Below are 57,671 nucleotides of genomic sequence, written 5' to 3' on the forward strand. Positions count from 1 at the left end.
GTAGTGAAACGTAATAGCGCCGATGGTAGTGTGGGGCCTCCCCATGTGAGAGTAGGACATCGCCAGGCTTCCAATTTAGTGCGGAGTGGTAGTTCAGTTGGTTAGAATACCGGCCTGTCACGCCGGGGGTCGCGGGTTCGAGTCCCGTCCACTCCGCCACTTATTAAAGAAACCTCAGTCGAAAGGCTGGGGTTTTTTGCTATCTATAGCATGGGAAAGGGACTCTCACGAGCCTTCGGCTTGAGTCCCGGTCGTGCGCGACCCCGGCCCTCCGCCACTTATACTAAGCCCAAGTCGAAAGACTTGGGCTTTTTTACGTCTGTGAGATATGTTCGCCTTGCAGGCGAATGAGTCCCGCTGGAGCGCCAGCCCGGCCCTCCGCCACTTATACTAAGCCCAAGCAGAAATGCTTGGGCTTTTTTACGTTTATAGTACCAAGCAATGCATAGCCTCGCGTCTTAAGCTTTACTATCAATACTTTGCTTCTCTGTTACTATCTGTTGTGGCTTATAGCGTGGATAGAAATGGAATGACTTTTATATATAACAGGCAGGAATTGGAGCTTCCTTATCTGGAGGCATACTGCGAGGTGTGCCAGTTTGAAACTGACCGATACCAGCCCTCGGATTTTGAACGCTATGGCGTGCTTTGCCCAGAAGAGATCGCGGGTTCGGTGGGCAAGCGACAGGCTGAGTATCTGGCAGGGCGGTATATGGCCAAATCTGCATTACAACAGCTGGGTTTCGAAGATACCCAAGTAGGCAGGGGATCGCTCAGAGAGCCTGTTTGGCCGCACGGTGTAGTAGGCAGCATCAGCCATAGTAGCGGATATGCTGCCTGTGTGGTGGCTTCGTCAGATGATCCGTGCGCGGGCATTGGTTTGGATATCGAGTCCTTGATAAAGCCAGATGTTTACCAGAATTTTACGGATGTTGTGATAAGTCAGGGCGAAAAGTTGAAAATGAAGGATGCCAATATTGAAGAGGACCTATTTCATACTTTGCTCTTTTCAGCCAAAGAAGCGATTTTTAAAGCCCTTTTCCAGCAAGTTAGACGATATTTTGACTTTCTCGACGTATCACTAACTTTAATTGATCACCTCAGTCTTTGTTTCAGGCTCAATGTTGATCTGGGCGAAAAATTACCTGTTGGGACACAGATAAAAGTCTATTGGATGAAACAGCAGAGCAGAATTATCACATACACTCACTCTCAATACATTTATTGATAATGGTTATCATTATTGATTGTGTAAGGAAGGCCAGTTAGAATCCATACTTTTGTTTCTGGACAATGAATTATGGGAAGTAAGACAAATCACCAAGGGACATTACTACGGCTTGCGCTGCTGATTAATATGCTATCAGTGGGCACATTAATGATGATAATGCCCCTTGGGCCTGATTTAGTGAGGGATATTGGCCTAGCTGGCGAACAAGTAGGCCTCATAAGTGGGGGAGCCACTTTAGGTTCGGCATTAATTGGCTTCTTGTTGGCCCCGTACCTTGATAAGTTCGATCGGAAAAAGTCCCTTGTCTTCTTTTTGGTTTCCCGCTCGGTCTTTATCTTGCTTTGTAGTTGGAGCGAGAGTCCGGTGCAACTGATTGTGGTGTTTGTTATTGCTGGTTGCTTCTCTGGCCCGCTTAATGGGCTAGTGATGGCATCGGTTATTGATGCGACAAGAGTGGAAGAGCGAGGCCGGGCGATGGCGTTTGTCGCCAGTGGCTTTTCTCTTGCGGCGATCTTAGTTGTGCCCGTTTCACTGCTTATTGCCCAGTATTCAAGTTGGCAGATGGCATTTATTTTATCTGGGGTATTGGGGTTGGTTTTAGCCGGAATACTCCAGTTATGTTTCCCTAAACTTTCCCAGCCACAGCAGAATACGACCCAGGCATCAGGCTCTTTGAGCCAGCCCTCGCAAGGCTTAAAAGCTATGGTGTTGTCATTGCCATTTGCTTTGTCTATAGCTATGACTTCAATTGCAATTTTTGGCCATTTCCTGCTAGTTCCCAACATTTCGACCTATTTTCAGTTTAATTTGTCTTTCCCTCGCGAGGAAATCTCTTACCTGTATTTCTTTGGCGGAATAGCCAGTATTTTAGCGATGCGTTGGTCTGGGAAGTTGCTGGATAGAGGGTTCCTAATTTCTACCTTTTCTAGTCTTACCCTACTCGTCATAGCAGTCGTTTATACCGGTTTTGTTTATCAGCCAAATTCAGTACTTATTTATGTGATTTTTATATTATTTATGGCTTCAAGCTCGGCGCGAAGTGCCATGGTATCAGCGGTGGTATCAAGGTGTCCTCCGCCGCAGTTTAGGGCGGCCTTTATGTCCTACCAATCTACGGCCTCCAATGTTGCTGCAGGATTGGCGAGTGTGGTGTCTTCGCTGTATCTATCGACAGCCTCCAACCATCAACTTCAAGGTATTGATGAACTGGCCGGCCTCACCATTCTGTGCAGCCTTGTAATCCCCGTAATTGCTATTTGCTTCCTTATATCGCTGCAGAATCAACGGGCTAGGATGCAGCAGAAACAACCCTAATTTATTTGGTGGGTGAATGCTTTCTATAATTCGTTGTTTTAATTAGCAGAAATTCAACGCATATCAAATTTTTTTAACAAAGCTGAATATTTCCTGTTGACGATGATAATGGTAATAATTATCATTTGCGCCATTGTTTGTAAGGGAGTGTGTAAATGTTTTCGTTTCAAAGGGATAGTGTATTCAAGCTTAGCCGTCTGAATGCCGCATTGTGTGCTGTTGGCCTTGTAACATCTTTGTCTGTTGCCGCAGAGGCAACGACGGATGAAGTCATGGTTGTCACGGCTAGCCAGACAAAGCACCCAGAGTTGACTGCACCAGCGTCGGTTTCGTATATCACGCGTGAAGAGCTTGATGAACTTGTTGTCAATGACGTAGCAGAAGCGGTGCGTAAATTACCGGGGATTAATATTAATCCGGGTACCACCTATGGTCGGAATGAAATTAAAATTCGCGGTTTGGACTCAGATTACACGCTGTTGTTGATTAACGGTCGCCGCATCAACTCGCGTGATGCCCTGACAAGTGCATACGGAAATGACTTCGATCTATCAAGCATCCCGATGTCAGCAGTCGAGCGTATTGAAGTGATCCGTGGCCCGATGTCTTCACTCTACGGTGCCGATGCCCTCGGTGGTGTCGTCAATGTTATCTTGCGGCAACCAACCGATGAGGTTCAGGGGCAGGTCGGTTATCAATATGATGGCCCGACGGAAGGTTCCGGCGGCGATACCCACAAATGGAATGTCTATGCCAGCGGTAGCCTGATCCCAAATACCCTGCTGGGAAATATCATTATTGAGCAGAGTAAGCGTGATGCTTGGCGTACGGATAAAACCATCAACCCAGATACGGATGCGCTTGAAGAGCGTGATGAACTGAATATCTTCTCGACTTTGAAGTGGTTGGTTAATGATCAGCAAGATGTTGATTTGGAGATACTTTATAGTCAAGATGATCGCGATGCCGATTGGAACAACTGGGGTATGGCGGTCAATAATGTTCAGAAGCTGGATCGCACCAATATTGCATTGATCCACAACGGTTACTGGTCGCAGTTTGATTCTCGTCTGCGTTATAACTTTGAGCAATCTGAATTGGAAGATGATTCAGAGCTAAATGGCGCAGTGGGTGATATCAAACAGACCAATAATACTGTCGATGTCCAGCTTTCCGGATATGTCGGTGATCATCTGCTGACCGGTGGGGCAGAGTATCGTAATACCGAACTGAAAAATAACCTGACATTGACCTCAGGTCCTGTTGATTACAGCCAGTCTGCTATTTACCTACAAGATGAAATTTCATTTGGTGATTTGGCCATTACCCTGGGCGGTCGTTTCGATGATCACGAAGTTTACGGTGGTGAATTTAGCCCTCGAGCGTATGCAGTTTACAGTATGACTGATAACTGGGTGGTGAAAGGCGGTGTCGGTAAGGCATTCAAGGCGCCTGGCCTAAACCAGTACAGTGAAGAGTATTCGGTACTGGCTTGCCGTGGAGCTTGCCGCGTAGTCGGTAACCCAGATCTAAAAGCTGAAACATCGGTCAGCTACGAGTTGGGAACTAGTTATCAAGCAGAGCGTTGGGGGGCAGGTTTGACGCTGTTCCAGAATGATATCGAAGATATGATTCAAGCAGAAACTTGGGATCGAGTTAAGACAGAGCTGACGTACTTCAACGTGGATGAAGCCAAGGTTAAGGGCGTTGAACTGCTAGGTTGGTTTGATATCACGGATACAGTGAGTATCTCTGCCAACTACATGTACACAGATGCCAAGGATGAAACGACGGATAAAGCACTGACGCTGACACCCGAGCATACAGCCAATGTACAGCTGGATTGGCAGGTATTGGAAAACTTGTATGTCTATACTTCATACCAGTACACAGGTGAGCAGTATGTCCGTATTGATGAAAAATCAGATGCTTATGGCACCTTGGATCTTGGTGCACGCTATACTGCGATGGACAGCTTGAATGTGAAATTGGGTGTAACCAACCTGACAGACGAAGATCGGGATGACGTGGCAACCAGCTATGATTATATCCTGAAGAGCCGCAGTATTTATGCTGGTGTTTCTTACGACTTCTAATGCTATTAAATAAAAAATAATAACTAAGTGAATAAAGAGCTAAGTGATTAGCTCTTTATTCCTATTTTAAGCAATGTGATGTCACGTTAATTATAAGGAATTAATCCATAGTCTAATTAATTTAGGAGATGTGACATGCAGCATTTTAATGCTGAAGGTGAAAAGTTAAGTCTTAAAAGCGTTCAACCTCGAGGCTTTTATTTTTCTTCGCAAGAGAGAACTATTATAGGAAATGGATTACGGCACTTTATTTCTATTCCTGCTCAGGGTGGTGAAGAATTACATAGTGAATTGCAAAAAGAAATTAGTCGGTGTTTTAAGAAAGAAATTGAGAGAGGTGTTGATAACCCTATTCTAATCGGTTGTATTCCTTTCGATGTTAGTGCGCCTTCGTGTTTATATGTTCCCGAAAATGTTACATCCTATTCCAATAGGCCAGATTTAAATAATGAACCTAATGTATTAGGAAGTATCAATGATTTTGGTGTGGTTTCAAAGCGTAGCAAGCCAAATGAATCCTCTTTCAAAGAGGCTGTCGATAAAGCTGTCGGTAAATTCAAAAGTACTGAGCTTGAAAAAGCAGTGCTATCAAGAGTATTGGAAATAGAACTTAATTCTGACGTTGACGTTGAACAAATATTAACAAGATTGATAAAACAGAACCCTAAAGGTTTTCACTTCTCTATTCCACAGCCAGATCGCTCAGTGTTAGTGGGTGCCAGTCCTGAATTATTGATAAGGAAAGAAGGTGGTTCGATTTATTCTAATCCGCTTGCTGGCTCTGCTAAAAGACAGAGCAATAAACAGCAAGATAAAATAACGAGCGAAAAATTACAGGGATCGGTCAAAGATAATTATGAGCATCGGTTGGTCATCGATCAGATTGCTACTCAGTTATCACCATACTGTCAGACTCTGCATGTACCGCAGCAGCCTTCTTTGTTTGATACGCCGACTATGTGGCACCTTGCAACTTCCATTGAAGGGGAGCTCAAGGATGCGCAGACGAATGCGTTGCAACTTGCCTGCCTGTTGCACCCGACCCCTGCGGTATGCGGGTACCCATTCAACCTCTCACATGATGCCATCAAAGAACTGGAACCCCATGACCGCGGTATGTTTACCGGCATGGTGGGATGGTGTGATGCGCAGGGGAATGGTGAGTGGGCTGTTACTATTCGCTGCGGCAAGGTGCGTGACAATTCGGTGCGCTTGTTTGCCGGTGCTGGGATTGTCGATGCATCTTGTCCCAATGCTGAGTGGGCAGAAACAGAAGCCAAGCTGGGCACAATGCTTGATGCTTTCGGCCTAAAAGAGCAGGAGGTCGCATGAGCGTTGAGTTTACACCATGGCCAGCAGAGCTAGCCGAGCGCTACCGCAAAAAGGGGTATTGGACCGACCAACTTCTTGCCGATATCGTGCAGCGCCACCAGCAGAAAAACTCGGCAAAGCTTGCTTTGGTATGCGGCGATAGAAAGTACAGTTACCAGATGTTGGATCAGCAATCGACCAAATTGGCACTCCATCTAGAGCAGATGGGGCTGGAAAAGGGTGATACGGCTTTGGTCCAGTTGCCTAATGTAGCCGAGTTCTACATTGTCTACTTTGCTTTGTTGAAACTGGGCGTTGTTCCAGTCAATGCGTTGTTCAGCCACAACCGACTTGAACTTAGTGCTTATGCCAAGCAAGTATCCCCTCGCCTGGCTATCGTCTCCAGCCAACACAAGCTGTTTGCCACCGATGATTTTGTTCGCACTCTGAGCGAGCAGAATCCATCGCTGCAGCATTGGGTTGTTGAGGGGGAAGCTAATTTCGGCACCTCACTGACAGCTCTGCTGACCAGCAATCAGGATAGCGAAACCGTAAGCCTGAATAATATTCCGTCCAGGCTAGATGCTGGTATTGATGCCTCTGGCGTCGCCTTTTTCCAGCTATCTGGCGGCAGTACAGGAACCCCGAAGCTGATCCCTCGGACTCACAATGACTATTACTACAGTGTCCGTGCCAGTGCCGAGATCTGCCAGCTCAGCACGGGCACCGTCTATTTGTGTGCTTTGCCTGCGCCGCATAACTTTTCGTTGAGTTCGCCAGGGGCACTTGGGGTGTTCTATGCCGGAGGCACAGTAGTGCTCGCCAGCGATCCAAGCCCGATGACCTGTTTCTCCTTAATAAAAAAACACCATGTCACCATGACCTCTCTGGTGCCTCCGGCTGTCACCTTATGGCTACAAGCTGTACCAGAAAGCAGTGGCATGCTCGATAGCTTGCAAGTGCTTCAGGTTGGCGGGGCAAGGTTAGGCGAGAGCTTGGCAAGACGGATTGCCCCTGAGCTTGGCTGCCAGCTACAGCAGGTCTTCGGCATGGCTGAAGGCTTGGTGAACTACACCCGGTTTGATGACAGCGATTGGCATCGCTTCCATACACAGGGCAGGCCAATCAGTGACGATGATGAAATCCGCATTGTCGATGAAGATGGCAAGTTCGTGCCAGCCGGGGAGCCTGGTGCTCTGCTAACCCGTGGGCCTTACACAATAAGGGGATATTTCAATAGCCCCGGGTATAACGAACAAGCCTTTGATGATGAAGGCTTCTACCGGTCGGGAGATATTGTTTCCATGACATCTGACGGTTACCTCTCCGTTGTCGGACGGGATAAAGATCAGATCAACCGTGGTGGTGAAAAGGTCGCAGCTCAAGAGATTGAAAATCAGTTGTTGGCTCTTACCGAGGTTTCCCAGGCCGCCTTGGTTGCGATGCCGGATGACGTGATGGGGGAGAAAAGCTGTGCATTTATCGTTACCACCACGACCAATACGACCCTCAAGCCAATCACTATCCGCAAGCACCTAAGAGCCTGCGGAATTGCCGAATACAAATTGCCCGATCGCATTGAGCAGGTGGCGGCATTACCGATGACCCCTGTAGGCAAGATTGATAAAAAAGCACTGCGCCAGCAGATCGCCGAGCAAATTAACCGTCAGCAAACACAATCGCTGAACACCAAAAAGGACGCTATATCATGACTATCCCATCACTACCGACTTACACGATGCCTCTGCCATCGGCCTTTCCTGCCAACAAGGTAGATTGGGAGTTTGACCCGAGCAAAGCGGTATTCCTGATCCATGACATGCAGGAGTACTTTGTCAGCTTTTACGATAAAGAGTCCCCATTAATTCAGACTCTGCTGACCAACTTGGTTGCCGTTAAGCGCTACTGCCGTCAAGTGGGGATCCCTGTGGTGTATACCTCCCAGCCACGGGAGCAAAATATGGCAGATCGTGCACTACTTAATGACATGTGGGGGCCGGGCTTGAACAAGGCTCCGGAACTGCAGCCAATCATTGCAGAGCTAGCTCCACTGGAAGGTGACACGGTTTTGGACAAGTGGCGTTACTCTGCATTTCAGCGTTCACCGCTGGAGCATATGATGGGCGAGCTGGGCCGCGACCAACTGCTGATTGGCGGGATCTACGGCCATATTGGTTGCCTGATGACGGCTGTCGATGCCTTCATGCGCGATATCAAGCCATTTATGATCGGTGATGCAATTGCTGACTTTTCTTTGCCTGAGCATGAAATGGCGCTGCAGTATGTCGCTACCCGAGCAGGTGTTGTGCTGAGCACCGAACAGCTGATCGGTAAAAACAGTCAACCAGCTATTAGCCGTGATGCCTTGCTGGCACAGATTGCCAAACTGGTCGATGAGCCAGTTGAGGAGTTTGACGCTGACGAGAACTTGATTGATTACGGTTTGGACTCTGTCCAGATCATGTCGCTGCTGACCGAATGGCGCAAGGTGGGTATTACCCTGAACTTTGTCCAGATCGCAGAGGTACCGACCTTCAACCAGTGGTGGGCCATGATTGAAGCCCAGCAGGAAGGTGCGAAATGAGTACCCAACAGACTGCTTCATCACCACGCCATGAACTGAACACTGCACAGCATGGTTTATGGCTTGGCCATACCCTCAATGACGATAAGGCACTGTTCAATACTGCTGAGTGTATTGTGTTTGATGGTAAGGTTGATGAGAAAAAGCTGGAAGCTGCTGTCCGTCAGGCTGTTGCCGAAAGCGAGTGCCTGTCTTGCCATTATCGCAGCGACGACCAGCAGCCATTCCGGATGGTGGTGAACCAGCCGGTGCCTTTCTCAACAGTCCCGCTTGCTGTCACCGGGGATGAAATTGCAGCCGTTCGTCATTGGGCAAGCCTGGATTTATCAATGCCTTTCATCATTGATAATGAATTACCTTGCCGTTTTGCTTTGTTGCAAGGACAGCAAGCTGACTATCTCTATCTATGCGTTCACCATATAGCGCTCGACGGGTTTGGTACAACGCTGTTGTTCCAGCGCATTGCCGAGGTGTATTCGAGTTTGGTCGGCCAGCAGGCCGTTACCGATTCGTCGTTTGGGTCATTCCAGCCTGTGCTTGAAGAGGACAACCGGCGCCGCGAGTCTGGTGCTTACCAGAAAGCGCAGGACTACTGGCTTGAAATACTGGCTGGCAGCACCCGACCTTCTACTTATGCCACCGATATTGCCCCTATCTCAGCCAAGTTCCATCGCGAAACTGCTGAGCTACCGGAGCTGTTGTGGCAGCAATGCCAGCAGCAGGCGGAGGCTCTGAACCTGACTTGGGCTGATGTCTTCCTTGCCGCGCTGGCGACTCACCTGTGGCAATTCAACCGCGATGAAAAAGTGGTGATTGGCATGATGGTGATGAACCGGCTGGGGTCGAAGTCACTGACTGTGCCGTGTATGCAGATGAATATCGTGCCTTTGGTTGTCGATATTGGCGAGCAGGACGACTTGGCTGCCGTTGTACGTAAGGTTGCTGCACACAAAAAGAAAATGCGCCGTTTCCAGCATTTTCGCTACGAGGATCTGCGTCGCGAACTCAACCGGGTTGGTGGTGAAGAGCGCCTATATGGCACCTTGGTCAATATCATGCCATTCGACCACCCGTTGCAATATGGAAACCTTGCCGCGGAAACCCTGAACCTCAGTGCCGGGCCGGTTGAAGATCTGACGATTGAGTTGCATTGCAAGCCCGGAGGGATCCCGACGATTGATTTTGATGCCAACCCGGCAGTATACGACAAGCTGCGATTGACGAATTTGCAAGGGGAGCTGCTGGCGTTATTGGCGGAATGGATGGCCGCACCAGAACGCAAAACGGCTGAACTGCTGAAAAAACACCATGCTAAAGCGAGGCAGCAAGCACTGATCGCCGGCGATGAATTAGCTATCGGCAAGGGTGTGCTGGAAGCTATTCGGTCTCAGGCTGCTGCAAACCCTAACCGTATTGCGGTAGAGCAAGAGGGTGACTCGCTGAGCTACCAAAGTCTGCTCTCTGCGGCAGGTTCCACGGCAGCAGCACTGAAACAGCTCGGGGTAAAACCGGGGGATAAAGTCGGGGTCGCCCTGAGCCGTTCTATCCCCTGCATAACAACGGTGCTTGGGGTGATGTTGAGCGGTGCGGTGTATGTCCCGCTTGATCCAGAGCAGCCTTTTGAGCGCCAGCAAGCTATTGCAGGTTTAGCTGGGCTGCGCCTGGTAGTAACGGAAGCACAATATCAACATCGGCTAGTAGCGCTTGGCCTCCCAGTCCACCTTGCTGGCCAGCTAGTGGCTGAGGTTATTGATCTGCCGGAGGTTCAAGACAGTGACTTGGCTTATATCATGTTCACTTCTGGGTCGACTGGGCAGCCGAAAGGGGTCGAGCTTAGCTACCGTGCGCTAAACCATTTCGTTGTGGCAGCAGCCCAGCGCTATGGCATTACCAGTCAAGATCGGGTGTTGCAGTTTGCGCCTTATAATTTTGACGCCAGCATTGAAGAAATATTTGTCACCCTCAGCCAAGGAGCAACCTTGGTACTGCGAACCGATGCCATGCTGGAATCGATGTCGACGTTCTCGGACAGCTTGCAGCAGGCTAAAGTAACAGTGCTGGACTTACCGACTGCTTTTTGGAATGAGTGGGTTGTCAGCCTCCATGGCGATACCGCTACCCTGCCGGATACACTCGAGAAGGTCATCATTGGTGGTGAGGCGGTTTATCCTGAGCCTCTGTCCCACTGGCAAGCTGCTGTTGAGCAGAGCCGGGCTACTATCCAACTCTTTAATACCTACGGCCCAACGGAAGCCACTGTCGTTGCTACTTGCGCCGAGCTACAGGACTTCCGGGGAGACGATGCCCAGTTGCCTATCGGCCTGCCTCTACCCGGCGTCGAAGCCTTGGTGCTAGACAGCCGACAGTGTCCAGCCTCCAGCGGTGAGTTGGTGATCATGGGCGATACGCTGGCCGAGGGCTACATTGGTCAAACCCATCCTGCATTTTCTGCGTTGCTGGTGGGCGGGCAGCTGCGCCGCATCTACCGTACCGGGGATCGGGTGACGCTGAGCCATGATGCCCATACCCAGAATGCTAATACCCAAAAAGCTAATACCCAAAAAGCTAATACCCAGGAAGCCAATACCCAGCATGGCAGTAACCAGCAATCACAGCTGATATACCAAGGCCGGATCGACAACGAGTTCAAGATCAGCGGCTACCGAATCCAGCCTGGGGAGGTGGAATCACATCTGCTGGCTATACCGGGTGTGGTTGAAGCATGCGTGCAAGGGGTAACTTACCCAAGTGGACTGCGCCGCCTAGTGGCTTTTGTTGCCGGTGATACTGAAGCGTCATCGCAACCCCTGCCACAGCCCCAAACGTTAAAGCAATCCCTGCTCGAACACCTGCCTCATGCCATGGTGCCGTCAGACTTCAGGCTGCTGGAAGCCTTGCCTAAGACAACCAGCAACAAAGTTGATCGCAAGGCGTTGCTGGCTCGCTACCATCAGGAAGCCAACAACCAGGAGTTGGCAACGGAGACCGAAAATCGTGTCAGTGCCATTTGGCAGCAGGTGTTGGGTGTCGCTGCCATTGGCTCACAGGATAATTTCTTTGCCCTTGGCGGTCAGTCGTTGCAGACCATTCAAATCGTTAACCGCCTTGCGGCCGAGTTTGGTGTCAGTGTCAAAGTGTCTGATGTGTTCGACAGGCCGGTACTGAGTGAATTCTGTGGTTATCTCGATGAGATGCAGCAGCAAGGCGAAGATGAAGTGGAGATGGTGTGGTAATGGCAAAGCAGAATACTCAGTCCGCCGAGGCGGCAGAATTTGCAGGAAAAACGGTTTGGGTGACCGGTGCTGCCCGGGGCATTGGCTATCAGGTCGCGATGGGGTTCCATCGCCAGGGCGCTCGTGTTTTCGGCTTGGATATTGATTTTGCTGAGGCACAACGCGAAGGGCTAGAGCACCCATTTGCAATTCAGGAAGTCGATCTGGCCTGTGCCGATTCGGTTGCTAAAGCCAGCGAGGTTATCTTGGCACAACAACCACAGATTGATGTACTGGTGAATGTGGCTGGCGTATTGCGCTTGGGCGAAACCGAACAGCTGACATTGGATGACTGGCACACCTGCCTGAATGTCAACGCCTCGGGGCCGTTCTACCTGCTACGCCAGTTGATCCCGCAATTCAAGCAGCAGCGGTATGGCGCGATAGTGACAGTCAGCTCCAATGCGGCCCATGTGCCGAGGCTGCAGATGGCGGCGTACTGCGCTTCCAAGGCGGCGCTGACCAGCTTGTCCCACTGCGTAGCATTGGAGCTGGCACCGTTTGGCGTGCGCTGCAATGTAGTATCCCCAGGTTCGACCGATACCCGAATGCAGCGAGAGCTTTGGCATAGCGATGATGCCGAGCAGCAAACCATTGCCGGCTTCCAGCAACAGTTCAAGCTGGGGATCCCGCTTGGAAAAATAGCCCGTCCTGAGGAGATCGCGCAGGTTGTGATGTTCCTCGCTTCAGAGCAGGCCAGCCATGTCACGATGCAAGACATTGTGGTGGATGGCGGTGCGGTATTGAGTGCCTGAGGCAGAAACAAGGATAGTTTAATGAAAGATATCATTACTTTACTGACCACCCTGGAGCAGCAGGGGGTCAAGCTGGCGCTCAACGACAAAGGCCAGCTGGTGTCGCAATGCAACAAGCAGGCAATGACACCGGCTATCGGGCAGCAGATCCGTACCCACAAGGAAGACATTGTCCGTTGCCTCATGGCCCGGAAAGCCTATGAGGCCCCTATTCCGGCACTGAAAGCAAGCGAGGGGCCGCTCTCTTTTTCTCAGAGCGGTCTGTGGTTTATCGAGCAATACGAGGACAACTCACACCTCTACAATATGCCGGTGCACTTTCGCCTGACAGGTCTGTTGGATGTTGCTGCATTGGAGTATGCGTTTTCGGTGTTGGTAGAAAAGCATGCCAGCCTGCGTACCCGGTTTATCCGTAATGCGGCAGGGAAGGGGGAGCAGCATATTGTTGGGAAGATGGAGCTTGAGGTAAAACATCATGACTTGTCGCATCTCGCTAAGGCGGAGCGCGAGCAAGCCTTGCTGGGAATGTTGGAACGCGATATATACCAGTCGTTCGATTTAGAGCAGGGCGGCTTGACCCGGGTCGAGCTTGTGCGACTAGGCGAAGAAGAGCATTTGCTGATGCTAACCCAACATCACATTATATCGGACGGTTGGTCGGTCAAGAATATGTTTGCCGACTTCAAGCAGGCGTTCCTCGATTTCCAGAACAATCAGCCGCGCGATGTAGAACCGACCCGAATAAACTATATCGACTACGCCCACTGGCTAAACTCGCCGGCATTCCGCGATTACCATGACGAGTTCAAGCCATTTTGGATTGACCGCCTCAAGGGGATCCCGGAAGTCCACGCACTGCCACTGGACAAGCCCCGCCCGGCAAGCCATGACAATGACGGTGCGCTGGTTTTCTCGCATATCAGCTTGCCGACCTGGCAGGCATTCCAGCGCCTTTGCCAAGGCCAGAGTACGTCTTATTTCATCGGTCTGCATGCCATCTTCTCGCTTTTGATGGCCCGCCTAGGGGATGAGCCCGATGTGGTCATTGGTACCCCGCTGGCCTACCGTGAACGGCCTGATATTGAAGATGTGGTCGGCTTTTTCGTCAATACGATTGTGCTGCGAACCCAGCTGGATACATCGCAGTCTTTTGTGGAGTACCTGCGTTATTGTCGCGAGCAGGATCTGGCAGCCTTTGATCACCAGTTGTTCCGTTTCGAAGCACTGAGTGAAGCGATCGGCGCTGATCGCACCACGGCATTGAACCCGATCTTCCAGATTATGTTGGTGTACCAGGCCAAGGTAGATTTCAATGACTTGATCCCCGGCTGTGGTGCTGTTGAAGAGCCAACCCCGGTCTTGCCTGCGAAAACCGATCTGTCCCTCAAAGTGACCGAGTTGGTAGACGGGGTTAGGCTGGAGTGGCTCTACAGCAAAGGTGTCTTTGAGCATGAGACGGTAGCGCGCTTCGCCGAGATGTTCCTTAACTTGTTTGAAGCGGTACTGGCATCGCCGGACTGCAATGCAATGGCTTTGCCGCTGTGCAAGAAAGATGCCTTTGAGCCTTTGGGCAAGTCGCTGGCAGCACTGCCCCAGGATTACCCGCCGAATGTGTTGATCCACCATCGGATCAGCGAGTATGCCAATCATTACCCAGACCATACCGCTGTTCAGCTCGAGGGAGATAATGGCTTTACTACTCTGACCTATGGCGAGTTGGAGCGGGCGGCTAATCAGCTGGCGCATTGGCTGGTAGCCAATATGGGGAGCGCCTCTTTTGTGGGGATTGCAGCCTGCCGCAAACCATTGTTTGTTATTTCTGCACTTGCCGCCTGGAAAGCTGGCAAAGCCTATGTGCCGTTGGATCCTGCTTACCCAACCTCACGTCTGGCCCACATGTGCGATGATGCTGGACTAGGATGTATCCTGACCCCGGATGGTGAGTTTGCAGCCTTGCACCCGGCGTTAGACGGGGTGATTGATTACAGCGATCACCGCTTCCAGACCCAGTTGGCAAATAGCGCCGATAACTGTCCGGCACAAGGGGAATACAGCCCGGCCGAGCTGGCTTACGTTATCTACACTTCGGGCTCGACAGGTTTGCCTAAAGGGGTGGAAATTGAGCATGGGGCGTTTGCCAATGTGCTTCAGGATCACCAGCAGCGTCTGTCCCTGCAGCCCGATAGCCGGATGTTGAATCCGATGTCGCTGGCCTTCGATGCCGGGAACATGACCGCCTTGCTGCCGTTGTTTAGCGGCTCAACTCTGTGTTTTGCCGAGCCGAATGATCGCTTGCTCGAGCAGGCAGAAGCTTTGCAGGCAAGCCATATGATCTGCTCTACCGCCCTTTTCTCTGCGCTGGAACCTCGTCCATTACGTTTCTTGAAAACTGTCGCTATCGGTGGTGAGGCGTGCCCTGAACATCTGGCTGAGAGCTGGGCCAGTGAGCTGCAGCTATTCAATATGTATGGCCCGACCGAGTGTTCGGTGACTGCTCTGGTCAAAACATTGGAGACGGGGCAGTCTGTGACTATCGGTAAGCCGGTCGATAACATCCAGGCAATGATTGTTGACAGCCATGGCCAGCTTTGCCCGGTTGGGGTACCCGGAGAGCTATATCTTACCGGCATTGGTCTTGCCCGGGGTTATCTCAACCAACCTGAGCTGACTGCCAAAGCCTTTGTCGAGTGCGAGCTGGCAGGGCACAAGCGCCGCTGCTACCGGACCGGTGACAAGGCCCGTTGGCTGAATAATGGTGAAGTGGAATATTTAGGGCGGCTTGATCAGCAGGTTAAGCTACGAGGCTACAGGATTGAGCTCAAGGAAATCGAAAACCAACTGGCAGAGTTGGCGGATGGGCTAACCCAAATCCGGGTGATCGTCGCCGGAGAAGGGGCACGCCGTCAGCTTGTGGCTTATGCGACCAGCAAGCCCGGTGTAACCATCGATCCGATAGGTGTGCTCAGCCAGGCCAGTCAACTACTCCCTGAGTACATGGTACCTGCGGCACTGATCCTGATTGACGAGCTTCCACTTACGGTCAATGGCAAGCTCGATATTGAGCGGCTTCCAGCCTTCGAGCAGGCTGCTGTAGGCGAAGTGCCGGAAAACCAGATGGAAGCTGATATGCTGGCGGTTTGGCGCGATGTCCTCAATACCGACTTAGGTGTTGAGGATGACTTCTTCCGTTTGGGCGGAGATTCCATTCTCAGTATCCAGCTCAATACCCGCTTGCGTGATGCCGGTTTCGATTGTTCGGTCAAAGATGTGTTCGAAGCAAAAACCGTTCGCCGCTTGTGCCGCCATCTCCATGCTACCCAAGATCAGGTACGTCAGATTAGTGCAGAGCAGGGTCTGTTGAGTGGTGAGTTCGACTGGCACCCTATCCAGCACTGGTTCGAGCAACAGCCATTCCGTTGTCCCGAGCATTGGAACCAAGCGGTCGTGTTGCAGATCCCTGATCTCGATGTCGCAGAGCTCGAGGCTATGATGTCACAGCTGCTGTCCCACCATGATGCGCTGAGGCTTCTGGTCGGCGACGGTGAAACTGCAAGCCAGCGATATCTCGATACGGTTGAGCTGCCGCCTTTGATTCAGCTTGATGCCTCTGTGCTTGATGAGCAGGAGCTCCACCATGCTTTGACCCAACTGCAGAGCGGATTCGATCTGCACCATGGCCCGGTAATGGCTTGGGCGAAAATCAGTAACTTGGAAGTTGAAGGTAAGCAGCAAACAGGACTGTTCTTGGCGTTCCATCACTGGGGGGTAGATGCCGTTTCCTGGCGTATTATGGCGCAGGACTTGGCGCGGTTAGCGAGTGGTCGGCCACTGGCAGAGAAAGCAACGAGTTACCGCCAATGGGGAGAGGCACTCAAACGTTATGCTGAAGATAACCATGGGCAGTTGGCGTACTGGAAAGCGATGGCGAGTAGTAGCGATAACCACTTGCCAGCTCAGCAGGTGAACTACGGTGCTGGCGGAGAGGTACAGTCAAGCTATGCCATGTTGCAGCTAACGCCTGAGCTCACTACCCGGTTGGTCGAGACAGCCAACAAGGCTTTCGATACCGAGGTGAGGGAGCTGCTGCTGGTAGCCTTAGCTGCCACTCTCAGTGACATGGGGTGGGGCTCACGCCAGACCATCATGCTCGAAGGCCATGGCCGGGAAGCGATATACGATGAGTTGGATGTTAGCCAGACCGTGGGTTGGTTTACCAGTATTTTTCCTTCAACGGTTGATTGCCGGGGCACTTTGTCAGACACCATCAGGCAAACCAAAGAGCAACTGCGGGCGATACCGGACAATGGTATCGGGTTTAATGCGTTGCGTTGTCATCATCCTCAAGGTGATAGCTTGGCACTCTCTCCTGTGGTGTTGAATTACCTTGGCCGCCAAACCCAGGAGCCGGGGATGTGGCGTCCTCTGCCTGTTGTACCGGGCCAACTATCATCACCGCTTAACCCTGCTGCGGAATTGATCAGCCTGCATGGTGGGATCAATGGCAGCACCCTGACTTTGCGTCAAATCGGCGTGCTGGAACAAGCGCTCAGCGAGCAGTTGATGGCCGCCCTTAAAGCCAAAATTGAGCATGTTGTGGTCTACTGCGAACAGCAGTACCAGCAACACGGCTATCAGCCGACACCCTTAATGAGGCAAGCATGTTTGGAGGGCACAGATGATTGAGAGTCAAAATGTCCCTTGCGTTGATGATGAGACGTTGGCCGAATCGTTGCTGTCAGCGCTCAACGAAGCGGCGCAAGCGCAGCGTATTGCGCTGGACTTTCAAGGCCGGGCGTATAGCTATTGCGAGATACAGGCTCAGGCTGCCGCTATTCAGCAGGTACTGGTTGACCATGGAATAACTCAGGGGGACAGGGTCGGATTGTACCTTGAACGCTCACCGGCGATGGTGTCGGCGATGCTGGCTTGTTTATTGTCGGGGGTGGTTTTCGTCCCGTTGGATCCACTGTTCCCCGCAGCGAGGCTGGTGGCGATTGAGCAGGAAGCGCAATTGGCAACAGTACTAGGCGATAGTGAGGTGCCTGCAGGGCCGAAGTTCTCTTGTTCTTTGATACAGGTATTGTCTGGCTTGCCGGCAGAAGGCATGGAACCCCAAGGTAGTGATCGTTCACAGATCCCTTGGGGTGTGGATTTGCCGCCGCGAGCGCCTGCCTACATGATGTTTACTTCTGGCTCGACCGGAAAGCCTAAAGGCGTGGTGATCAGCTATCAGGCCCTACAGACATTTCTTAGAGCCAGCATTGATCGGCTGGGCTTAGATAAACAGTGTTATTGGCTACTTATCACCACAATGGCTTTTGACATCTCGATGCTGGAGATCTTTGCGCCCTTGCTGGTGGGAGGCCGGATGGTGCTGACATCGAGCCAGGAGCATAAAGATCCTCACGCCGTCGCTGAGTATCTGGATCGTTTTCCCCAGATTAATGTCTTGCAGGCCACCCCCTCTTTCTGGCGTATGCTGGTTAATTGTGGCTGGCAGGGCAAATCTGATTTGATGGCGCTCAGTGGCGGTGAAGCCTTGGATGGCAGGTTGGCCCAACAGCTTTTCGGCCGATGCAATGAGCTTTGGAATTGCTACGGTCCGACCGAGGCCACGGTATGGTCATTGATGAGCAGAGTCATGGCTTGCGATCAAAATGGGCCTGCTATTCACATCGGTTCCAGCCTTTCTGGCTATGCCCACTGGGTGCTAGATGGCAACGGGATGGAAGTGGCTATTGGGGAAGAAGGCGAGCTATGTATTCTTGGTGCAGCCCTTAGTGAAGGCTACTGGCAGCGGTCTGATCTGACGGCTCGCCAGTTTGTGAACCACCCAGAAAGCGGTGTGCGGTATTACCGTACCGGGGATCGGGTGCGCAAGCTGGGAGAAGATAGCTTTCACTACCTGGGGCGTTTTGATGATCAGGTTAAGCTGCGGGGCTATCGGATTGAGCTTGGGGAAATAGAGTCTCAGCTGCGCAATATTCCTCAGGTCGGGGATGCAGCAGTTCGCCTTGAGGGTGAGGGAGGGGTGGCTATGCTAGTTGCTTACCTTGAGGTCGAGTCGCTGCCGTCGAGGCTACAGCTGCGTAAGTTACTCTCTAACTCGTTGCCAGCGTATATGATCCCCAGCCGCTTTAACCGATTGGATTGTTTGCCCAAAACTGCCAGCGGCAAGGTGGATCGCAAACGCTTGGAGGAAGCCACTGGTGTGACGTGAACACCATAACCTAGCAATGACCTAACTCGCTGAACTAAAAAAACGCCCTCGGGGCGTTTTTTTATAGAAAAATTCTTTATTTTTACTGTTTGATATTAGGCTCAAAGCAACAGTATGAAAATTTCAAAAACGCATAAAACATCCATGTTGCTCCGACCCGCCATCCCTGGCGGGTAGGTTTTGAATTTTCATACAGCTGCATTCAATCTCTTAAAGTTCCAGGCTAAAGAGTGTATTTGAGTTTAATTTTTTACCAGTGGCTCGGCCCCAGGTTGACTGACAAGCTGGACGATATCTTCCATAACTTTCAATGCCGCAAGCGGGCCGCCGACCGAGGTCCACAATGAGCCGTCAACCGCAGCATAGCGGCCGGATTGGATTGCACTGAGCTGCTGGAAGGCTGGGGTTGCTTCAGCTTGTTTCATCGCATCGACAGCTTCGCCTATGGTACTCAGGGTACCTACCACCATCCAGTCCCCATCAAGGAGTTCAAGCGCTTCAAGGCTCAGTGACAGCGAGTGGGTATGGCCGGGATCCTGCTGGTAGTCAGGGCGCTTCATGCCGAGATCGTCAATAACCTGGCTGGCGAAAGAGTCGCGAAACATATAGGCCGGCCCTTTGGGATTCCAACGTACCACGCTGATAGTTTGTCCGAGTTTATCGCCGATGGCCTGTTTGGCCTGCTGCGCGGCAGATTGGTACTGGGCCATGAAATCTTTGGCTGCCTGTTGGCGGTTGAGGATCTGAGCGGTGCGGTCAAAAGTTTCCTTCCACGGTTCACCACGCTGGAAAGTGACAATAGTTGGCGCGATTTCGCCGAGCAGCTCGATCACTTCAGGCCGGTTTGGTGTGGTCAGGATCAGGTCGGGTTCCAGCTCGAGTATCTTTTCCAGGTTTGGGCGGTTCAGATCGCCAACAATCTCGATGTCACCGCCGATGGCCGACTCAAGATAACGAGGTAGGGACTGCTGGCCGCGACCGTTAACGGTACCGACGGGGGTAACCCCGAGGGCTAGGGCGATATCGAGGTCAATTTCGCTCAGGGTGATGATTCGTTGGGGTGAATTTGGAATCGTCACTTTCTTGCCATATACATCTTCGACTGTGCGCAGCGAAGTGGCATGGACGGTAGACACAAAGCTGAGTAGTGCTAGCACCGAGAGGAAACGCTTAAGCAACATAATGCTCCCTTATTATGTTTAATGTGTTGATTTAGAAATGAATCACAAAAAATATTACATGATAAGGATATTGATAACTATTTTTATTTAGATCTATTCATATAAATTAGGGATTGATATCATGTCTGCCCTATTCGATATACATGGAGTTGCAATCGATGTCCAAGCATCACCTATTCTGGCTCGGTACAGGCGTGTCAGGGATGGCGTGCCTGGCCTTGCTGTCATTGTCCGTTGGGGCAGGTGATTACGGCTTACCCAAAATCATTGGCTATTATTTTCACACCCTTTCTCCCGACCCGCATATGATCATGGTGATGGATACCTTGCGGCTTCCACGTACCTTATGTGCCGTGATGGTGGGGGTGTGCTTGTCGCTGGCGGCGTCATTGCTGCAAAGTGCCACCCGTAACCCGCTGGCAGAGCCGGGTCTACTCGGGGTGAATGCAGGCGCTGTATTGGGGCTGGTGATCGGTTTGACTTACTTTGATGTTGAGTCGGCGCATGGCTACTTGGTTTGGTCCGGGATGGGGGCGTTTACCGGCAACCTCGTCGTGCTGGTGGTCGGGCAGCTAATGGGAAAGTCCAGTCCGCTTAAGCTCATCTTGGTTGGTGTTGCGCTAACGGCAACCTTTGGTGGCCTGTCCAACTATATTTTGCTGTCCAATCAGGTGGTACTGGATCAGTTTCGTTTTTGGAACTTGGGATCGCTGGCTGCGGCCGATATGTCAGCCATGGCGATCATATTGCCTTTCATGCTGGCCGTTATTGTCGTGACGGTATTACTGGCCAGGCAACTGACGATGATGCAATTGGGCGAAGAGCAAGCCCGTGCTTTGGGGATAAACACTCATTGGGTGCGGATCGGGGTGTTGTTGGCTGCCACCGTGTTTACAGCCTGTGCAATCTCCGTGGCCGGACCGATTGGTTTCGTTGGTTTCCTTGCCGCTTACTGCGCTCGAATGGTTGAGCCGGTTCGTCTATCGTTGCAGATTGTTTTCTCATCTCTGTTCGGCACAATTTTCTTGTTGGTCGCTGACATCCTCGCCCGCTATTTGATTCAACCTTTCGAGATGCCCAATGGTGTGATCCTCGCATTGATTGGTGCCCCGGTATTGATTGCCGTTGTCCATCGCGGTGGGTTCCGTGCCTTGCTGGCTGTGAAATAAAAGGAATTATGATGGGGCACAACAATAATTTAGATGGCCGTCTCTTAGATGCCAGTAGCCAAACAAGTATGGCTGCACCAGAAAATATGACGGCGTTGCCACCGTCAGGAAAATGGTTATGGCGACATCGCAGTGCATCTGTACTCGTCGAGAAGCGCTCGGTATGGGTTGCCATGCTGCTCATCGTGCTTTTGGCCGCCTTGGCCTTGTTCGCGATCAGTGTAGGTTCGGCCAAGATAACGTCTTGGGTGGCATTGAAAGCCCTGTTCGGTGAATCGAGCCGGATGGTGGACATCATGGTGTTTAAGATCCGTATGCCAAGGGTATTTGCCGTGCTGGTAGCCGGTGCTGCTCTGGGGCTGTCTGGCTGCCTGATCCAAACCTTGGTTCGAAATCGTCTTGCTACCCCCGATATGATTGGTGTCAACGAGGGGGCAACCTTGGCTATTACCTTTTTTACCCTTTACGTCACCGTGGGCGTCTGGCCATGGTGGGCAGCCCCTATTGGTGCCGTTGTTGCCGCGATTACGCTGTTTTTCTTATGTCGTAAACCGGGTGAGCAAGGCTATTTGTTTGTGGTTATAGGGATTGGGGTATCCGAGTTAATGCGGGCAATTGGCGAGTTTTTGATGTCGACGGAGTCCATTGTCCATGTCAGCAGTGTATATCTGTGGAGCATGGGAAATTTCGTCGGACAGGGTTACAACACCACGCTGCCTGTTGCTGGTTTGCTGTTGGCTCTGGTGCCTGTGGTGGTGTACTTCTCACGTCAGCTGGATGTGCTGCGTTTCGGTGGGGAAGTGGCACAGGGGCTGGGGGTGAATATTAACCACGTCCAGTTGGCTGTGTTGATGTTGGCGATTTTAATTGCAGCATTAGGGACAGCCATTGGCGGCCCGGTAGTGTTTATTGCGATGGCGGCCCCAATAGGTGCGAGCTATTTGCTCAAGGGACGGGTAGTTCCGCTTTGGACGGCGGCAATGCTCGGGGCAATGTTGCTGCTGATGAGCGATACCCTAGTTCGGGTCTTGGCCGATCCCCATGAAGTAGCCACCGGGATCATGACCCGCATTCTAGGGGGAGTTCTGCTGTTTATTTTTTTATTGCGTGACAAAGGAAAGGTCGACTGATGACGATGCTGGATATAGAAGGCGTAGGGTTTGGCTACGACAGTAAGCTGGTTTTCGATAACGTCTCCTTTGGCTTGGGACAAGGCAAATTGGTGGGTATTGTCGGCCCGAACGGTGGCGGAAAATCGACCTTGCTCAAACTGATGGCCCGCCAGTTGGAGCCAAGCTGTGGTCAGCTCCGGCTAAAAGGGAAAACGCTGGGCAGTTATTCGATGAAAGCGCTGGCCAAGCAATTGGCATTTTTGCCTCAGCAGCCCGTGAGTCCTGCGGGGATCACGGTTGAGCAGTTGGTTCAGTACGGCCGTCACCCTCACCAAGGCTGGTTTAATCAGTGGAGTGAAGAAGATGCCAAGCAGGTTGCAAGAGCCATTGCTTGGATGAAAATCGAAGACTTGTTGCAACAGCCAGTTGTCAGTTTGTCAGGCGGTCAGCGTCAGCGGGCTTGGCTGGCAATGATCCTTGCCCAGGATACCGATATTATTTTGCTTGATGAGCCGACCAGCGCACTGGATATCGGCCATCAAACAGAAGTGATGGAGAGTATCAGCAAGATGACCTCGCTGGGGAAAACTGTGGTGTTGGTGATCCATGATCTGGCGGCGGCGGCGCGGTATTGTGATGAGCTAGTGGCACTGGGAGAGCATGGTGTCGTCGCAGCAGGTGCGGTGGAGCAGGTGATCACCAAACCGCTTATCGACAAACTGTACGATACCAACGTCGATATTGTTCCCGCCCCATTCGACGGTGCGCCGGTGATAGTGCCTCGTCGTCATTTTTCCTCGCAGCATTGTTCTTCGCAGAATAGTGTCAAAGAGAGCTTGAGTGAGTCTTAGGTACAGGCACGCAAGATGGGTTAATGACCGCTTAAAATTTGTTTGATCTTGATGATCATCTAGTCGCAAATAGGGGGTGTACCATGCTAGGTACATCCCCATTGCTTTAGGTTTTATATAGCCTCAGCCATCAGCCTTCATTGGCAGCCATCTGACGGGGAAAGGCATGACGCCGTCGCTCGATAGCCTCTGCCAGCATCGTCAGCATCACTTCGGTATCATTCCACCCTAGGCAGGCATCTGTGACCGATTGGCCATAGGTCATTTGTGGGCTGATCTCTTGACGTCCTTCAACAAGAAAACTCTCGGCCATTACACCACTGACGGTGTGATCGCCTGTGCTGATTTGCTCGCATAGCGATTGGGCGACAAGCAGTTGTCTTTGGTGCTGCTTGAGGCTGTTGCCGTGGCTGCAGTCGACCATCACACTGGTATTGATCCCGCATGCTTGTAGCTGCTGACTGGCCGCCTGAATTGAATCGCGGTCATAGTTGGGGCGTTTACCGCCGCGCAAGATCAGGTGGCTGTCCGGGTTACCATGGCTTTGGATGGCATAAAGCTGACCGTTTTTTCCCATTGCACTGTACAGGTGGGGGTAGCGACTGGAGGTTATCGCATCTGTGGCAACAGCAATACTGCCGTCAGTGCCGTTTTTGAATCCGATAGGGCAAGGCAGGCCGGATGCCTGCTGGCGGTGAGGTTGTGACTCGGTCGTCCTAGCCCCTATGGCTCCCCAGCTGATGAGATCGGCCAAGTAGCTGAAACTGGTGGTATCGAGGAATTCGGTTGCTGTCGCTAAGCCCAATTCATTGAGGGCAACCAGTAGCCTTCTTGCTTGAAGCAGGCCTTTGCCGAGATCGTTGCTGCCATCTAAATCGGGATCAAACAACAGCCCCTTCCACCCAACAGTGGTTCTTGGTTTTTCGAAGTAGGCCCGCATCACAACGACAAGTTGATCCTGGTAGCGCTGCGAAAAAGCGGCCAATTTCTCGGCATAATCAATCGCAGCTTCAGTGTCATGGATTGAACAAGGGCCGATAACAACCAGCAACCTATCATCATGGCCATGAAGAATATCTCGGATAGCCTGCCTGCTGTCTGCGACGTGTTCTCTGATTTGGTCAGAGCATGGTACAGACTGCTGGAGCTGACCGGGAGTGGGCAGGGCTTGCCATGCCTGTGATCGTATCATTGTTGGATCGATTGCCATTTTAATTCCTTTAGTGTCATTGGGTTATGACATTGTCTCCCTATTGCTTCTAGGTACTGTTTCCAGGTATAGCTTCCTACTAAACAGCGCACATATATTGTTATTTGTCGGTGTGCTGGTGGCGCTGGGTATGGTAGCTATCTTCATCCTTGCCGTATCGCCAGTAAGGGATGGCATATATCTGTTGGCGGTTGACATCCAGCTCGTTGCGGGCCCAGCGGCGCAGCCCCAGTACAATGCTTTCTTCCCCACCAAACCAGAAGTAGCTGTTCTCGGTGGTGAGTGCCTGTTGGCGGAAGCTGTCGATTAACGGCGCTGTTTCGTCGGGTTTACCTATGAACCAGCGCAGCGCGAGGTTAGGTGGACAAGCAATATCTTGGATATCCCGGGCATCGCTAACTTGGATGGCAACATAGCCTTGGCTTGCTGCAGGCATCTCTTCAATCATTGCGCTGATGGCAGGCTGTGCGGTGAGATCGCCTGCGATGTAGTAATACTCGGCAGGTTTGCGCATCGGGTGCGGACCGCCGGGAGGCGAAATACCCACATGATCGCCGGGCTTGGCTGTAAGGGCAAAGCGGGAGGCCGGGCCTATTTCGCCGTGGAGGGCAAAGTCGATATCGATTTCATGTTGTTCACTTCGCAGTTGGCGGATAGAAAAGGTGCGCAGGATAGGCTTGTCTTCAGGTGATTGCCACTTGGGACCGGTTGGGGTCATGTCGGGCAATACTGGTTGTTGCTGTTCGGGTTTGGCAAGCATTAGCTTGATATGGGCGCCGTTACTGCATTCAGGATAGTGTGCGAGTTGCTCTGATGTAAAACAAATCCGCCGATAGTTTGGACTGAGATCGGTGATAGTTTTCACTGTTAGCAGAACGGGGTGACGCTTGGGGGCATGTCCATCTTGCGGCATGCTAGCTCCTTAATTGCTAATGATATACATTCGCGTTTGATTATACAGATTCAGCAAGCTGATAAAAGTAAAAAACTGATTGATAAAGAGAATTTTCTTTGGGGGGAAGGCAGATAGCATTTTTCGGAAAAGAATGAAAAGTACAGCCTTTTTAGCTTTTGGAACATAGTGTCCAAAAAGCTGTACGTAACTTTTAATCATTAATAATCAGGTAGTTAAGGTTTGCTAAGGAAGAGGGAATAAAGCTGATGCACAATGCGTACATTAAAAAGGTGGATTTCAAACAATAAGCTGAGCTGAGGGGATAGCTCTCATTTCGGTGTCTTTCAATAGGTCGCGGCTCGCTGTCTATTGTGATAACGGCTAAAATAGCCCTTCAGCTAAGACCCTATTAGTAACCCATTAGTACAACCCCTATTAGTAACAAAAGGTATGGCTATGACAGCGCCCCAGAATGACACCTCCCATGTAGACAGCGATCAGCTGACAGAAATAGCCATTGCCTACTATCAGGATGGGGCAACCCAGGAAGAAATCTCCAAGATGTTCGGGATGTCGCGGGCCAAAGTGGGCCGCTTGCTGCGTCGTGCCCGGGATGAAGGGGTAGTGGAAATCACGGTGAAATACCACCCGGTGTTCAGCGAAAAGCTGGAGCAGCAATTGGTCGAGCGTTTTAATTTGAAACGCGCCTTGATTGCCCTTGATCAGCCTGATGACGAGAGCCAGCGCCAACAGGTCGCAAGCCTGGTATCGAGTTACCTGTCCTCCATTTTGACCGATGACATGGTGGTCACCGTCGGGCAGGGGCGTAATATTGCCTCAATTGCCAGCCATGTCGGTGTGGTTCCCCATCGCAAATGCCGCTTTGTTTCGGGTATCGGTGGTACTCATCGCTCCGGTAACGCCATCAATGCCGATCATATCTGCCGCCTACTGGCCAAGAAATATGACGGCATCAGTGAAACCCTGTATGCGCCGGCTTATGTCGAGGATATCAAGGTAAAAGAAGCCTTTATGAAAAATGGTACAGTAAAGGAGACGCTTGATCGCGCGAGACGTGCAGATGTTGCATTGGTGGGCGTTGGTGATATGAATGAAAACAGCCATATGGTCAAGCTGGGCTGGTTCACTCCCCAGGAGATTGTCGAGGCGCGGATCCGCAAAGGGGTCGTGGGGGATATTGCCGGCTATGACTTTTTTGATAGCCAGGGGCGCCGTGCCGATACCATGATGAGCGACCGGGTAATTGGTCTTAGCATGGAAGAGCTCAGACATATTCCTACAGTGGTTGTCACTGCTGCCGAGAACAGCAAAGCCTTGGCCTTGCTGGGCGCATTGCGGTCCGGTGTGGTCGATGTGCTGGCGACCAGTGTCAGCAACGCCCTGACCATTTTGAACCTGGATCAACAGATGAAGTAATGATCGGAAAATGAATATTCGATCCAAAATGATCAAGCTGCCTGCGGGCAGCTTTTTTGTTGCTTGCTATGCTCAAAAGTATGCGGATAAAAAAGTAACAAAAGGATCAGACAGGCATGAGGTATTTTTTTGCCCTTCTGTTAGGGATTACGATAGGCTTGCCCGCCGTGGCAAGCCCATGGGAGAAGGTGGAAGCGCCTTCGCAAGGTCAGTCGGAGTCAATTGGTACTTACAATAACGGTTGTCTTGCCGGGGCCGAGCCTTTGCCGTTGGAGGGGGAGGGCTATCAGGTGATGCGATCGCAGCGGGGGCGTTATTACGGCCACGAATCGATGATCCGCTTCCTCCATGATTTATCAAAAAGCGTCCATAAACTCGAGCTGGGCCAGTTGCTGGTCGGTGATATCGCAATGCCTCGGGGCGGGCGTTTTTCGTCGGGCCATAACAGCCACCAGACTGGCCTTGATGCGGATATCTGGCTCAAGCTAAGCGATGGTCCACTTAGTGAGGAAGAGCTGATTGATGTCCAGCCCTTGCCAATGGTGCACATCAAGCAGTACAAGATAAACAAGAAAAACTGGGGGGATAAACAAGCCTTGATGGTCCAGCTTGCTGCGGCGGATGAGCGGGTCGCCAGAATTTTTGTCCATCCGGTGATCAAAGAGCAGCTGTGCCAGCGCGAATGGACGGACAGGAATTGGCTGCAGAAAGTCAGGCCGTGGTGGGGACATTACTACCACTTCCATGTCAGGCTCCATTGCCCAGACGGTGACAGCAGTTGCAAAGCGCAGACTCCACCTCCACCGGGGGATGGTTGTGGTGCCGAGCTTGCCTCCTGGAAGCCTAAGCCAAAAGCGAAGAAAGAAAAGGTCGCCAAGGTGAAGAAAAAGCCCAAGCCCAAACCGGTCCCGCCAGCACAATGCTTGGCGTTACTGCGGACACCAACAACGGGATGATTGGAAGTTAACTCCTTGCAATAGAGACAAAAAAAGCGCCGTTCGGCGCTTTTTCTTTTATGCCAATCCCTGCAGGGTGACAAACTTTTCGAACAGCGCTTCGTCTGTTTCGACGTTGTCGGGATCGGTAATAATACAGTTGGTGATCGGACACACCGACTGGCACGTCGGCTTGTCGTAGTGTCCTTTACACTCGGTGCATTTATTGGGGTCGATCTCGTAGATTTCGTCCCCCATGGTGATCGCCTCGTTCGGACACTCGGGATCACACATGTCGCAGTTAATGCACTTACTGGTAATAAGCAGTGCCATGGTGATTACTTACCGTCTTTTGGTGCGTGTGGGTTTCGGGTGTTCTCACCTGAGTTTAGGTTACGCATCAGCAGGCCGTATTCCAGATCCATATCTTCCGGTACTGGGATAAAGACGAAGTGGCCGTTACCCTTGGCGTCAGTGACCGCTTCAGACTTGCGGTTTTCCATCGCTTCAAGAGTGAAGATCACGTTGCCCTGCGGTGTCATTAGCTCAAGGCTGTCACCGACCACAAACTTGTTCTTCACTTCTACTTCTGCCAGATCACCGCGGCGCTTGCCGGTGAACTCACCGACAAACTGCTGGCTGTCAGAGATTGAGTAGCCGTAGTCGTAGTTTTGGTAAGCATCGTGAGTGTGACGGCGCAGGAAGCCTTCGGTGTAGCCGCGGTGGGCTAGGCTTTCCAGCGTGCCCATCAAGCTTTCGTCGAATGGCTTGCCAGCGACTGCGTCATCAATCGCTTTACGGTAAACCTGTGCGGTACGGGCACAGTAGTAGAACGACTTGGTACGACCTTCGATTTTCAGCGAGTGAACGCCCATCTTGGTCAGGCGGTCAACGTGCTGGATAGCACGAAGATCTTTCGAGTTCATGATGTAGGTGCCGTGCTCGTCTTCAAACGCCGCCATTTTCTCGTCTGGGCGGTGCGCTTCGCTTAGCAGTACGACTTCGTCGGTTGGCTTGCCGCGGCCGATCGTTGTTTCAGGACGCTCGTCCTGCACTTCAATCGCTTGGGCATCGCTTGGGTTGAATTCTTCAACGATCTGGCCTGCGTCGTTTTCCGTGCCTTTTTCCACTTTGTATTTCCAGCGGCAGGCATTGGTGCAGGTACCCTGGTTAGGGTCACGTTTGTTGATGTAGCCAGATAGCAGGCAACGGCCAGAGTAAGCCATGCACAGTGCACCGTGGACGAAAACTTCCAGCTCGGTTTCAGGGCAGTGCTCGCGGATCTCTTCGATTTCTTCCAGAGACAGTTCGCGAGAGACGATTACGCGCTCAACGCCATTGGCTGCCCAGAACTTCACCGTTGCCCAGTTTACGGCGTTCGCCTGAACTGATAGGTGGATTGGCATCTCAGGGAAGTTCTCGCGCACCATCATGATAAGACCTGGGTCAGACATGATCAGTGCATCAGGGCCCATTTCCACAACCGGCTTCAGATCGCGAATGAAGGTTTTCAGTTTAGAGTTATGTGGCTGAATGTTACATACCACGTAAAGCTTCTTGCCTTGGGCATGAGCTTCGTCGATACCGATTTTTAGGTTCTCGTGGTTGAACTCGTTGTTACGTACACGAAGGCTGTAACGTGGCTGGCCGGCGTAAACAGCATCTGCACCATAGGCAAATGCGTAGCGCATGTTCTTCAGGCTGCCCGCAGGCGATAACAATTCAGGTTTAAACATAGCTCTTATATTCCAGTGTCTGATTGCAAATCAGGCCGTATCGCAGGGGGATACGGAGTTGAGGCGGGATTTTACTGTGATCTACCCCTCAATAGCAATGCTAACACCGAATTAGGCAATCTTTCTTGGCTGAAGACTGTAAATGGTTATTTGGAAGGGATTAGCCGCAGGGAGAGATGTACTGTGAGGGTGACGAGAAAGTGAAAAATGTGGCACTGAGAAAATCAGTGCCACAAGAGTTCGGGTATGCAGTTAGGCTTTGGCTTCCAGGCCGCCAAGAACCTCGAACAGGTTTGGCAAGAATGCGGAGAATTCGCCAGCCATCAGCGATAGATCGGCATCAATACGCTGGGCCATTTCATCGCGGTCGATATCGTCATTTTGCTCTTTCAGCTCATCAGAGAACTTCAGGCGCTTGATAGACAGGTCGTCTGCCAGAACGAAGTCGATACGGTCCTGCCAGTTGATAGACAGCTTGGTCACCAGCTTGTCGGCTTCGATGTGGGCCATGATCTCATCGCTTGATAGATCCTGCTGCTTACAGCGGATCACACCACCGTCTTCCAAAATGGCTTTGAGCTCGGCTTCTTCGCCGATGGTAAAGCCGTTTGGCGAGGTGTTTGAACGTACCCACTCAGTCATGGTCAGCTCGGCCGGTTTTTCAGGGGTAACCGGGATAACTGGCAGGCTACCGATAGATTTACGCAGCAGCGCCAGCAGATCTTCGGCTTTCTTGAAGTTACCAGCATCAACCAGTACGTAGCCTTCTTTAGGCATGATCAGCGCGTAAGTCTGGCTCTTGCGGCTGAAGGCTCGCGGTAGCAGATCCATCACGATTTCATCTTTGATGGTGTCTTTTTCGCTTTTCTTCAGTTTACGGCCTTGTTCGGCTTCCTGGGCTTCTACTTTCTCGTTCAGTGTCTCTTTGATCACTGACGCTGGCAGCATCTTTTCTTCTTTGCGTGCACAAATTAGGATGTTGTCACCAATTACATGGGTGAACATGTCGCCGTGCTTACCCAGTGCGTGGACCCAACCAAATTTTTGCTGATCTTGGCTGCCACACGGGGTAAAGCGGAACTCTTCAAGTTGCTTCTCAAGTTGATCAGGATTGAGGTCGATCTCGCGGCTGAAGCGATAGGTAAGTACGTTTTTAAACCACATCATGGCTGTTACAAATCCTTGGTTGTGCATTTGGCTGTCAATCTTATTGCATTGGTTGGCTTTTGTCTTAAGTTTTCGTGCTCAGTGGCTTGGGCATTACGCAAAGTGCGGTACAATCCAAATCAGTGTTTCCATAACGGCATATCGACCGCAATGAAGATCCTCCATACCTCCGACTGGCACCTAGGCCACCAGCTGCACGGCTATAACCGCGATTACGAGCACCAGGCATTTCTTGACTGGCTGGCGCAGACCCTTGAGCAAGAGCAGATCGATGCCCTGCTGGTGGCTGGTGATATTTTTGATACCGCCAACCCGCCGGCCAGTGCCTGGCGGATGCTATACCGCTTCCTGGCACGGATGGCGAAAAGCATGCCGGATTTAAATGTCGTAATGATTGGTGGCAACCATGATTCGCCGAGCAAGCTAGATGCCCCGCACGAGCTGCTAAGGGCATTCGATTTGCACATTGTCGGTGGGATTCACCGCCAGGCGGACGGCGAGCTCGATACCGAGCGGATGTTGGTCCCGCTAACCAATAAAGCCGGTGAGCAAGCGGCATGGGTATTGGCGGTACCTTTCCTGCGCAGTGCTGATCTGCGTACCGAAGATCTGGATGAAGAAGACGATCGCCTGATCAAAGGGGTGGAAGCCCTCTATGGGGAAGTGACCGAGGCGGCGCGCCAGCTCCAGACACCGCAGCAGGCCTTGATCGGCATGGGGCACGCCTACATGGCATCGGGTAAATTGTCGGAAATGTCAGAGCGCCGGGTGCTCGGTGGTAACCAGCATGCGTTGCCTGCTTCTATTTTTGCCGATGATATGGCCTATGTGGCGCTAGGCCACTTGCATTTAGCCCAGCGCGTGGCGAAGAAAGAGCAGGTTCGCTATAGCGGTTCGCCATTGCCTCTGTCGATGTCCGAGCGAGGCTACAACCACCAAGTGGTTATGGTCGAGCTTGATGGTGCAGCGGTTGCCGGCATCGAGTCTGTCTCTGTGCCACGGGCTGTTGATATGCTCAAAGTGCCTTCGTCACCGGCCCCGCTGGAGCAGGTGCTTGAAGAGCTCAAGGCGCTGGATGTCGATGAGCGTCCGCGCGAGCAGCAACCGTTTTTGGAAGTGCACATCCAGTTAGATAAACCACAGGCTCTGCTGCGCGAAAAAGTGCTTGAAGCCCTGGAAGGCAAGGCTGTGAGGCTGGCTAAAATCACTCCGCATTACCAGCAGCAACAAGCACAAAATGGTTTGGGCCAGCGTCGCCTATCCGATGTGACGCCCCAGCAGGTGTTTAGCTTGAGCTGGAGCCAGAAATACCAAGGCGAGCCGGATGAGGCAATGGCCGCTGCTTTCGAGAGCCTGTTGATTGCCGTGGAAGACAGCGATGCTGTCGAGTCGTAAGCCAGAACAAGAAAGAGAACAACAATGAAAATCTTAGCGCTACGTGGTGAAAACCTGGCGAGCCTGCAGCAGCCATTCGAGATTGATTTTGCCGGCGGCCGCTTGGGCGATGCGGGTTTGTTTGCCATTACCGGGAAGACCGGTGCTGGTAAGTCGACCTTGCTTGATGCGATTTGCCTTGCGTTGTACGACCGCATCCCCCGCCTTCAGTCCAACAAGAAAAACGATGCGGAGATTGGCCGCGACGGTGACAACGGCCGGATCAAAGCCAACGATGTCCGCAGTATTTTGTCGCGCGGTAAGGCCGAAGGGTTTGCCGAAGTCGATTTTGTTGCCAACGACGGCAGCCACTGGCGGGCGCACTGGCATGTTCGCCGTGCCCGGGGGCGTGCCGATGGCCGCATCCAAGCCTCGGAGCAATGGCTGGAATGTCTGGAAACTGGCCAGCGTTTTGCTGGCAAGAAAGCGGAGCTACAAGCGGAAGTCGAGCGCTTGGTCGGACTGTCGTTCGAGCAATTCCGCCGGGCAGTAATGTTGCCGCAGGGCGAATTTGCCGCCTTCCTAAAAGCCGGGGCCGATGAACGTGCGGCTTTGCTCGAGCGTATGACCGGCGGTGAGATATATGGCCGCCTATCCATGGCCGCTTATGAGCGGGCGCGGGATGAAAAGCAAAAGCTCGAGGCCTTGCAGGCCCAGCTTGGCGATATTGAGCTGCTTGATGATGAGCAGAAAGAACAACTCTCCGGCCAGCTTGAAGCCCTCAAAGTACAGTTAGGCCAGTGGGAAACCTCTCTGGCGGCGTTGACCCAGCACCAACAGGCGCTGCAGACCCAAACCCGGTTGCAGCAACAGCAACAGGAAGCCGAGCAGGCATTGGCTCATGCCGAAGAGCAGCTTAAAGAGGCGGCGCCGCGTCAGGAGCAGCTAAAACAGATAGCCAAAGTCCAACCTGCCCGCAGTGATTTCACCTTGTTGCAGCAAACCCAGCTGCAGCTAAGCAAGCTGCAGGTATCGCTCGGCAAAGCCCGTGATGAACTGGCGCAGCACAAACAGGGGCTGTTGGACGCGGATAACCGGGTACAGGGTACCAAGCAGGCATTGGCAAAAGCCAAGCTACATTGGGATGAGCTTGAGCCGAAACTCAAGCAAGTGGCTTTGCTCGATGAGCAATTGGCTGCCGGGCAGCGCCAGCTGGCCGAGCTGGATGCCGACCACCAGCAACAGCTCAAAACATTCAATGAACAGCAGCAGGCGGCTGAGCAGAAAAAACACCAGCGCCAGCAGCTGCAGCAACGCCATCACCAATTGGCGATGGTGCTAGAGCAAAACCGGGAGCTGGCCGGGGTTGCTGAGCAGTATCAGCCCGTACTGGATAATCTGGATCAGTATTTGTCCGCGCACCGGACGCTGGCGACCCTGTCGCGCGAAAAGCAGCAACTGCAGTTCGAGCAGCAGTCCCATGACCGCAATGCCACGATGTTGGAGGCTCAGCAGAAAGAGGTTAGCGGCCAGCTTGATGCGGTGACCAAGGTGCTCGATGAGCTCAAGGTTGAGCAGCAAGAGCAGGCGATTGCCGATAGTCAGAAACAGTTTGCCAGCAAGCAAGCCGAGCTTGATACCCTGCGCCAGGCAATGTCGGGTACCAAGGAATGGTCTACCTTGCTTGAGCAGATGGAGAAACTGAAAGCCGAGCATCAAGAGCTGAGTCAGCTCAAGCAGCAGGCAGAAGCCAGGCTGGAGGCGTTGTCGCCAGAAATGGAGCAGCTCATGGCTCGTTACCAGGAGGCCGAACAGCAGCTGCAGCAAAGCATGGCAGTGGTTAACCTCAGCGAGTACCGCAGCCATTTACAGCCGGATTCGCCTTGCCCGCTGTGTGGTTCGCTCGAACACCCCTATGCAGAGCAGCACCCGGTTGTCGAAGGCTTGCTCCATAGCCAGCAGCAGCGCTTGCGTGAATTGCAGCAGTTGTTGCAAAACGGCGAGGGTGAACGTCGTCATCTGCAGCAACAACTGCCACAGTGCCAGCAGCGCCTGGCGGTGATCGACAATGAGCTGGCACGTTACCGTGCCTACAGCGATCAAATTGTCAGCCAGCTATTGGCCATGCTTGAGCAGGTTGAACTCTCTACGCCGTTGACCGCAGAAGCCGAAAGCCGCCACCTTAACGACCAATTGGTGCAGTGGCAGCATCAAGCCGAGCAGGCATATAACGAGATCAGGACGTTGCAGCAGGGTATGGAAGCAGCCCAGCAGCAGCTGCAACAGGGCCGTCAGTTGCAATACCAGCGCCAGCAGCTGCAGCAGGCAGAAGCCGAAATCAAAGAGCATATTCACCAACAAACGCAGGCCAATACCCAGCGCACCGAGCGATTGCAGTCGATTGAGCAGCAGAGCCAGACCCAGCAGGATATCCTTACCGCCCGTGGTGAAGCCTTAAACGAGCAATACGGTAATAACCAGTGGTTGGATATGCTGCGCCAGCAAGGTGCCGAGCAATATATCCAGCAGCTCAAGCAGCAAGTCGAGCACTACCTGTCGAGCCACAAGGCCTTGCAGGAAGTGGAGCGAGAGCTCAATGAGCTAGCCCCGCAGCTTGCCGAGCTGGAAGCGAATATGGCAGCCAGCTATAAGCAGGCGCTCGAAAAGCAGCAAAAGGCAGAGCGGTTGCAGCAGCAGGTTCAGTCACTGTGGCAACAGCGGGTCAGCGTGTTCGGTGAGCACGCGGCTGATGCTATTGAGCAGCAGGCCAAAACCGCGGTATCGGAAGCCCAGCAACAGCATGAACAAGCCGAGCGTGATCAGCGTCAGGCTGGTGAGGCCATGGCTGCCGCGACGGCGGCCTTGGCTGGCCTTGAGCAGCAAGATCAAGAACTATCGGCTGAGCACCGTCAGGTCGTCCATAACTGGTTGGGATGGCAGGAAAAACTGTCGCTTAACGAGCACCAGCTGATGCAACTGCTTAGCAAGGACGAGGCGTGGTTGGAGCAAGAGCAGGCGGCGCTCAAAGCACTCGATAATACTCGTACCGAAGTGGCAACGCGGGTCCATGAGCGTGTGAGTGCGATTGAACAGCACAAGGCGTTGGCGGAGCAGGCCGAGCAGTGGTTTGCCGGTCATGATATCAACAGCGAAGTACTGGCCGAAGATGACATCGCTGTGCGTCAGTTGCGTGAGCAGTGGAACAGTGAAAAGCTCTCTTGTGATGAGCAGATCTTCCAGTTGCGCCAGCGCTTGACCATGGCCGAGCAGGCTCTGCAGCAAGCAGGGGAGCTCACCGACAAAATGGCTGCTCAGCAGAAGCAAACCGAGCTGTGGCTGCAGATGAGCGAGCTGATCGGCTCGGCAACCGGTAATAAGTTCCGCACCTTGGCCCAGGGCCTCACCCTGCAGCAACTGGTGATGCTGGCCAATGAGCACCTGCATGACTTGGCCCCGCGTTATGCGTTGCAGCCGGTACCGAATAGCCCATTGGCCCTGCAGGTGGTCGATCATGATATGGGCGATGAAGTCCGTAGCGTGGAGTCATTGTCCGGCGGCGAAAGCTTCCTGGTATCGCTGGCGTTGGCGCTAGCACTGGCCTCGCTGGCCGCTGATACCCGCCAGCTCGGATCGCTATTTATAGATGAAGGCTTTGGTACGCTGGACCCAGACAGCCTGGAGATGGCCTTAGCTTGCCTAGATGCATTGCAGGCCGACGGCCGCCAGATCGGGGTGATATCCCATGTCGGTACGCTGGTTGAGCGCATCGGTGTACAGGTCGCGGTTGAAGCCCTGGGGGGCGGCCGGAGCCAGATCCGGGTGAGGGGATAAGGTTGGGGCAGCCTGCTGCTATACAGCAGGCTGATTCTAATTGTCTTTTTTATCAATACGTTGCAATTGAGTGCAACATAGTGCTATATGACAGTATGATATACGTTCAGTTACGTATTTCTCCGCGAAAGTCACAAAAGTGTCATACTTAACACACATAATGGCGCTCGAAAGACAGCAATTAATAGGTATTGAAAACGATGGTAAGACGGATTCTTGTTGTAGAGGATGAAGCTCCAATCCGCGAGATGCTTTGCTTCGTTCTTGAGCAGAAGGGATATCAGGCGATTGAAGCCGAAGATTATGACATGGCGCTGGAAAAACTGTGCGAACCCTATCCGGAGCTGATTTTGCTCGACTGGATGTTGCCAGGTGGCTCAGGAATTAATCTTATCAAGCACTTGAAGCGTGATGAAGTGACCCGCCAAATCCCGGTTGTAATGTTGACTGCCCGTGGTGAGGAAGAGGACAAGGTACGCGGCTTGGAAGTCGGTGCGGATGATTACATCACCAAACCGTTTTCACCAAAAGAGCTGATGGCACGCCTGAAGGCGGTAATGCGCCGGGTATCACCGACTTCTCTGGATGATGTGATTGACGTTCAAGGCCTTAAGCTTGACCCAGTATCACACCGCGTGACATCCAATGAGCAGCCGCTGGACATGGGGCCAACCGAGTTCAAGATGCTTCACTTCTTTATGACCCACCAAGAGCGTGTATACAGCCGCGAGCAGCTGCTGAACAACGTTTGGGGCACCAATGTGTATGTTGAAGACCGCACTGTCGATGTTCATATCCGTCGTCTGCGCAAAGCGCTGGAGACTGGCGGTCACGATAAACTGGTTCAGACGGTGCGCGGAGCGGGTTACCGTTTCTCGACCCGAGTATAGTAGTAACAATCAAGTAGGCGCACGGCGGGCAACGCGGTGACGGAGTAATAAATGGTAGAACGGCTGTCGTGGAAGAAGTTAGTCTGGGAACTACTCTTTTTCTACTTGCCTTGGATCGCACTGGGGTGGGTATTTGGTTACATGCCCTGGTTCTTGCTGGTCGCAACTTGGATCCAGTTAATCTGGCATTTTCATAATTTATTGAAGATGTCCAACTGGTTATGGAAAGAGCGCAGTCTGACGCCGCCTTCGGGCTCGGGCAGTTGGGAGCCTCTTTTCAATGGGATTTACCGTTTACAGCAACGTAACCGACGCCGTCGCAAAGAGCTGGCAACCTTGATCCGCCGTTTCAGAAACGGTGCGGAGTCCCTTCCTGATGCTGTTGTTGTCTTTCGCAGCGAAGGGAACATCGTGTGGTGCAACAAGCTTGCCCAGCACCTGCTTGGTTTCCGTTGGCCGGATGATGCCGGCCAGCCGATTAGCAACTTGCTGCGCAGCCCAGACTTTGTCCGCTACCTGAGCAAGCAGGCGTTTGAGACCCCGCTCGAAATCACTTCTCCGCTTAACTACGACCGCACCCTTGAATTGCGGATCATGCACTACACCGAGGGTGAGTATCTGATGGTGGTGCGTGATGTGTCCCAGGTTAAGCAGCTTGAAGGGATGCGCCGCAACTTCTTTGCCAATGTTTCCCATGAACTTCGTACACCTATGACGGTGCTGCAGGGTTATCTGGAGATGTCGAAAGATCCTGAGATGCTGGTGGGGCCGATGTGGGATAAAGCCCACGGGGTAATGACCGAGCAGCTGACCCGGATGAATTCTTTGGTCGAACAGTTGCTGACCCTGTCGAAAATCGAGGCGGCGCCGAATATCGAGCTGGAAGAAACCATCGATGTGCCGGCTATGCTGGATGTGCTTGAAAAAGAAGCGATTTCACTCAGCGGCGGCGAAGAGCAGCTATTTACCTTTGAGGTGGACAAATCGCTCAAGGTGCTGGGTGATGAAGATCAGCTGCGCAGTGCGATTTCCAACTTGGTGTATAACGCAGTTAAGCACACCCCGGCAGATGCCGAGGTGAAGGTGCGCTGGTACCTGACTTCAGCTGGCCCAAGGCTCGAAGTGACTGACCAAGGGCAGGGCATCGAGCCGCAGCATATTCATCGACTGACCGAACGTTTCTACCGGGTAGACAAAGCCCGCTCGCGTGAAACAGGTGGTAGTGGATTGGGGCTGGCGATTGTTAAGCATGCACTTAGCCATCATGACTCACATCTAGAAATAGAGAGTGAAGTGGGTGTTGGCAGTACGTTTGCCTTTACCCTGCCTCAGCGATTGATTGCTAACGCAGCATAAAGCTTATGCAGCACAAAGCTAGCTCAGCAAAAAATATGCTAAAGTATTGAGCGGCCCAAAGGGCCGCTTTTGTTGTTTTGAGGAGTCACACTAATCGAATGATAAACCGGATCAGGCAGGCCATGGCCCGATGGCAGAAAATCACCTTCTTTGTATTGCCAGCCGCTATCTTGGCCGCAGCAGGCCCGGTGCAGGCGGATCACCGCCCATTGCCCCATTACACCAAGGTAAAAGGGATCTCCGGTAATTTATCGTCGGTCGGCTCCGACACCTTTGCCAATCTAATGACCTACTGGTCGGAAGAATTCAAGCGTACCTACCCAAGTGTGAATATCCAGGTTCAGGCTGCTGGGTCGTCTACTGCACCCACTGCATTGATTGAAGCCACTGCCCAGTTCGGGCCGATGAGCCGGCGGATGAAGGCTAGGGAAATCGCGGCGTTCGAGCAAGAATACGGTTACAAGCCAACGGAGATCCGGGTCGCAATCGACGCCCTGGCGGTGTTCGTTAACGAGGACAACCCGCTGCAGGGGCTCGACTTCACCCAGCTTGATGCTATCTTCTCCCAGACGTTGCGTTGTGGCGGTAACCAAGCGATCACCCGGTGGGGACAATTAGGACTGACAGGCAGTTGGGAAAAGCGGAGTATTCAACTGTTCGGGCGTAATTCGGTCTCTGGTACTTATGGTTATTTTAAGCAAAAGGCCCTGTGTCAGGGGGACTTCCGCAACAATGTCAATGAACAGCCGGGCTCGGCTTCGGTCGTGCAGTCGGTCTCGACATCGCTCAACTCCATTGGTTACTCCGGGGTCGGTTACCAGACCACGGGGATCAGAGCGCTGCCTATCGCACGCAAGGGCAGTGACTATGTTGCGCCGACTATCGACAATGCCGCCAGCGGTCGCTATCCATTGGCCCGTTATCTGTATGTCTATGTTAACAAGCATCCTGATCGGCCATTGCCACCGCTCGAGAGCGAATTTATCCGCTTTATCCTGTCGGACCAAGGGCAGGATCTGGTGAAGAAAGATGGTTATGTTCCGCTTCCCGCAGAAGCCGTGAACCAAACCTTGCTGGAGTTGGGGTTAGATAAATAACCTGCATAGAAAAAGCCGGAGTGACTGAAATCGCTCCGGCTTTTTTGATTTTGATATTTTTTGATTTTGATATGTTTTGAATAGGTTGGCGAATTTATTCGTCGCTACTGCGCTAGGGGTTAGCCATTATCCGGTGTGAGCTCTAGCTCCCAGCCCGCTTTGCGCCAGTATGCCTGCTCTTGGCGTAAATCGGCCGCCAGTAAGCGGTTACTCTCCTCCCAGCCTTCGGGTAACGTCAGCTGCCATTTTTCCTTCTCGGCATCAACGGCTATGGCTGGAAGCGGGTCGTCACTGCGTTGGCCATTGAGAGCAACAGCTAACCTTAGGGTGCGGATCAGCGGGTAGAGGTGCTTGCGCTTGTAGATACTCAGTTCCGGCATTTCCTCGAGTTTCAGGCTCTTGCGTTGGAAGCGCACCAGGGTAGCCAGTACTGTTTGCTGCTCAAGGTTGAAGCCCGGCATGGTGCTGTGGCGCAACAGGTAGGCTGAGTGGCGGTGGAAGCCAGGGTAGCTGATACTCAAGCCGACTTCGTGGAGCAGTGCGCCCCAGCTAAGCAGGGTTGCCAGTTCGGTTTTGGTCAGGCCCGGTTGCGGCTCGATTTGGCTATAAAGTTGCTCGGCGGTTTCCTTGACCCGGTTGGCTTGGGCAATATCGACATTGTATTGCTTGGCCATGGCGGTGGCCGTTCTGACACGGATATCGCTATGGCGGAAACGCTCTTCCATTTCATAGAGCAAACCTTCACGCAGGGCACCGTCAGAGAAAACCATCTCGTTAATACCCAAAGACTTGAATACCGCGCTGAGAATCGCGACACCGGCGGCAAAGACAGGCTTGCGGTCATCGTTCAGGCCGACAAAGTCAAGATCTTCTGAGTGTTTGGCCTTGAGGATAGTCTCGCAGAGTTGCTGCAGCCGCTCGGCGGTGATCACCCCATCGCTATGGCCCTGCCCGATCAAGACTTCGCGGATCGCCTTGATGGTGCCAGATGAGCCAATCGCAGTCTGCCATCCCTCACGGATATATTTACTGGCGATACTCTCGAGTTTTTGCTGGGCCGCGAGTTGGGCGGCTGCCATGTTTTTGCCATTGATTTTGCCTTTGACAAAAAAACGCTCGGTATAGCTGACGCAGCCCATGTTCTTGCTATAGGCCAGTTGCGGGGTAAAGTCCTCACCAATGACCAGTTCGGTACTCCCCCCCCCGATATCAATAATCAGCTTTTGGCCGTTGTCTGGCTGGGTGTGGGCGACACCAAGATAAATAAGACGGGCTTCTTCAGTGCCGGGAATGATTTCTATCGAGTAGGGAAGGATGCTCTCTGCCCGCTTGAGAAAAATATGGGCATTGTTTGCCTGTCGTAATGTGTAAGTCGCGGCAATGCGGACATTTTCCGGCTCAAACCCTTGCAGGCGTTCAGCAAACATCGCCAGGCATTCCAGTCCTCGCTTGATCGCGGCTTGATCAAGGTTGTGATGTTTATCCAGCCCAGAGGCCAGATGAACACGCTGTTTGTGACGGCTGATGATTTGCAGGCTTTGCCCGACAATACGGGCAACCACCATGTGGAAACTGTTCGAGCCAATATCTATCGCAGCGACTTCTCTTGGGCGTACAGGTTCTGTCATGTATTGGAATCGCTCTTTAGTTTTTTCTTCAGCTGTTTTTCTGACTGCTTGAGGTAGTCGTAAATCGCAATCTGCGAGCGGATCTTACGTCTGTTGCCTCGAGGGACGTACTTATTGGACATTTCTTTATCAATAATACGTGCTTTTACAGTATCAGACAGCTGGATATTGAGTATGTCGATAATCTTCGTTTTTAGCTCCGGATCAAAAATCGGGCAGCCGACTTCGATACGGTTGTCGATATTACGGGTCATCCAGTCGGCGGATGAAATGTACACATCAGGCTCACCATTGTTTTCAAATACCACGACGCGCGGGTGCTCAAGGAAACGGTCGATGATACTGATGGCCGTGATGTTGTCGCTGATCCCTTTGATACCCGGGATCAAGGCACACATGCCGCGGATAATCAGTTTGATTTTCACCCCGGCACTGCTCGCTTGGTAAAGCAGATTAATCAGACCCTTATCGACGAGGTTGTTCACCTTTAGTGTAATACCGGATGGTAAGTTTTGCTTGGCATGGGCGATCTCCCTGTCAATCAGGTCATATAGGCGTGAACGAGAGTTGCGCGGCGAAACAATCAAGTGCTTGAATTTCACCGGGCGGTAAGGGTTCTGGATGTAGTTGAACACCATCCTCACTTCATCGGTGATTTCGGTGCGGCAGGTCATCAGCGAGAAGTCGGTGTAGATACGTGCTGTTTTCTCGTGGAAGTTACCGGTACCGAGGTGGGCGTAACGCACCAGATCATCGCCTTCCTTGCGGGTAATGAGGCAAAGCTTGGAGTGGATTTTCAGCCCAGGGACGCCGAACAGCACCTGCACCCCGGCTTCCGTCAGGCGGCGGGCCCACTCGATGTTGGCTTCCTCGTCGAACCGGGCTTGCAGCTCAACCACTACCGTTACCTGTTTGCCGTTGTTGGCGGCATCGATCATTGATTCGATGATCTGCGAGTTCTTGGCCACACGGTAGATATTGATCTTGATGCTGCGCACTTTCGGGTCATAGGCGGCCTGGCGAACCAGTTCGGTCATGTGGCCGAAGGTATGGTACGGGTAGTACAGCAGGATATCTTGCTGCTTGATGGCATCGAACGCATTGCGGCCGTTGACGAACTGAGCACTTTCCAGTGGTGGCAAAGGCTTGTTTTCCAGGTAATCACGGCCGACATTCGGGAAACCGATAAAGTCCTTGAAGTTATGGTAGCGGCCACCCGGAATGATACTGTCGTAGTTAGATACCTTGAGCAAGCCACACAGGACATCGACCATATCGCCAGGCATGTCACGCTGGTAGACGAAGCGAACCGGCATGGCGGTCAGGCGCTGGTCTAAACCTTCGGACATCTGCTCGAGTAGGCTATGCTCAACTTCCTGGCTCAAATCGTATTCGGCATCCCTGGTCATCTTCATGGCATAGGCAGAGAGCTCGTCATATTCGAACAGGCCGCTGAAGATGTCGTCGAGACAGAAGCGGATGATGTTATCGAGGAAGATAAGCGTCTTGCGGCGCTTGCCCTTGGCTTCCGGCAGCTGGATGAAGCGTGGTAGCTGGTCGGTCGGGATTTCGATCAGGGCGTAACGCTTGTCGTCGCCCTGGCGCATTTCCACCGCAAGGTACGAATATTCATCCTTGAGGAACTGCAGCAGATCGATATCGTCGGTCAGTAAGATAGGGGTGACATGAGGCAGAATACGGTTGCGAAAGTGCTTTCTCAACCAGACTTGCTGGTGGTCATCAAGCTGTTGCTCATTGACCAGAAAGATATGGCGTCGGGCCATTTCCAGCAGGATTTCATTGTAAAGGGTGTCGAAATCCTGGTTGAGCTTTAGCACCCGGCTCTGGATCTTGCTCAGTAGCTCCTTGGCCCGCTCATCCCCGCCTTGCTGTTCATTGATCAGGATCCGGCGTTTGACATCCGCGAAGCGGACTTTATAGAACTCATCGGTATTGCTTGAGTAGATACCGAGGAAGCGGACTCGTTCAATCAGCGGAACCGATTTGTCAGCCGCTTCCTGCAATACGCGCTCGTTAAAAGATAGCCAACTCAGTTCTTTGTCGGTGTAAAGGGGTTCTGCGCTCATTGTCATCCTATTTACTAATGGTGCTTCGGAGGGATCAGTTATCGTCGATGTCGATGGTGAGATCGTCCGCGATCTTCTCCAGCTCTTCTTGGACGTACTCAATATTCAAATCAGCTGGCAGCTCCAACTGGAAACGGGCTGAGAAAATCGGGTAGCCCCAGTTAGGTGCGCTGTCGGAATGCGTTTTGAGTTTGTGAATATTTATTCCAAGCTGGTTGAGCTTGGTGGTGACGTCTTTAACAATACCTGAGCGGTCATTACCTGTGACTAGCAGGTGGTGAACGACAGACGTAGGAAGGGTGTTACTTTCTTCTTCGACTATCTGGACTTGAAGGTCTTCAAGCTGTGTAAGCGCCTTGCTAAGCACCCCGACATATTGGTCAGCGACTTCCACTTGCAGGATACCGGTAAATTGACCGGCTAACTTGCTGAGGCTGCTGGATAGCCAGTTGCCGTGGTTCTGGTAAACAGTGTCGGACAGGGTTTCTACTAGGCCAGGGCGATCGTGGCCGATGACGGTAATGATCAGATGCTTCATATTGATGTCCTTATACTAAGAGGCGTCATTGCCTGTTCTGTATAGACTATTATGTGAGCATCAACATTGCCTGTCTAGGCTTATAGACCGATCAAGGTATTGAATTTTTTACGAAATCACATAACAGAATATTAATTAAAATTCATTTCACTTTTATGTCATTGATGACTAATAGGAAGTAAATCCAGTGCTGCGATTTCAATCTGGATCCTTTCATTTTCGATACCATTTGGATAAACGCGTCCGACATGACTGAAGGGGCTGTCTTGTCATATAATTGTCATATTAGGGAAATACTATTAGTAAACGTGTAAATTTATTGAGGTAATGATGGCAAAGGCCGGTGCGATTTTGATGGGAGAGAGTCCTGGCCGTAAGGTAAAAGATAAGCTGGCTCGATATGGCGTAACTGCCGGTGGTATCTTTGTCCTTGTTACCCTTATTCTGATCTTTTTCTACCTCCTGTATGTGATCCTGCCGATCTTCTCCTCGGTCAAGGTTACCCCCCTGCAGCAATTTGCTACCTCGTTTAACAATCAAACAGCTGAAATTCGTGTCGGTGACAATAACAATCATCTATTCCGCTTGGCTGAAGATGGCTCGCTGAGCGCAATTAGCCTTGGTCGCTCTAGTGCGGGTGAGGTTTTGGATACAGCGGACTTACTTGGTGATGTGGCCAGTGTAGGCCGTACTCTGCCTGCGGACAGGCTTTACGCCTTGGGCGGCAAGCAAGGTGAGGTCGTGATTGCCAAGCCTGTGCTGTCTAAATTCCGGGGAGAGAATACACTCTCGCTGGATTTCCCCTTGGGCGATGAGCGACTACTGCTTGACCCTAAAGGTCAGCCAATCGTGAGCTTGGCCGCTTCTGTCCGTGGCCAGCAAGGGATCATTTTGGGTTTGACTGCGGATGGCAGGGCCAGGGCGTTGCTGTTTTCCGAGAAGAGCAATGTGCTGGGGGGCAAGAGTCATGACTGGCAATCATCTTCCTTTGCTATTAGCGGGTTGCCTGAGGCGGTCGAGGATATTGTGGTGACCCCAGACGCGCGTACCGCCTATGTGCTTGCCGCGGACAAGCTGTACGTCGTAGCGTTTGGCAGTCGTTCGGGCTGGGTGCGGGAAGTGGTCGAGGTTGAAGAGCCGGGCAGCAAGGCCCAGCAACTGGCGCTGTTATCAGGGGCAAACTCCTTGCTGATTAGCCACAGTGATCAATCGCTTTCCCAGTGGTTTGAGATCCGAAAAGATGGCAAACGGACCATGGTTCGAACCCGTGATTTTGCAATAGGTGACAGCCCGGTCATTGACTTGATCCCAGAACATACCCGAAAAGGCTTTTTTGCCCTTCAGCAGGATGGGCAGCTATCGGCTTTCTACACCACGGTCAAAGGGGCGATTTACCGCGAACCTGTTTTTGACCATGAGTTACCGCAGCAAATAGTGATTTCACCGCATGCCGATCGCCTGGTGGCGCAAAATGGCAACGAATGGCAAGTTTATAATGTTAAAAACCCCCACCCAGAGATAGGCTTTGCCTCGCTGTGGCAGAAAATATGGTACGAGGGCTACCCCGAGCCGGATTATGTCTGGCAGTCTACCTCTGCCAGTGATGAATTCGAACCTAAGCTGAGCTTGGTACCATTGGTCTTCGGTACCTTGAAGGCCGCTTTGTACGGCTTGGTGTTTGCTGTGCCGCTGGCTTTGGCAGGGGCTATCTACACGGCTTACTTCATGTCTTCCCGGATGCGTGGCATCGTGAAGCCGACTATTGAACTGATGGAAGCGTTGCCGACCGTTATCCTCGGCTTTCTTGCCGGTATTTGGCTGGCACCGATAGTTGAATCCCACCTGGTCGGGATGGTGGCCTTGGTAGTGATGTTCCCGCTCGGGATGTTACTGGCGGGTATTGGCTGGTCTCAGCTGCCGGGCAACTGGCGTAGCCGGATCCCAAGCGGCTTTCATGTACTATTGCTGATCCCAGCCATTATCCTGATTGCCTATGGCTGTTTTAGCTTAAGCCCATGGCTTGAACAAACCTGGTTTGCCGGTGATGTCAGGACATATCTTAGCGATGAGTGGGGTATCGGTTACGATCAGCGCAATGCCTTGGTGGTGGGCATCGCGATGGGGATCGCCGTGGTCCCGACGATTTTCTCCATTGCAGAAGATGCGATTTTCTCGGTACCGGGCCACCTGACCAGTGGTTCACTGGCTTTGGGAGCCACCCATTGGCAGACATTAACCCGGGTGGTGTTGCTAACGGCCAGCCCGGGTATTTTCTCGGCAATCATGATGGGGCTCGGCCGGGCCGTGGGTGAGACCATGATAGTACTGATGGCCACGGGCAACACGCCGATCATGGATTGGAATATCCTCGAGGGGATGCGGACTTTATCAGCTACCATTGCTATTGAAATGCCGGAAAGCGAAGTGGGAAGCTCCCATTACCGGGTGATGTTCCTGGCTGCTTTCGTCCTGTTTGTCTTTACCTTTTTGTTCAATACCGTCGCGGAGCTCGTCCGCCAGCGGTTGCGGGAAAAATACAGCTCGCTCTAGTGTTCTTATTGGGCATAGAGCCGCTTTTGGCAGCAATAACTTAATGAAAAGCGAAATTAATGAGTAACGGTTTTAATGAGTAGTGCTTTAAATGAATAGGTGGCTAAAATCGGGCGCACCTTGGGTGTGGTTGACCGCGGGTGCAGTTAGCCTAAGCCTGATCGTAGTACTAGGCTTGTTGCTACTGATAGGCTGGAAGGGGTTGGGTTACTTCTGGCCGGCCCCTGTGTACCAGTTTGAAATCGAGCAAAACGGCTATCAAAGCACTATCATCGGTGAGTTATACGAGCGCAAAACGGTACCTGTAAACCAACTGGCCGAAGCGGGCATTGATACCTCTGGTTTTGAAGGTGACAAGACTTCTCGTTACGTGATCAAAACCGGTAACCGTGATGTGCTTGGCAGTGATTTTGTCACGGTTCTCGAGCCGCATATCATCAGCCAGCAGCCTGCAAAAGGCGTGGCGGTCATCGAGCGGCTGAATAATGGCCGGTTCTATGGCTTTCCTGTTGGCTTAACAGATGATGGTGTTGAGATCCCTCTGCAGGAGCTTGAAGCAAGCCTTGAGCAGGCTGACATTGTTCGTGATTTGATTCGCCAGATCGAACAGACGGATCTGGTGGATCTCAATCGGCAGTTTGAGCAGCTGAACGCCAAAGCTCGCCAGCAAGGTGATGATGAGCAGTTCATTGGTGAGCGGCAATTGCTGGAGCAGCGTTTTGTCCAAATCGAGCAACAGCTGCTGACCCTGCATCAGCAACTTAACCATGATAGCGTTATTGTCCGGGAGATGACCGGGCAAGAAATTGCGCTGCCGATAGAACAGATATTGGATATTTGGTATCCCAACGATTTAACCATGGCAGGAAAGCTTGTCCATTGGGCCCGCCAACTTGGTCATTTTGTCAGTGATGATCCCCGTGAAGCCAATACCGAGGGTGGGGTATTCCCGGCAATCTTCGGTACCGTGTTCATGGTGCTGCTAATGAGTGTGATTGTGACTCCGCTGGGTGTATTGGCAGCGGTTTACCTTCATGAGTATGCGGGCAAAAACACCTTTACCAAATTGATCCGGGTCGCGGTAATTAACTTAGCCGGTGTGCCTTCGATCGTTTACGGCGTCTTCGGGCTGGGTTTCTTTGTCTATATCGTCGGGGCGCAGATTGATGATTTATTCTTTGCCGATCAGCTTCCGGCGCCAACCTTCGGTACCCCGGGGATCCTTTGGTCGGCATTGACTCTAGCGATTTTGACCCTGCCGGTGGTGATTGTCTCTACCGAAGAGGGTTTGGCGAGGATCCCTAATTCGATCCGTCATGGCTCGTTGGCGTTAGGCGCCACGCAGGCTGAAACCCTATGGCGAACGGTATTGCCGATGGCCAGCCCGGCGATCATGACCGGGCTTATCTTGGCAGTCGCCCGTGCAGCTGGCGAGGTAGCCCCGTTAATGCTGGTGGGGGTGGTGAAAATGGCACCGTCATTGCCGATAGACGGGCAATTTCCTTACCTGCATTTGGATCGAAAATTTATGCATCTCGGTTATCATATATATGATGTTGGTTTTCAAAGTCCGAATGTGGAAGCAGCCAGACCGCTTGTTTACGCCACATCGTTTTTGTTGGTGACCGTGATTGTCGGTTTGAACCTGACGGCCATTGGTATCCGTAACCACTTGCGTGAAAAATTCCGCTCCTTGGAGCAATAGTGAGACTCAGGAAAAAGTATGTTTTCAATTAATTCCCCAATTGGCCTGTTTGAGCCTGTTGATCTGTCAGCGCTGCCGGAAGAGAAGACGGCGCTGTCAATCGAGGGGCTGGATCTGCACTATGGCTCCCATCAGGCGCTTTATGATATCAATATGCGCATTGCCAAAGGTCAGGTGACCGCCTTCATCGGCCCGTCGGGCTGTGGCAAGTCGACTTTGCTACGCTGCATCAACCGGATGAATGAGCTGGTGGAAGGCTGCAAGGTCGATGGCAAGGTGATGCTGCATGGCCTGAATATCTACGATAATAAAGTCGATGTGGCTTCTCTTCGCCGTCGTGTCGGTATGGTGTTCCAGCGCCCAAACCCTTTCCCTAAGTCTATCTACGAGAACGTGGTCTATGGCTTGAGGTTGCAGGGGATCAAAGATCGCCGGGTGCTTGATGATGCGGTAGAAAGCTCGCTGCGCGGTGCGGCTCTGTGGGATGAAGTCAAAGATCGTTTGCACGAGAATGCCTTCGGCTTGTCCGGTGGCCAGCAGCAGCGATTGGTGATTGCCCGGGCCATTGCGATTGAGCCGGAAGTCTTGCTGCTTGATGAGCCGACCTCGGCACTGGATCCGATCTCGACCCTGACCATCGAAGAGCTGATCAACGATCTGAAAACCAAATATACGGTGATTATTGTTACCCACAACATGCAGCAGGCGGCGCGTGTGTCCGATAACACTGCCTTTATGCACATGGGTGAGCTGGTGGAATACACCAGCACCAATGATATTTTCACCACCCCGAAAGAGCGACGCACCGAAGATTACATTACAGGTCGATACGGTTAAGGAGTAAGTAATGTTAGATAATTTGAGCCTTGGCCGTCATATCTCCGGCCAGTTTAACGCCGAGCTGGAAAGTATCCGTACCCATGTGCTGGCGATGGGCGGCCTGGTTGAGCAGCAGCTGGCCGACGCCCTCAAGGCAATGCACAAGCAAGATATCGAGTTGGCCCGCCGCGTTATCAAAGATGACCACAAGGTCAATGCCATGGAAGTGGCCATTGACGAGGCTTGTACCCGTATTATTGCCAAGCGCCAGCCGACCGCCAGTGATTTGCGCTTGGTGATTGCGATTATCAAAACCATTACCGATCTCGAGCGTATCGGTGATGTGGCAGAAAGTATTGCCAAGGTCGCATTGGAAAACTTCACCAACAAGCAATATAACCTGTTGGTATCGCTGGAAGCTCTAGGCCAGAGTGCAGTGCGTATGTTGCACGAAGTGCTGGATGCTTTTGCCCGGATGGATGTCAAAGCGGCGATTGAGGTGTATCAGGAAGATGACCGGATTGACCGTGAGTACGAAGCGATTATCCGCCAGTTGATGACCTATATGATGGAAGATCCGCGCTCGATCCCGAATGTGTTGCAGGTGATGTGGTCGGCACGCTCGATTGAGCGGGTCGGGGACCGTTGTCAGAATATCTGTGAATACATTATCTATTTTGTGAAGGGTAAGGATATCCGCCACACCAGCCAGGAAGAGCTGGAGAATATTCTCAAGTAAATATCAAAAGGCTCGCCGGAATTGACAGTGGCGAGCCATTGATTACCGAACTAGAAGCGGTAGTTAATTCCCATCCCGTAGCTTCTGTAGTAATTGTCCTCACCGAACAAGTCTGCCTTTTGGTAATTGAAGTAGCCAACGATATCAAGGTTGAGTGTGACTTCACGACCTACCTCGAAACCATAGATACCTGTAGTGTCCTGATCGCGATCTTTGCGATAGCCCTCTCCACGTACATAATATCTCCGGCTCTCTTCTACACGGCTAACCCCCAGAACAGCAGCGACATAGGCTGGTTGGTTGCCGAGAGCCATAAAGTGATACTTAGGTTTTAACACCGTGCTATAGCTGTAGGTTTTGTAGTCGATAGCAGTGAAGCCTTTAAAGAAATGGCTATCGCCCAACTCTGTGGCATTGAGCTCCATGCCCATTGTTATCCTTGGGGTAATGTCAAAGGCATAACCTGCCGTCAGGCCGTATTGGCCAGGAAGGGTTGATTTACTGTAATCGGTAAAGCCTAGTTTCAGACCTGCATATGGGCCTGAAACCGAACTGGCAAAAGTGTTGGCCGAGAGTAAAGTCGCAAGTAGCAAAACGAGGCGTGATTTCATCGTGTTGGCTTTCTATGTTGGTGATAAGTGGAGGCGAGAATCTGGCGACGAGATATCGCCAGATTTCGATAACCTAGAACTGATGGATTAGAACTTGTAGTTGGCACCGATGTAGAGGGTGTCAGCATCAAAGGTAAAGCCCATCAATTCGGCTTGGTATGCTTTGTAGCCAGCTTTAATAGCTACGTTGTTATTGATTTCATAGCCAGCTTCGACACCGTACGCAAGGTTGGCATTGCTTTCTTTGATATTGCCGATGACATCATCTTTGGCATCAAGAGTTGTGCTGTGTAGGCCAAGCTGTACACCAGCATAGAAGCTATCGTTAAAGTAGTATTTGGGTTTAACGTTAACGCCAAATGTATAAGCTTTGTCTTTCCAACCAAATCCTGGTGCGTAGTTACCACTATCTTCACCAAAATAGCGATACTCACCTTCCACACCAATCACTACCTGCGGTGCAACTTGGAAGTCATAGCCACCAACTAGACCTAAACCGGTACCAAATGAGGTACTTTCAATATCGTTAGAACTGATATCTGCACCAATGTAAAAGCCTTCTTTTGACGCCAGGGCTGGAGTAGAAAGCAGAGAAGCGATGGTTAGGGCAAAAATAGTTTTTTTCATGTGAAATCTCATAAAGTTAATTAGTGGTGTCAGCACAGATAAGCGTGTATTTCAGTTCGATGGCGAGAATACTAAATTGAACAATGTACACAATCTAATTACTTTGGTTGATATCACTGATTAGTGGATTTTATTGCATGGTGTTTTTTATTTTTGGGTTGCTGTTGCCTCGAGGATTAAGCGTTCGATAAGCTCTAGTAACCATTGGGTCTTAGGGTCATTTTGCTTGGATTGGTGGTAATAACATATGGTGCTGTAATCAATTGCCGAGTCATCTATCCGGGCATTGATTTTACGAAAGTCGGGGTGGTTATCTGGCACCATGATATTGAGGGTGGGAAATAAGTGATCAGTCTGTTTGACTACTTGCAGCACTGATTCCGGCGAGCTAGAACGAAATCCGATGTTGGCTTTGAGGTTGTGCTGGGCATAGTATTGCTCGACATCGGTAAGCCGCTCGCTTCTCTCCGGTACGATCAAACAGGCCCAAACAGCTTTAAGTGAATCGATATCGGTAATTGACATCTCTTGGCGAGTATAAGGATGGGCCCTTCGAACAATGATGACGGGTTTACTTACTGGGAGAGGTTTGCGGTAAAGTTCTTTGCTGGTATTGGTGATATCAAAATTGAGGGCAATATGGGTGTGGCCATTGAGGAGTTCGGTAAAAGTCGCCTCATTCCAGGTGAATACCTCCACCTGGCAGTTTGGGGCTTGTTGCTGGATGGCTAAATACAATTTGCTGCCTAACGCGTAAATGAACTGTGGGGCTAAAGCGATGCGTAATTTGCCCGTAAGTTGCTGAGGGTCGAACTCCTGGTTAGTGTTAACGGCTAGGTAAAGTACATCTAGTGCCGGTGTCAAAGCCTCGCATAATTGTTTGGCATAGGGCGTCGGGGTAAGGCCGGTTCGGGTTTTGGTAAACAGCTCATCATCGAAATGCAGGCGTAGCTTTTGCAGGGCATGGCTGACTGCGGGCTGGGTAACGAACAGGCGCTCCGATGCCTTGCGCAGGTTTTGCTCTTGGTAAATAACCAGCAAGGTTTTTAGTAGGTTGAGATCGAGATTTGCTGATAGATCCTTGGCCATGTTTGGCATTGCTCCCTGTATTTTGTTCCCGACATAGTATCTGAATCAGAGACAAAGAAGCATTGTTTTATTTGTGGCTTACCTAGTCATCCGAAAACAGATCTGGCACGAAACTTTGGTTTTCTTCCGGTGCCCGGATATAGCCTTCCTTGTTGACCTCGGGTAATTCAATTTCAGGGTATTCAATGTCTTGGTAGGTGATTTGGCTCAGTAGGTGGGAGATACAGTTGATCCGGGCTTTTTTCTTGGTATCGGCCTCGACCACCCACCAGGGGCATTGCTTGGTGTCGGTGTAGGCAAACATTCTGTCCTTGGCAGCCGAGTAGGCGGCCCAGCGGCTTCGGGACTCCAGGTCCATCGGACTGAACTTCCAGCGCTTGATCGGCGTGTTGATACGCTCGAGGAAACGTTTTTCCTGCTCTTCGTCGGACACGGAAAACCAGTATTTCAGCAATATGATGCCGGAGCGCTTGAGCATCCTCTCGAATTCAGGACAGGAACGGAGGAATTCTTCGTACTCATCGTCGTCGCAGAATCCCATCACGTGCTCGACACCGGCACGGTTGTACCAACTGCGGTCAAACAGTACCATTTCGCCGGCAGCCGGCAAATGTTCGACGTATCGTTGAAAATACCACTGGGTGCGTTCTTTCTCGGTCGGTTTGGGCAGTGCGACGGTACGGCAGACCCGGGGATTGAGCTTTTCGGTGATCCGCTTTAGAACCCCGCCTTTGCCGGCAGCATCTCGGCCCTCGAAGATCACCACCACTTTCAGCCCTTCCTGCTTTATCCATTCCTGCAGCTTAACCAGCTCAATTTGCAGACGCTCCAGTTCGGTATCGTAATCGCTTTTCTTGAGTTTTTTCTTTGGCGGGACATAAGGCATAGGGTATCTCTACTTTGCTGCAATCTGATAACAAAATAGTAACCCGGAATGTGGGCTTTGACGAATGGGAGTAATAAATGATTGAGCGGGTTGGCAGTTTTAGGGGCTAGCGCCCCTAATCATTACCTAAATGAATAAGGCTTAACGTGCTGCTAGCGCATTGAGTACAGCCGCGATTTTGTCTGGAGCCGTGACTGGAATCGCGAAGTCATCGATATCTGCATTTCCCATGTGGGCCGAACTGGCATAGCTTTGCATTAGCGAAGGACGAGTCGATTTGCCTGACAGGTGCACCTCTTTGATGTCGGTTTGCTGGACGATTTGGGCAACATTGTCGGCATTAACTCCAGCTCCCGCCATGATAGCGAGGCGGTCACCGCAGTAGTCCACCATCTGTTTCAGCATAGGGATGCCGTCGAGGGCATTGGCTTCAAGGCCAGAAGTGAGTACGCGCTCGCAGTTGTGCCGCATGATGATATCCAGCGCTGCCATGGGTTCCAGGCATTGGTCGATAGCACGATGGAAAGTCAGCCCCATCCCATCTGCAACGCGGCAGATGTCGGCCAGAAAATCATTATCTACCGAGCTATCATCATTGAGTGCACCAATGACCAAGCCATCGAGTCCAGCCTGTTTTGCCATGTGGGCATCGGCCAGCATGATTTCCTTGTCTTGGCTTGAGAATAGGAAGTCACCCTGACGAGGACGGATCATGGCATATACCGGTACCTTGGCATGCATGGCGGCCAATTGCATCAAGCCAGCATTAGGGGTAAGTCCACCAAGCGCGAGCGAGGAGCAAAGCTCGATACGGGTGGCGCCGCCTTGCTGGGCAAGGTGGAGGGATTCGATGTTGTCGATACAAACTTCAATATGATCAATGGTCATAGCAACAGCTAGAGGTAGGGTTGAGGTGACAAGCAGTGTAGACGATATCGGGCTGAGAGACGATTGGCTGGATCAAAGTTCTAGTGGGAGAGGGGAAATGGAAATAAAACCAAGATACAAAAAGGGCCCGGTGTGTCCGGGCCTCATTATTTTGTCGTTGGCTGACAATTGGCTTTACGCTTTTGCGTTTTTGCCTTCACACCGTTGAGCGTGGTGTGATTGCTAAATTACTTAGCTAGGTCTGCAGTGTGCTCAGATAGGTAGTCAGCAACACCTTTTGGCGATGCGTCCATACCTGCTTTGCCTTCTTCCCACTGTGCTGGGCAAACTTCACCGTTCTTCTGGTGGAAGTTTAGCGCGTCAACCATGCGTAGCATTTCGTCGATGTTACGGCCTAGTGGTAGGTCGTTAACTACCTGGTGACGTACAAGACCGTCTTCGTCGATTAGGAAAGAACCACGGAAAGCAACGCCTGCTTCTGGGTGCTCAACGTCGTAAGCTTTGCAGATTTCGTGCTTAACGTCAGCAACTAGTGGGTACTTAACCTGACCGATACCGCCGTTCTCAACAGCAGTGTTACGCCATGCGTTGTGAGAGAACTGAGAGTCGATAGAAACACCGATTACTTCAACGCCTTTCGCTTGGAAGTCTTCGAAACGCTTGTCGAAAGCGATTAGCTCAGAAGGACATACGAAAGTGAAGTCTAGTGGGTAGAAGAAAACTACCGCTTTTTTACCTTTAGTGAATTCTGCAAAGTTGAAGTTATCAACGATTTCGCCGTTGCCTAGAACAGCTGCAGCAGTAAAATCTGGTGCTTGACGACCTACTAGTACCATTTTGGTGCTCCTAAATATTCGGTTTGTCGCCTACCTTTCCGGTCGGCTCTCTGTTTGGACGAGACAAACTATAGCGAAACTGGTAAATTCAAAAAAGCGGAATAAATAGATTGATGTAATCGAAATTTACGATGAACAAGTTTCCTTCTCTCAAACAACTTCATTATCTAGTGACTTTGTTTGAAACCCGCCATTTTGGCGAGGCGGCAAAAAAGTGTTTTGTCAGCCAGTCTACCTTGAGCTCAGGCGTACAGAATCTTGAAGAACTCATTGGCTGTCAGCTTATTGAGCGTGACAACAAATCTTTGGTCTTTACCTCGACGGGTGAAGATGTGGTTGCTCGAAGCCGGGAATTACTGGCGAGAAGCCAAGACCTGATGGAGTTGTCTAATTGTACCGGGGATGGCATGGAAGGTCAGTTACGGGTCGGGTGTATCCCAACTATTGCCCCTTTCCTATTATGTGACTTGGTGCAAGAAGTGAACCGTCTGCATCCTAATCTCAATTTGCTGTTGCGTGAAGATACAACCACCAACCTGCTGGCCGCATTGCGTAACGGCGAGATGGATGTCCTGATCTTGGCACTGCCGGTAGAGATTAATGGTATGCATAGCCAGGTGGTGGGTCGTGATGTCTTCAAGATGGTGATCAGCCGTAATCAGGCTGAACAGGTGACGACACCATTGCGCTACGCCGATCTACCGGATGAGTCGGTGTTCTTATTGGAAAAAGAGCACTGCCTTACCGATCATGCGGTTTCTGCGTGTAAACTGACGACCAAAGAGAAGATTAACCCATTCACAGCCACCAGTCTTCACACCCTTGTACAGATGGTAGCTAATGGCCTAGGTACGACCTTTATTCCGCAAATGGCGATTGATCATGGCCTGCTGCACAATCAGAACCTGGTGGTGGTCGATCCTCCTGGCCAGGAGGCATACCGTGAAATTGGCTTGGTCTGGCGTCCGACGTCCAGCCGTACCCGTACCTTCCACCGTCTTGCCGATATTGTCGAAGAGCTACTGTAAGCACTTCGTTCTCGCAATTTTTCTTTTGTAGCTGCTCATTTAGCGGCTACTTTGCTTTATTTCCTTTCCGTAAATTAAGTGCTGAGCAAAAACCGCTTACCTCAGCATAAAATTCTAAATGCTCACGCCTTTCTGGTATATCGCAATCACCCTGTCTGAACAAACGGGCTGCTATTTGTAGGTTTATTATGTTTCGCATTAAAAATAAATGAAACCGGTTGATTAAAGGTCTATGCTTTTTGTGTATAAAAAATAACCTGCGCGGCCTTTTTACTGATTGTTTTTTAAGCGTATTAATGCTTCTACAAAATACCCTTTCTGTTTGAAACGCAGATCGGGACAACTGTTTGAATTTGAATTTTCTGTAAGTTAATTACGTAAGTGGTTACGAAATGGCGGGAAAAAAGTTATCGGCAATAAAACCGAGTTTTTACCTGAAATTTGTTTCAATTTAGTGTTTTGAGTTATTGCTCTACTTTTTGTAACTTATTGTTTTTTATTGATTTGGCTGTGCTGTTGTCTTCTGGGTTAAATTGCCAGCCCTTGCAATTGGGCGTATGTTGCGGCAACGTAAATAGGGCGTTAAGGTCAAGTTTGTTTTGCGTGAAGGCGAAAGCGTACTTGGTTAGGGTGGTGATTAAGTTACATTCGTAAGGGAGCGTTAAAAATGGAAAACGACATGTCTACTAACCATGAAGTGAAGCTTTCACTACAAACGCCGCTGACGGCAGAGCAAGCAGACATCCTCAATGATGAGGCACTGGCTTTCTTAGAGTGTTTGGTACAGCGTTTTGCCGGACGAGTCCCTGAACTGCTTGCCACTCGGGAACATCGTCAACTTGCTATTGATGCCGGCAGCCTACCTGACTTTCTGCCTGAAACTGCCGAAATCCGAAACAGCGAGTGGAAGGTTCAGAACATTCCGCAAGACTTGCAAGATCGCCGGGTGGAAATTACCGGCCCGGTAGAGCGTAAGATGGTGATTAATGCGCTTAACGCCGATGTAAAAGTCTTTATGGCAGACTTCGAGGACTCCTTTGCTCCTGCTTGGGGAGAAGTATTGGCCGGTCAGCAAAATCTGAAAGATGCTGTCAACGGTACCATTTCCTATACCAACCCAGAGTCAGGCAAGCATTATCAACTCAGTGAGGATCCTGCGGTCTTGATCTGCCGGGTACGTGGCCTGCACTTACCGGAGAAGCATTTGCTTTGGCAGGGTGAGCCTATCCCAGGCTGCTTGCTCGATTTTGCCCTTTACTTCTATCACAATCATAAGGCATTGCTTGAAAAAGGCAGCGGCCCTTACTTCTATATTCCTAAACTGCAGGCTTATCAGGAAGCAGCCTGGTGGAGTGAGGTCTTCAGCTTTACCGAAGACACGTTTGAGCTGCCAAGAGGCACCATCAAGGCCACGGTGCTGATTGAAACCTTGCCAGCCGTGTTTGAGATGGACGAGATCCTCTACAGCCTCAAAGAGCATATCGTTGGCCTTAACTGTGGCCGATGGGATTACATCTTTAGTTATATCAAGACCTTGCGTAATCACCCCGATCGTATTCTGCCGGATCGCCAGGTAGTGACAATGGAGAAGCCTTTCCTCAATGCGTATTCGCGCTTGCTGGTGAAAACCTGTCACCGCCGCGGTGCCTTTGCGATGGGCGGGATGGCAGCGTTTATTCCGTCGAAAGACCCTGAGCGAAATGAATGGGTACTCAACAAAATTCAAACCGACAAGTCATTGGAAGCCAACAACGGCCATGACGGTACTTGGGTGGCTCACCCAGGACTTGCCAGTACAGCCAAGGCGGTATTTAACGAAGTGCTTGGCGAGAGAAGCAACCAGCTTGATATATCGCGTAGCGACGATGCTCCTATTACCGCCGACATGCTGCTTGAGCCATGTGAAGGTGAGCGGACAGAAGAGGGCATGCGCCATAACATCCGGGTTGCGGTGCAGTATATCGAAGCATGGATCTCCGGTAATGGCTGTGTGCCTATCTATGGCTTGATGGAAGACGCCGCAACAGCAGAGATTTCACGCGCATCTATCTGGCAGTGGATCAAACACGGAAAAACGCTGAGCAATGGCAGCGTGGTCACCAAAGCCTTGTTCGAGCAGATGCTCAAAGAGGAAATGGAAGTGCTTGAGCAAGAGCTTGGCAGTGAGTATTTCCAGCAAGGTAGGTATAACGAGGCCGCAGTGCTGATGTCACAGCTTACCACCAGTGATGAGCTGGTTAACTTCCTGACATTGCCGGGCTACGAGTATCTGCCCTAAGCACTAAGTCGGGATATCAACAGAATTAGCAACACCAACAAAGCCAATAACGAGAAAGGGCTCGAATGCTTGTAGCTTATCGGGCCGATATAAAAAGTCAGTTTACCAATAACAATATGTGATGCGGATTATCGCCAAATGAAACGAGGGACATCATTATGACATTGACTCGCCAGCAACAAATCGAAGCATTGGAAAAAGATTGGGCGGAAAACCCACGTTGGAAGCATGTAAAGCGTACCTATACCGCGGAAGAGGTCATTAACCTACGCGGCTCGTTTGCCCCAGCCAATACCATCGCCCAGCGTGGTGCGGATAAGTTGTGGGATTTGGTTAAC

Annotated in this window: 42 protein-coding genes and 1 tRNA gene (1 of these 43 running past the window's edge); 28 read left to right on the top strand and 15 right to left on the bottom strand. The window is 51.6% G+C overall.

Annotated features, from left to right (window positions below):
* Window positions 1–82: 82 nt before the first annotated feature.
* The 11 genes from R2X38_RS20290 (at window position 83) to R2X38_RS20340 (ending at window position 18,783) form a co-directional block, all read left to right on the top strand.
* Window positions 83–159, top strand: a tRNA-Asp gene (locus R2X38_RS20290).
* Window positions 160–529: 370 nt separating this feature from the next.
* Window positions 530–1,228: a 4'-phosphopantetheinyl transferase gene (locus R2X38_RS20295; RefSeq protein WP_317524171.1), complete on the top strand. Its 699-nt coding sequence runs from the start codon at window positions 530–532 to the stop codon at window positions 1,226–1,228.
* A 72-nt stretch (window positions 1,229–1,300) separates the two neighbouring features.
* The gene (locus R2X38_RS20300) at window positions 1,301–2,545 is read left to right on the top strand and encodes an MFS transporter (RefSeq protein WP_317524172.1); all 1,245 of its coding nucleotides are present in this window, start codon (window positions 1,301–1,303) and stop codon (window positions 2,543–2,545) included.
* A gap of 155 nt (window positions 2,546–2,700) precedes the next feature.
* On the top strand, window positions 2,701–4,641 hold the full coding sequence (locus R2X38_RS20305; protein ID WP_317524173.1) for a TonB-dependent receptor domain-containing protein: 1,941 nt from the start codon (window positions 2,701–2,703) through the stop codon (window positions 4,639–4,641).
* Between the two features lie 135 nt (window positions 4,642–4,776).
* Window positions 4,777–5,973: an isochorismate synthase gene (locus tag R2X38_RS20310; protein ID WP_317524175.1), complete on the top strand. Its 1,197-nt coding sequence runs from the start codon at window positions 4,777–4,779 to the stop codon at window positions 5,971–5,973.
* Window positions 5,970–7,664 (top strand): (2,3-dihydroxybenzoyl)adenylate synthase, encoded by a 1,695-nt coding sequence (locus tag R2X38_RS20315; protein ID WP_317524176.1) that lies wholly within the window; start codon window positions 5,970–5,972, stop codon window positions 7,662–7,664. Before R2X38_RS20310 ends, R2X38_RS20315 begins: the two co-directional genes overlap by 4 nt.
* Window positions 7,661–8,536 (top strand): isochorismatase family protein, encoded by an 876-nt coding sequence (locus tag R2X38_RS20320; protein WP_317524177.1) that lies wholly within the window; start codon window positions 7,661–7,663, stop codon window positions 8,534–8,536. The genes R2X38_RS20315 and R2X38_RS20320 overlap by 4 nt, the downstream gene beginning before the upstream one ends.
* Window positions 8,533–11,769, top strand: a complete 3,237-nt coding sequence (locus R2X38_RS20325) for an AMP-binding protein (protein WP_317524178.1) — start codon at window positions 8,533–8,535, stop codon at window positions 11,767–11,769. Before R2X38_RS20320 ends, R2X38_RS20325 begins: the two co-directional genes overlap by 4 nt.
* Complete coding sequence (gene dhbA / locus R2X38_RS20330) at window positions 11,769–12,563, top strand: 2,3-dihydro-2,3-dihydroxybenzoate dehydrogenase (RefSeq protein WP_317524180.1); 795 nt, start codon at window positions 11,769–11,771, stop codon at window positions 12,561–12,563. Before R2X38_RS20325 ends, dhbA begins: the two co-directional genes overlap by 1 nt.
* Window positions 12,564–12,584: 21 nt before the next feature.
* Window positions 12,585–17,246, top strand: coding sequence for a non-ribosomal peptide synthetase (locus R2X38_RS20335; protein WP_317524181.1), 4,662 nt, complete (start codon window positions 12,585–12,587; stop codon window positions 17,244–17,246).
* On the top strand, window positions 17,239–18,783 hold the full coding sequence (locus R2X38_RS20340; RefSeq protein ID WP_317524182.1) for an amino acid adenylation domain-containing protein: 1,545 nt from the start codon (window positions 17,239–17,241) through the stop codon (window positions 18,781–18,783). Before R2X38_RS20335 ends, R2X38_RS20340 begins: the two co-directional genes overlap by 8 nt.
* 242 nt (window positions 18,784–19,025) lie before the next feature.
* On the opposite strand, the gene R2X38_RS20345 is transcribed toward R2X38_RS20340, so the two are convergent.
* Window positions 19,026–19,964, bottom strand: coding sequence for an iron-siderophore ABC transporter substrate-binding protein (locus R2X38_RS20345; RefSeq protein WP_317524184.1), 939 nt, complete (start codon window positions 19,962–19,964; stop codon window positions 19,026–19,028).
* Window positions 19,965–20,122: 158 nt separating this feature from the next.
* Between R2X38_RS20345 and R2X38_RS20350 the strand changes: the two genes are divergently transcribed.
* From R2X38_RS20350 to R2X38_RS20360, 3 genes are read left to right on the top strand one after another with little or no spacing between them, the layout of a single operon-like run.
* A complete protein-coding gene (locus R2X38_RS20350; protein ID WP_317524185.1) occupies window positions 20,123–21,133 on the top strand; it encodes an iron ABC transporter permease in 1,011 nt (336 codons plus the stop codon).
* Between the two features lie 11 nt (window positions 21,134–21,144).
* Entirely contained in the window at window positions 21,145–22,263 is a 1,119-nt protein-coding gene (locus tag R2X38_RS20355) for an iron ABC transporter permease (RefSeq protein ID WP_317524187.1), read from the top strand.
* Complete coding sequence (locus tag R2X38_RS20360) at window positions 22,263–23,096, top strand: ABC transporter ATP-binding protein (protein WP_317524189.1); 834 nt, start codon at window positions 22,263–22,265, stop codon at window positions 23,094–23,096. The genes R2X38_RS20355 and R2X38_RS20360 overlap by 1 nt, the downstream gene beginning before the upstream one ends.
* Window positions 23,097–23,226: 130 nt before the next feature.
* Here R2X38_RS20360 and R2X38_RS20365 read toward each other — a convergent pair whose 3' ends face one another.
* Together R2X38_RS20365 and R2X38_RS20370 are read right to left on the bottom strand one after the other, a co-directional pair.
* On the bottom strand, window positions 23,227–24,306 hold the full coding sequence (locus tag R2X38_RS20365; RefSeq protein ID WP_317524190.1) for a 3-deoxy-7-phosphoheptulonate synthase: 1,080 nt from the start codon (window positions 24,304–24,306) through the stop codon (window positions 23,227–23,229).
* A 100-nt stretch (window positions 24,307–24,406) separates the two neighbouring features.
* On the bottom strand, window positions 24,407–25,219 hold the full coding sequence (locus R2X38_RS20370; protein WP_317524191.1) for a siderophore-interacting protein: 813 nt from the start codon (window positions 25,217–25,219) through the stop codon (window positions 24,407–24,409).
* Window positions 25,220–25,657: 438 nt separating this feature from the next.
* Between R2X38_RS20370 and R2X38_RS20375 the strand changes: the two genes are divergently transcribed.
* Window positions 25,658–26,638 carry a sugar-binding transcriptional regulator gene (locus tag R2X38_RS20375; protein WP_317524192.1) on the top strand — a complete coding sequence of 327 codons (981 nt, stop codon included), beginning with the start codon at window positions 25,658–25,660 and terminating at the stop codon, window positions 26,636–26,638.
* 116 nt (window positions 26,639–26,754) lie between these two features.
* Window positions 26,755–27,594 carry a penicillin-insensitive murein endopeptidase gene (gene mepA, locus R2X38_RS20380; RefSeq protein WP_317524193.1) on the top strand — a complete coding sequence of 280 codons (840 nt, stop codon included), beginning with the start codon at window positions 26,755–26,757 and terminating at the stop codon, window positions 27,592–27,594.
* Window positions 27,595–27,651: 57 nt separating this feature from the next.
* Here the strand turns inward: mepA and R2X38_RS20385 are convergent, their stop codons facing one another.
* From R2X38_RS20385 to rdgC, 3 genes are all read right to left on the bottom strand, one after another.
* Window positions 27,652–27,906 (bottom strand): YfhL family 4Fe-4S dicluster ferredoxin, encoded by a 255-nt coding sequence (locus R2X38_RS20385; RefSeq protein WP_317524194.1) that lies wholly within the window; start codon window positions 27,904–27,906, stop codon window positions 27,652–27,654.
* 5 nt (window positions 27,907–27,911) lie between these two features.
* Window positions 27,912–29,309, bottom strand: a complete 1,398-nt coding sequence (yegQ, locus tag R2X38_RS20390) for a tRNA 5-hydroxyuridine modification protein YegQ (RefSeq protein WP_317524195.1) — start codon at window positions 29,307–29,309, stop codon at window positions 27,912–27,914.
* A gap of 252 nt (window positions 29,310–29,561) precedes the next feature.
* A complete protein-coding gene (gene rdgC, locus R2X38_RS20395) occupies window positions 29,562–30,473 on the bottom strand; it encodes a recombination-associated protein RdgC (RefSeq protein ID WP_317524262.1) in 912 nt (303 codons plus the stop codon).
* Between the two features lie 153 nt (window positions 30,474–30,626).
* On the opposite strand from rdgC, the gene R2X38_RS20400 reads away from it, so the two are divergent.
* The 5 genes from R2X38_RS20400 (at window position 30,627) to R2X38_RS20420 (ending at window position 39,024) form a co-directional block, all read left to right on the top strand.
* The gene (locus R2X38_RS20400) at window positions 30,627–31,871 is read left to right on the top strand and encodes an exonuclease SbcCD subunit D C-terminal domain-containing protein (protein WP_317524196.1); all 1,245 of its coding nucleotides are present in this window, start codon (window positions 30,627–30,629) and stop codon (window positions 31,869–31,871) included.
* Between the two features lie 24 nt (window positions 31,872–31,895).
* Entirely contained in the window at window positions 31,896–35,681 is a 3,786-nt protein-coding gene (locus R2X38_RS20405; protein WP_317524198.1) for an AAA family ATPase, read from the top strand.
* A gap of 200 nt (window positions 35,682–35,881) precedes the next feature.
* Entirely contained in the window at window positions 35,882–36,571 is a 690-nt protein-coding gene (phoB, locus tag R2X38_RS20410) for a phosphate regulon transcriptional regulator PhoB (protein ID WP_317524199.1), read from the top strand.
* A gap of 51 nt (window positions 36,572–36,622) precedes the next feature.
* The gene (gene phoR / locus R2X38_RS20415; protein WP_317524200.1) at window positions 36,623–37,927 is read left to right on the top strand and encodes a phosphate regulon sensor histidine kinase PhoR; all 1,305 of its coding nucleotides are present in this window, start codon (window positions 36,623–36,625) and stop codon (window positions 37,925–37,927) included.
* 122 nt (window positions 37,928–38,049) lie between these two features.
* The gene (locus R2X38_RS20420) at window positions 38,050–39,024 is read left to right on the top strand and encodes a PstS family phosphate ABC transporter substrate-binding protein (RefSeq protein ID WP_411185656.1); all 975 of its coding nucleotides are present in this window, start codon (window positions 38,050–38,052) and stop codon (window positions 39,022–39,024) included.
* A 119-nt stretch (window positions 39,025–39,143) separates the two neighbouring features.
* Here the strand turns inward: R2X38_RS20420 and ppx are convergent, their stop codons facing one another.
* From ppx to R2X38_RS20435, 3 genes are read right to left on the bottom strand one after another with little or no spacing between them, the layout of a single operon-like run.
* On the bottom strand, window positions 39,144–40,652 hold the full coding sequence (gene ppx / locus R2X38_RS20425; RefSeq protein ID WP_317524202.1) for an exopolyphosphatase: 1,509 nt from the start codon (window positions 40,650–40,652) through the stop codon (window positions 39,144–39,146).
* Entirely contained in the window at window positions 40,649–42,739 is a 2,091-nt protein-coding gene (ppk1, locus tag R2X38_RS20430; protein ID WP_317524203.1) for a polyphosphate kinase 1, read from the bottom strand. Before ppk1 ends, ppx begins: the two co-directional genes overlap by 4 nt.
* Before the next feature lie 34 nt (window positions 42,740–42,773).
* Window positions 42,774–43,277 carry a glycine cleavage system protein R gene (locus R2X38_RS20435; RefSeq protein WP_317524204.1) on the bottom strand — a complete coding sequence of 168 codons (504 nt, stop codon included), beginning with the start codon at window positions 43,275–43,277 and terminating at the stop codon, window positions 42,774–42,776.
* Window positions 43,278–43,607: 330 nt separating this feature from the next.
* On the opposite strand from R2X38_RS20435, the gene R2X38_RS20440 reads away from it, so the two are divergent.
* From R2X38_RS20440 to phoU, 4 genes are all read left to right on the top strand, one after another.
* Window positions 43,608–45,827, top strand: a complete 2,220-nt coding sequence (locus R2X38_RS20440) for an ABC transporter permease subunit (protein ID WP_317524205.1) — start codon at window positions 43,608–43,610, stop codon at window positions 45,825–45,827.
* Window positions 45,828–45,918: 91 nt separating this feature from the next.
* Window positions 45,919–47,532: a phosphate ABC transporter permease PstA gene (gene pstA / locus R2X38_RS20445; protein ID WP_317524206.1), complete on the top strand. Its 1,614-nt coding sequence runs from the start codon at window positions 45,919–45,921 to the stop codon at window positions 47,530–47,532.
* A gap of 18 nt (window positions 47,533–47,550) precedes the next feature.
* Window positions 47,551–48,369: a phosphate ABC transporter ATP-binding protein PstB gene (gene pstB / locus R2X38_RS20450; protein ID WP_317524207.1), complete on the top strand. Its 819-nt coding sequence runs from the start codon at window positions 47,551–47,553 to the stop codon at window positions 48,367–48,369.
* Between the two features lie 10 nt (window positions 48,370–48,379).
* Window positions 48,380–49,090, top strand: a complete 711-nt coding sequence (phoU, locus tag R2X38_RS20455; protein WP_039469132.1) for a phosphate signaling complex protein PhoU — start codon at window positions 48,380–48,382, stop codon at window positions 49,088–49,090.
* A 50-nt stretch (window positions 49,091–49,140) separates the two neighbouring features.
* On the opposite strand, the gene R2X38_RS20460 is transcribed toward phoU, so the two are convergent.
* The 6 genes from R2X38_RS20460 to R2X38_RS20485 all read right to left on the bottom strand — a co-directional run bounded on the left by R2X38_RS20460 (window position 49,141) and on the right by R2X38_RS20485 (window position 54,027).
* Entirely contained in the window at window positions 49,141–49,701 is a 561-nt protein-coding gene (locus R2X38_RS20460) for an outer membrane beta-barrel protein (RefSeq protein ID WP_317524209.1), read from the bottom strand.
* An 87-nt stretch (window positions 49,702–49,788) separates the two neighbouring features.
* The gene (locus tag R2X38_RS20465) at window positions 49,789–50,328 is read right to left on the bottom strand and encodes a porin family protein (protein WP_317524210.1); all 540 of its coding nucleotides are present in this window, start codon (window positions 50,326–50,328) and stop codon (window positions 49,789–49,791) included.
* 147 nt (window positions 50,329–50,475) lie between these two features.
* Window positions 50,476–51,417, bottom strand: coding sequence for a LysR family transcriptional regulator (locus tag R2X38_RS20470; protein WP_317524211.1), 942 nt, complete (start codon window positions 51,415–51,417; stop codon window positions 50,476–50,478).
* An 82-nt stretch (window positions 51,418–51,499) separates the two neighbouring features.
* Window positions 51,500–52,303, bottom strand: a complete 804-nt coding sequence (ppk2, locus tag R2X38_RS20475; RefSeq protein ID WP_317524212.1) for a polyphosphate kinase 2 — start codon at window positions 52,301–52,303, stop codon at window positions 51,500–51,502.
* A gap of 141 nt (window positions 52,304–52,444) precedes the next feature.
* Window positions 52,445–53,191: a copper homeostasis protein CutC gene (locus R2X38_RS20480; RefSeq protein ID WP_317524214.1), complete on the bottom strand. Its 747-nt coding sequence runs from the start codon at window positions 53,189–53,191 to the stop codon at window positions 52,445–52,447.
* A 227-nt stretch (window positions 53,192–53,418) separates the two neighbouring features.
* A complete protein-coding gene (locus tag R2X38_RS20485) occupies window positions 53,419–54,027 on the bottom strand; it encodes a peroxiredoxin C (RefSeq protein WP_317524215.1) in 609 nt (202 codons plus the stop codon).
* Between the two features lie 131 nt (window positions 54,028–54,158).
* Here R2X38_RS20485 and R2X38_RS20490 point away from each other — a divergent pair, with 131 nt between their 5' ends.
* From R2X38_RS20490 to aceA, 3 genes are all read left to right on the top strand, one after another.
* Complete coding sequence (locus tag R2X38_RS20490; RefSeq protein ID WP_317524216.1) at window positions 54,159–55,055, top strand: hydrogen peroxide-inducible genes activator; 897 nt, start codon at window positions 54,159–54,161, stop codon at window positions 55,053–55,055.
* A gap of 679 nt (window positions 55,056–55,734) precedes the next feature.
* Complete coding sequence (gene aceB, locus R2X38_RS20495) at window positions 55,735–57,333, top strand: malate synthase A (protein WP_317524217.1); 1,599 nt, start codon at window positions 55,735–55,737, stop codon at window positions 57,331–57,333.
* Between the two features lie 158 nt (window positions 57,334–57,491).
* Window positions 57,492–57,671: the start of an isocitrate lyase gene (gene aceA, locus R2X38_RS20500; protein WP_317524218.1), read on the top strand. 1,128 nt of this gene lie beyond the right edge of the window; 180 of the gene's 1,308 nt are visible here — the first part of the coding sequence; it begins with the start codon at window positions 57,492–57,494; its stop codon lies beyond the right edge, outside the window.

This window comes from Photobacterium rosenbergii, from assembly GCF_033022775.1.
In the GTDB taxonomy this organism is placed as follows: Bacteria; Pseudomonadota; Gammaproteobacteria; order Enterobacterales; family Vibrionaceae; genus Photobacterium; species Photobacterium rosenbergii_A.

Excerpts from the sequence above, each read along its gene's own strand:
- R2X38_RS20435 (WP_317524204.1), bottom strand. The coding sequence starts at position 43,277 with ATGAAGCATCTGATCATTACCGTCATCGGCCACGATCGCCCTGGCCTA.
- R2X38_RS20385 (WP_317524194.1), bottom strand. The coding sequence starts at position 27,906 with ATGGCACTGCTTATTACCAGTAAGTGCATTAACTGCGACATGTGTGAT.
- phoB (WP_317524199.1), top strand. The coding sequence starts at position 35,882 with ATGGTAAGACGGATTCTTGTTGTAGAGGATGAAGCTCCAATCCGCGAG.
- R2X38_RS20350 (WP_317524185.1), top strand. The coding sequence starts at position 20,123 with ATGTCCAAGCATCACCTATTCTGGCTCGGTACAGGCGTGTCAGGGATG.
- aceB (WP_317524217.1), top strand. The coding sequence starts at position 55,735 with ATGTCTACTAACCATGAAGTGAAGCTTTCACTACAAACGCCGCTGACG.
- R2X38_RS20305 (WP_317524173.1), top strand. The coding sequence starts at position 2,701 with ATGTTTTCGTTTCAAAGGGATAGTGTATTCAAGCTTAGCCGTCTGAAT.
- R2X38_RS20340 (WP_317524182.1), top strand. The coding sequence starts at position 17,239 with ATGATTGAGAGTCAAAATGTCCCTTGCGTTGATGATGAGACGTTGGCC.
- R2X38_RS20465 (WP_317524210.1), bottom strand. The coding sequence starts at position 50,328 with ATGAAAAAAACTATTTTTGCCCTAACCATCGCTTCTCTGCTTTCTACT.
- yegQ (WP_317524195.1), bottom strand. The coding sequence starts at position 29,309 with ATGTTTAAACCTGAATTGTTATCGCCTGCGGGCAGCCTGAAGAACATG.
- R2X38_RS20470 (WP_317524211.1), bottom strand. The coding sequence starts at position 51,417 with ATGGCCAAGGATCTATCAGCAAATCTCGATCTCAACCTACTAAAAACC.
- R2X38_RS20440 (WP_317524205.1), top strand. The coding sequence starts at position 43,608 with ATGGCAAAGGCCGGTGCGATTTTGATGGGAGAGAGTCCTGGCCGTAAG.
- pstB (WP_317524207.1), top strand. The coding sequence starts at position 47,551 with ATGTTTTCAATTAATTCCCCAATTGGCCTGTTTGAGCCTGTTGATCTG.
- R2X38_RS20405 (WP_317524198.1), top strand. The coding sequence starts at position 31,896 with ATGAAAATCTTAGCGCTACGTGGTGAAAACCTGGCGAGCCTGCAGCAG.
- ppx (WP_317524202.1), bottom strand. The coding sequence starts at position 40,652 with ATGACAGAACCTGTACGCCCAAGAGAAGTCGCTGCGATAGATATTGGC.
- mepA (WP_317524193.1), top strand. The coding sequence starts at position 26,755 with ATGAGGTATTTTTTTGCCCTTCTGTTAGGGATTACGATAGGCTTGCCC.
- ppk1 (WP_317524203.1), bottom strand. The coding sequence starts at position 42,739 with ATGAGCGCAGAACCCCTTTACACCGACAAAGAACTGAGTTGGCTATCT.
- R2X38_RS20360 (WP_317524189.1), top strand. The coding sequence starts at position 22,263 with ATGACGATGCTGGATATAGAAGGCGTAGGGTTTGGCTACGACAGTAAG.
- R2X38_RS20325 (WP_317524178.1), top strand. The coding sequence starts at position 8,533 with ATGAGTACCCAACAGACTGCTTCATCACCACGCCATGAACTGAACACT.
- R2X38_RS20335 (WP_317524181.1), top strand. The coding sequence starts at position 12,585 with ATGAAAGATATCATTACTTTACTGACCACCCTGGAGCAGCAGGGGGTC.
- phoR (WP_317524200.1), top strand. The coding sequence starts at position 36,623 with ATGGTAGAACGGCTGTCGTGGAAGAAGTTAGTCTGGGAACTACTCTTT.
- R2X38_RS20400 (WP_317524196.1), top strand. The coding sequence starts at position 30,627 with ATGAAGATCCTCCATACCTCCGACTGGCACCTAGGCCACCAGCTGCAC.
- R2X38_RS20320 (WP_317524177.1), top strand. The coding sequence starts at position 7,661 with ATGACTATCCCATCACTACCGACTTACACGATGCCTCTGCCATCGGCC.
- R2X38_RS20420 (WP_411185656.1), top strand. The coding sequence starts at position 38,050 with ATGGCCCGATGGCAGAAAATCACCTTCTTTGTATTGCCAGCCGCTATC.
- R2X38_RS20315 (WP_317524176.1), top strand. The coding sequence starts at position 5,970 with ATGAGCGTTGAGTTTACACCATGGCCAGCAGAGCTAGCCGAGCGCTAC.
- R2X38_RS20345 (WP_317524184.1), bottom strand. The coding sequence starts at position 19,964 with ATGTTGCTTAAGCGTTTCCTCTCGGTGCTAGCACTACTCAGCTTTGTG.
- rdgC (WP_317524262.1), bottom strand. The coding sequence starts at position 30,473 with ATGTGGTTTAAAAACGTACTTACCTATCGCTTCAGCCGCGAGATCGAC.
- pstA (WP_317524206.1), top strand. The coding sequence starts at position 45,919 with ATGAATAGGTGGCTAAAATCGGGCGCACCTTGGGTGTGGTTGACCGCG.
- dhbA (WP_317524180.1), top strand. The coding sequence starts at position 11,769 with ATGGCAAAGCAGAATACTCAGTCCGCCGAGGCGGCAGAATTTGCAGGA.
- R2X38_RS20365 (WP_317524190.1), bottom strand. The coding sequence starts at position 24,306 with ATGGCAATCGATCCAACAATGATACGATCACAGGCATGGCAAGCCCTG.
- R2X38_RS20300 (WP_317524172.1), top strand. The coding sequence starts at position 1,301 with ATGGGAAGTAAGACAAATCACCAAGGGACATTACTACGGCTTGCGCTG.
- R2X38_RS20375 (WP_317524192.1), top strand. The coding sequence starts at position 25,658 with ATGACAGCGCCCCAGAATGACACCTCCCATGTAGACAGCGATCAGCTG.
- R2X38_RS20355 (WP_317524187.1), top strand. The coding sequence starts at position 21,145 with ATGGGGCACAACAATAATTTAGATGGCCGTCTCTTAGATGCCAGTAGC.
- R2X38_RS20310 (WP_317524175.1), top strand. The coding sequence starts at position 4,777 with ATGCAGCATTTTAATGCTGAAGGTGAAAAGTTAAGTCTTAAAAGCGTT.
- R2X38_RS20370 (WP_317524191.1), bottom strand. The coding sequence starts at position 25,219 with ATGCCGCAAGATGGACATGCCCCCAAGCGTCACCCCGTTCTGCTAACA.
- R2X38_RS20295 (WP_317524171.1), top strand. The coding sequence starts at position 530 with ATGACTTTTATATATAACAGGCAGGAATTGGAGCTTCCTTATCTGGAG.
- ppk2 (WP_317524212.1), bottom strand. The coding sequence starts at position 52,303 with ATGCCTTATGTCCCGCCAAAGAAAAAACTCAAGAAAAGCGATTACGAT.
- R2X38_RS20485 (WP_317524215.1), bottom strand. The coding sequence starts at position 54,027 with ATGGTACTAGTAGGTCGTCAAGCACCAGATTTTACTGCTGCAGCTGTT.
- R2X38_RS20460 (WP_317524209.1), bottom strand. The coding sequence starts at position 49,701 with ATGAAATCACGCCTCGTTTTGCTACTTGCGACTTTACTCTCGGCCAAC.
- R2X38_RS20480 (WP_317524214.1), bottom strand. The coding sequence starts at position 53,191 with ATGACCATTGATCATATTGAAGTTTGTATCGACAACATCGAATCCCTC.
- phoU (WP_039469132.1), top strand. The coding sequence starts at position 48,380 with ATGTTAGATAATTTGAGCCTTGGCCGTCATATCTCCGGCCAGTTTAAC.
- R2X38_RS20490 (WP_317524216.1), top strand. The coding sequence starts at position 54,159 with ATGAACAAGTTTCCTTCTCTCAAACAACTTCATTATCTAGTGACTTTG.